We start from the raw sequence: 55,656 nt of genomic DNA on the forward strand, positions 1-55,656 counted from the left end.
CGGTGGGGTCCGAGGCGGCGGCGGTGAAGGTGATCGCGGCGGTCAGCGTGGTCTTGCCGTGGTCCACGTGCCCGATCGTCCCGACGTTCACGTGGGGCTTCGTCCGCTCAAACGTTCCTTTGGCCATGTTCGTTTCTCCTCCAAGCGGTGGACCACATGTTTTTCCGGCCCTTTGATCGGGTGCGGGGGTGAACAGGGGTCCACATTGGGTTGATTCCCGCCGGGGCCGAGGTCGAAATGACCCGCCTCACGGCACGTTGCGCCGACGCTTTTCAGCGCACCGAAGGCATAGACTACAGGAAAGGCGGGCAGATGGCAAGCCTGCGGGGCAGCCGCGCCGGACGTGTTTGGCGTCCCACACGGCAGCGAGGGTCAGGGCAAAAGCAAGGGCCGCCCCTCCACGGAGGCGACCCCTTGCCCGGTCCGGCTCTTAGCGGCCCGTCTGCACGAGCGCGCTGCCGCCCCCGCCGCGCACGGGTTCCGCCGCCGCCGTCACGGTCCCACCCTCGCCAAAGCCGATGGCCGTCAGCCGTCCGATCTGGGGCGTCGGTGCCCAGGCGTAACCCAGCGCCGCCAGGCCCTGCCCCAGCGGGGTGTTCTCTCCGCCGAGGTCCACGCCCGTCGTCGCCGAGTTGCGCTGCGAGAAGCGGGGCGCGGCGAAGGCGTCCGCGAGCGACTTCTTGCGGTCGAGCACGTCCACCAGCGTTTGCAGGACCGTCGTGATGATCGTGGAGCCGCCTGGACTACCGAGCGCGAGGACCGGCTTACCGTTCTGGAACACGATGGTGGGACTCATGCTGGAGCGTGGCCGTTTGCCCGCCTCGGGGACGTTGGGGTGGGAGGCCGCCACGTCGAAGTCGGTGAGTTCGTTATTGAGCAGGAAGCCGTGCCCCGGCACCACCATCCCGTTGCCGCCGATAGACTCGATGGTGAAGGTATAGGCGACGACGTTGCCCTCCGCATCGCTGACGGTGAGGTGGGTGGTGTCGTTGCCCTCGTAACCGGCGGGGGCGGCGGGACGCAGGGGCGTACTTGGGTCCGCCTGAAAGCGGAAGGGGTCGCCAGGGGGCACGGAGCTGGGCGTGGCACGGGGACCGATCAAGCCCCGGCGCTCGGTGGCGAACTCCTTGCTCAGCAGGCCGTTGCGGGGAACATCGGTGTACTCCGGGTCGGCCATATACGCCCCCCGGTCAGCGAAGGCGAGCCTTGACGCCTCGATGTACCGCTGATATGCCTCCACCTCGCTCAGGCCCGCGAGGTCGTAGCCCTCCAGAATGTTGAGCGCCTCGGCGATAGTCAGGCCACCGCTGGAGGGCGGCTGCATCCCGTAGATCGTGTAGCCCCGGTAGGTGCTGACAACGGGCGGGCGAACGCGGGCCTCGTAGTTGGCGAGGTCGGCGGGCGTCATGTTGCCCTTACGGACGTTGAGGGTGTTGTTCGGCGCTACGGGCGGAGTGTTGACGGTCGCGGCGATGGCCTCGGCCACGGCACCCGTGTAGAAGCCCTTCGCCCCCTGCCGCGCGATGGTGTCGTAGGTGCGAGCGAGGTCGGGGTTGTTGATCCGCCGACCGAGCACGGGCAGTTCCCCGTTCGGCAGGTACAGCGAGGTTGTGCTCGTGAAGGCGCGGAAGCGGGCCTCGTTCTCCTGCACCTGAGCACGGTAGTTCTCGTCCACCGTGAAGCCGTAGCGCGCGGTCAGGATGGCGGGCGCGAGCACCTGCCGCATGGTGCGGGTGCCGTAGCGCGTCAACGCCTCCTCCCAGCCCTTCACCGTGCCGGGCACACCCGCCGAGAGGCCGCTCGTCACCCGCTGGTCGAAGGGGATGGGCTGCCCGTTCTCCGAGAAGACCGTCGGCGTGAACGACGCCGGGGCCGCCTCGCGGTGGTCGATGGTGACGACGCGGTTCTCCCGCGCCAGATAGATCACCATGAAGCCGCCGCCCCCGATCCCGCAGGAGAACGGCTCGGTCACGCCGAGGCTCGCCGCCGCCGCGACCGCCGCGTCTACCGCGTTGCCGCCCGACTCCAGAATCTGCATCGCCGCGCGGCTGGCGTCGAGGTCCACCGTCGAGACCGCCCCGCCCGTGCCCGTCGCCAGCGGCACCTTGCCCCCCGCCGAACCCGTCTGCGCCCCCCCCACCCCACCCAAGAGCAGGGCGGCCCCCAGCACCATCACGCCTCGTCTCACACGCTCCCCCTTCTTCCCGCTCGCGGGAAGGTGTCCAACATAACAGTAGGGACCTGGGTGGGAGGGGGAGAGCGGTCAGCCGTCAGCTTTCAGCGGTCAGTGAAGGAGGTTGGTGCTTCACGCTTCAGCCCCCAAACCTCACCCCTTAGCGGCTCACGTACCTCTGAACGTCCCGGTCGAAGGCACCGATGAGCATGAAGATACCGAGGATGGTGCCGAGGGGGAAGCTCAGAAGGGAGAGCACCCCGAGCACGATGCTGACGACCCGGCCCCAGGAGCGGCCCTCCAGCACGGCCCGGCGCGTGAAGGACAGCAGCAGCACGAAGGCCGCCGTGAACGCGAAGGCCACCCACAGCGCGGACGTGACCGCCTCCGGGGGCAACGTGATGGCCTGTCCGCCCGTCTGCTGGGCCATCTGGGCGAGCAACTCGTTCACAACGCCGCCGGAGAAGGGCAGGATCAGCATCGACAGGGCGTTGAGGATGATCTGGATGAGGAGCGGCACCGTGATGAAGGCGAGGCGGGGGGGCCGGGCGGCGGGGGCGGGAACGGTCATGGGCGCAGGCTAACGCGCCGCCCGGTGTGGGGGCAAAGGGAGGGCAGAGAAAGGGGGCCGCCCCCCGTGAGGAGACGGCCCCGGAATCCCGAGGGACTTACTTCTTCATGAGTTGCTGCGCGAGGTTGTTGGGCACCTGGCTGTAGTGGTCGAAGAACATCGAGTAAGAGGCGCGGCCCTGCGTCATCGAGCGCATGTCGGTCGCGTAGCCGAACATCTCCGAGAGCGGCACGAACGCCTTGACGATCTGGGCGTTGCCGCGCGCCTCCATGCCCTGAATCTGCCCACGGCGGGAGTTCAGGTCGCCGATGATGTCGCCCATGAAGTCGTCGGGCACCGTCACCTCGACGCGCATGATGGGTTCGAGCAGCGCGGGCGCACCCTTCTGCACGGCCTCCTTGAGGGCCATCGAACCGGCGATCTTGAACGCCATTTCGCTGGAGTCGACCTCGTGGTACGAGCCGTCGTACAAGCTGACCTTCATGTCCACGACCGGGAAGCCGAGCATCGGCCCGGACTGCATGGCCTCCTCGATGCCCTTCTGGGCCGGTCCGACGAACTCGCGGGGCACGGTGCCGCCCACCACGATGTTCTCGAAGACGAAGCCCGCGCCCGGCTCCAGCGGCTCGGCCTTGATCTTCACGTGGCCGAACTGCCCGCGACCACCCGACTGGCGGACGAACTTGCCCTCCACGTCCACGGCCCGCGTGATGGTCTCACGGTACGCGACCTGCGGGGCACCCACGTTCGCATCCACCTTGTACTCGCGCTTGAGGCGGTCCACGAGGATTTCGAGGTGCAGCTCACCCATGCCGGAGATGGTGGTCTGGCCGCTCTCCTGGTCGGACTCAACGCGGAAGGTCGGGTCCTCCTCGGCGAGCTTTTGCAGGCCCACGCCCATCTTCTCCTGGTCGGCCTTCGTCTTCGGCTCGATGGCGAGCTTGATGACGGGTTCGGGCACGTCGATGCTCTCCAGCAGCACGCGGTCGTCACCGTCGCCGATCAGGGTGTTGCCGGTGCCCGCGTCCTTGAGGCCGATCACGGCCCCCAGTTCGCCCGCGCGCAGCTCGGTGACTTCCTCACGGGAGTTGGCGTGCATCTTGAGGAGGCGGCCCACGCGGTCACGCTTGTCCTTCGTGGCGTTCTGCACGTAGCTGCCCGACTGCATGGTGCCCGAGTAGATGCGGACGAAGGTCAGGCGGCCCACGTAGGGGTCGGCCATGATCTTGAACGCCAGCGCCGCGAGCTTGCCCTCGGGATCGGCGGGAAACTCGGTGGTCTCCTCGCTGTCCTCCTGCTTGCCGCGAATGGCCGGAACCTCCAGCGGGCTGGGCAGGTAGTCAATCACGGCGTCGAGCAGGAGCTGCACGCCCTTGTTCTTCAGCGCGCTGCCGCACAGCACCGGGAAGATGCGCTGCTCGATGGTGCCCTTGCGGATGGCGAAGACGAGCTGCTCGACGCTGGGTTCCTCACCTTCGAGGTACATCAGCATCAGGTCCTCGTCCACCTCGGCGGCGGCCTCGATGAGCGCGGCGCGCATCTCGGTCACCTTGCCCGCGTACTCGGCGGGGATGTCGTGCTCCTGAATCTCGGTGCCGAGGTCGTTGGTGTACGTGTACGCGCGCTGGCGCACGATGTCGATGATGCCCTTGAACTCGTTCTCCTCACCCATCGGGTACTGGATGGGCGCGGGGATCGCGCCGAGGCGCTCGCGGATGTCGTTCAGCACGAGTTCGAAGCTGGCACCCGTCTTGTCCATCTTGTTCGAGAACGCGATGCGCGGCACGCCGTAACGGTCGGCCTGACGCCACACGGTCTCGGACTGCGGCTCGACGCCCTGCGAGGAGTCGAACACCGCGACCGCGCCGTCCAGCACCCGCATGGACCGCTCGACCTCGATGGTGAAGTCCACGTGGCCGGGCGTGTCGATGATGTTGACGGTGTACTCCTCACCGTTGCCGCTGTGCTTCCACTTGGCGGTCGTGGCGGCGGCGGTGATGGTGATGCCGCGCTCGCGCTCCTGCTCCATCCAGTCCATCGTGGCGGCCCCGTCGTGGACCTCGCCGATGTTGTGGGTGCGCCCGGTGTAGTACAGGATGCGCTCGGTGGTCGTGGTCTTGCCCGCGTCGATGTGCGCGGCAATCCCGATGTTGCGGAAGTGAGTGAGATAGCTCTGGGATTTGGTGGTCATGATTGACTCCCTTGAGGCTGGGTATTCGGGGCTTTCAGCTTTCAGCCATCAGCCGTCAGCGGAAGCTGGCTGGGCTGACGGCTGACCGCTGAAGGCTGACGGCTCTCGGCCCGCCCGCCCGTTTACCAGCGGTAGTGCGCGTAGGCGCGGTTGGCTTCCGCCATGCGCTCCACGTCGTCTTTCTTCTTGATCGCGCCGCCACGTCCCTGCGCGGCGTCCATGATCTCGCCCGCGAGGCGCTCGATGGCGGTGCGCTCGGGACGGCCCTCCACAGCACCCAGCATCCAGCGCAGGGTCAGGCTCTGCTGACGGCGGACGCTGACCTCGACGGGCACCTGGTAGGTGCTGCCGCCGACGCGGCGTGAGCGGACCTCGACACGGGGCTTGACGTTATCGAAGGCCTGCTTGAAGACCTTCAGCGGCTCCTGGCCGGTGCGCTCCTGCACGAGGCGGCAGGCCCCGTAGAAGATGCGGCTGGCGAGGTTCTTCTTGCCGTCTTCCATGATGCGGTTGATCATCGCGCTCACCAGCACGTCCTGGTACACCAGGTCGGGCTGAATGGGGCGCACTTCTGCTCTGCGGCGACGTGCCATGCTGTGCTCCTTAGGTCCCGGCTCGGGACACGCTGACTCGGTACATGGGCCTCACCTCCACGAGGGACGGCCACTTGCCCGCAGGAGGGGCGGGGGCCAGTCTCTCCCCCGCTCACCCGGACGCGGGGTCCTACTTCTTCTTGCCGGCGGCGGCGGCAGCGCCCGCCTTGGGCTTCTTCGTGCCGTACTTGGAGCGGCTCTTGTTGCGGTCCTTCACGCCCTGGGTGTCGAGCGAGCCGCGCACGATGTGGTAGCGCACGCCGGGCAGGTCCTTCACACGACCGCCGCGAATCAGGACGACGCTGTGCTCCTGGAGGTTGTGGCCCTCGCCGGGGATGTACGCCGTGACCTCGAAGCCGCTGGACAGCCGCACGCGGGCGATCTTGCGAAGCGCCGAGTTGGGCTTCTTGGGCGTGGTGGTCTTCACGACCGTGCAGACGCCACGGCGGAAGGGGCTGCCCTTGAGGGCCGGGACCTTGCTCTTCTTGGGCAGCACGGTGCGCCCCTTGCGGAGCAGTTGTTGAACGGTAGGCAGGGAAATCACTCCTATCTCTTGCGAGGATCACGCCTCGCGGGAAGGCCCGCCCACTCCTGGGGGCAGGCACGGGTTGACGGCTGGGACAGCTCCGAGGTGATCAACGTGCCGCGTCAGCCGCCGTCAGCATCGGCGGAAGGGGCGCGCGTGCCGAAAAACCTCCCGGTGCAACCCTGTCCCGGTCAGTTTCCAACCGGAGAAGTATACGCCGCCGGGGGGAGGCCGCGCAAGGATGGGTCGCCTCGCGCAAAGCAGGGACAGCAGGGCCGCCCGGAACGGAGGGGCCGATGCGGGGTGGCCTGTAAGTCGCACAGGATCAGGCTTGTCCGCGCGTCTCGGGTCAACCAAGACGGAAAGACACGAGATCAAGCGACCTGATCAGCCCGTTACGCCGCAGGCTGCTCCGGGGCCGCGTCCGCCTCCGCCGCCCGGCGTCCACGCGTGGGCCGCTCGGGCGACGTGTCCGCACCCGCCCCGCTCGGAACCCCGATGCGCGCCAGCGTCTCCCCGAACGCCCGCATGGCGTCGCTCGACTCCAGATCGGCGACGGCCCGCGCGTTCAGCGCCTTGAGTTCCTCGCGCGTGACGGCATACTCCGGCGCGTCGTGCCCCTTGAGGGTCCGCAGGACGCTGTAGGCCGTGCCCGCCTCCACGGTCGCGCCCTTGCTCGTGGTGACGTTGGGATCGGTCGTCATCTCGGCCCCGACGAGCGTGATCGCCTCGGGCGAGATCAGCGTCACCCGGTCGCCTCGCTCCTCCATGTGCGCTGCAAGCTGCAAAAGCCCTCGCAGGTGCAACATGTGGTTGAACAGGTCGAGGTGGGCGAGCATCGCGCCAGCCTTCTTCAGCAGGTTCTCCATACCCGCATTGTTCTGTTTTGGGCAGAATTGTCAAGTCCTTTTCGGCTTAATCGTCGCCTTGGTTCGAGGGGAGGTGCCTGGGACCTTAAAATCGCGGGAGGTTCCTCTTTGCTTATGCCCACCGATCCCCGAATTCCGCCCGAGGACGGGCGTGCCCGGTGATGACGGCTCTGCCCCCACCCTTCGACTTCGCGGGCGCGGTCACGGCAGGCGGGCGCTCCAGCCGCTTCGGGAGCGACAAGGCGCTGGCGATGTTGGAGGGTCAGCCCCTCCTCCACCATGTCGCCGCGAGTTTGGATGGATGCCAGTTGCGTCTTCTCGTCGCCCCGCCGGGACGGTACACGTTGCCTAACTGGCGGGACGTGCCCGACACCCGCCCCGGTGAGGGACCGCTGGCCGCATTGGAAGCCGTTCTAATCGTTGTTCGGGAGGAGTGGGGCGCGGGCTGGGTCGCCCTCGCGGGGGTGGATATGCCCCGGCTGACGCCAGGGTACTGGGGGACACTCGCTGCCGCGCGCACGCCGGAGAGTCAGGCGGTCCTCGCGCTGGACGAGACAGAGCGTCCGCAGCCACTCGCGGCGCTGTATCACACGGAGTTGCTGCCCCACGTCACGGCAGTGTTGAACGCCGGGGAACGTCGGTTGAGAGCTGCCGCCGATCCGACTAGGACCGTGTTCGTCTCGCATGCGGTCATTCAGAGTGCTGCGCCGGACGCCCTGCGAAATGTCAACACGCCCGCCGACCTCGCCGTGCTGGCCTCAACCTCCGCTTACAAGCAATAAAAAAGCCGCCTCGTCGGGCGGTGATGTTAGAAAGATAGCGCCTTATGCACGGCGCGTCAAGGTATGCGCGCGGATACTCCCGCCCTCACCCATACCGCGCCCGGTGCTCCTTTTTCAACCGTGCATATTCGGGATTCGCCTCGGCCTCGTCCCACTTCGCCTTGAAGATGCGGGCGGACTCAGCTTTCACGGGGTCCTCCGGGGAGCGGGGCAATTCGGCGCGACCGTGGGCACCGCTGCGGCCCTTCTTGTCGTCGGGGACGGGGCCGTCGTACTTCTTGCCACCCTTGTGGTTGGCATAGCGCCGCGAGCGGGTGAAGCCCATCTGGAGGAACTTGCGGGCCATGTCCGCCCCCACGAAATCCCCGGCGGCGAGGTAGGCGAGGAACATGCCGTAGATCGTCTCGCTGCTCGCGCGGGCCGCGTCCGGCGTGGCGAAGCGCCAGTGGGGCAGAATCTCCGACTTGTACGGCTGCACGAGCAACACGCCCTGCTCACCCACGCCGACCCGGTAGAGTTCCGGGTGAGCGCGCAGGTCGAGTTCGGCGTAGTTGAGGGCGTAGTCGAACTTCTTGCTCACCAGCGCCTCCAAAGAAGACCACCGGGGCGGCCCGGTGGTCTCTCGGCTTCTCGCTCCGCTCGGCCCTTCGGGCAGCCGTCAATTCATCCGGTCGTCGTCCATCATCGCCTGGAGCATCCAGCGAATCTTGTCGTGGGTGGCGGCGTAGCCGTTGTACAGGTCGGCGGTGGCGGGGTCGTTGGCGTCGTCCACCGTCTTGGAGTCGTCACGGTAGCCCTTCGACACGCGCGTCAGGTCCTCCACGAGATCGGCGACCTGGGTGCGGGCGTCGCGGACGGTCTCGGTGGGCACCTTCACGCTGCTGAAGCGGTCGAGGTCACTCGGCGCGGCGACGGGGCTGCCGCCCAGGGCCACGAGGCGCTCGGCCTGCTCGTCGATGGAGGGGAACATCTCGTCGATGAACTCGTCGTAGGCGAGGTGCAGGTCGCGGAAGAAGCGGCCCCGGATGTCCCAGTGGTACTTCTTGAACTTCAGGTACAGGCAGATGCTCGTGGCGAGGTTGCGCTGCAACGTCTCGGCGACGGTGCCGAACTCCTCCTCCGAGAGGTAGCCGTGGTCCACCAGCCGGTTGAAGGGCGTGTTCAGGTGCGCGGCGTCGGCCTTCGAGGGGTCCTCGGGCACCGCGCCCGCTGCGTTCGCGCCCGCCCCGTTGCCGCCTTGCGCGTCGCTGGAGGCGGGGGAGGTCTGGGAGGGGTGCGGGGCCGCGTCCATCTGCATGTCGCTCGACTGCACGTCGTCGGTCGCGGGCAGGGCGGGCGGGGCGGACTTGGCACCGCGCTTCGTGGTGGTTTTGCGGGTCATGGCGTCAAGCTACCCCCGCACCCCCCCGCCGCCTCTAGGAGTTTCCTTCACGCTCACACCAAGCGGAACAGCAGGCGGTTGCCCTCCACGCCCATCACGATCTCGTCACGCTCCAGCAGCTCGGTGAGGTGGGCGCTCACCACCGCCCGGTTGAGGACCACGGCACCCGCAGTCGTCATCGTCACGCCGAGCGTGTCGCACACGCGGGCGAGGAGGTCGTCCACGGGGGCCGCGCCCGCCCGCACCGCTCCCAGCACCGCGTCCGTCGTCCGCCCATAGGCGGCGAGGTTGGCGGCCACCAGTCCGGCGAGGTCGTCCGCCGGCCCGCCGTGGCCCGGCAGCACGACGCGCACGCCCTCCAGTTCCCCCAGCCGGGCGGCGGCCTCCTTCTGCAAGGCGGAGTCGGCGCAGAAGGTCAGGGGGTGCTTGCCCAGCGCCTCCGGCCCGAAGAGGGCGTCGGCGGCGTAGAGCACCTCGCCCACCCGCACCGCGTACATCATGCTCGCGTGACCCGCCACCTCGATCAGTTCGAGGTCCACTCCGCCGATACGGCACAGGCCGGGTTCGGGCGCGAGGCGGGCGGGGCTGGGGGGCGCGAGGAGGAACTTCGTTTGAAGCTCGCGCGGGGGCCGGGCACCGAAGAGGGTGAGGGGTTCGAGGATGGGATGGGTGATGACGGCCTCCTCCAGCGGCGGCGCGAAGACCTTGAGTTCGGGAAAGCGTCTCAGGAGGTGGATGTTCCCGCCGTGGTGGTCCGCGTGGCTGTGGGTGTTGAGGATGCCCGTGGGCGTGAGCCTCGCCGCCTCCAGCGCCCGCAGCAGCTTCCGCGCGTGCGACTCGTCCAGTCCCGTGTCCACGAGCAGGGCACCGCCCCGGCGGTCCTCCAGAACGACGCTGTTGACGGCCCCCGGCAGGAAGTGGACGCCGGGCGCGAGGAGTTCGAGGGCGGGGGGCATGGGGAACAGGGTAAGGGGGAAGGGTCCTCACGGAGGCGCGGGCGCGGTCGGCTGGCGGATTTGAACGGGCACGCCCCCACCGGTCATACGGTTTCCGTCCAGTCCGTGGTCGAAGCGGGAGGACGCCGATTCGATCCCTCCTTTCCCCGAAACCCTTGTGTTCCTTCTCGCTCCGCTCGGATGAAACGGGTGTTGTCACTGCTCCATCGGAATCCGTATCAAGTCCCCTCCACACAGACCCCACCTCCCTCACCGACGGGGCGCGATACTTCCCCCGTGACGACCGAACCCACCCCCGCCCGCTGTCCCTTCGGCCCCCACGGACCCGCCGACCACGCCTCGCTGACGCGCCGTGACCCGCCGCACGACGGGCCGGGCGTGACGCGGGGCGAGCGGGGCGTCTACCGGGTCCACAGCTTCGAGGCCGCGCAGGGTGTGTTGCGGGGCGAGGGGGTGCGGCAGGCGGGCTTCATGTCGGAGGCGGTCTCGGGCGTGCCCAGCCTGAACCGCCAGCCCGTGCTGTTCGCGGAGGGCGAGGAACACCACACGATGCGGCGGCAGACGGCGCGGTACTTCACGCCCGCCGCCGTCGCGGGCTACCGTCCCATGATCGCGGCCCTGGCCGACCGCCTCGTCGGGGACCTCGCCCGGCGCGGGGAGATGAACCTCGACGACCTGAGCCTGCGCCTCGCCGTGGAGGTGGCCGCGCAGGTCGTGGGCCTGACGAGCAGTGTGGTGCCGGGGCTGGAGCGCCGCGTCATGGCCTTCGTGGAGGGCGGGGCCGACAGCGAGCCGGGGGCCACGCGGACGGGGGGGCGGCTGGAGGGACTGCTCAGTCAGGCGCAGGTGGGGGCCTTCTATCTGCTGGACGTGCGGCCCGCCATCCTCGCCCGGCGGCGCGAGCGGCGGGACGACCTCATCAGCCACCTCCTCGACCGGGGCTACAACGACACCGAAATCCTGACCGAGTGCCTGACCTACGGCACGGCGGGCATGGTCACGACCCGCGAGTTCATCTCCGCCGCCGCGTGGCACCTGCTGGGCGACCCAGAGTTGCGCGCCGAGTACGTCCACGGCACCGAGCGCGAGAGATACGCCATCCTCCACGAGATTCTGCGCCTCGAACCCGTCGTGACCATGCTCTACCGCCGCGCCGAGACGTACCTCACCGTGGGCGGCGTTGACGTTCCTGCCGGGAGCCTCCTCGCGCTCAACGTCAGCGACGCGAACGTGGACCGGGAGGTGGTGGGAGGTGACGCCGGGCGACTCTGCCCCGGTCGCGCCCTGCCGCGCGGGGTGCCGCCCCAGCTCCTCGCCTTCGGGGACGGCCACCACCGCTGCCCCGGTGCCTTCCTCGCCATCGCCGAGAGCGACGTGTTCCTGCGCCGCCTGCTGGTGTGGCGCGATCTGGAGGTCGTCACGCCGCCCACCGTGACCTTCAACGAGACGGTCAAGGGGTATGAGTTGCGGGGCTTCCGGGTGAGGTTGGGGAAGTAGGGCGGAGGGGTGGCCAGTCGCCAGCTTCCAGTCGCCAGGGAAAGACGAAGGGACCGAAAGTTTTCCCGGTCCCCTCATCCCTTATTCCTCAACCCTCATCCCTTCTCCCCTAGCCTCACCTGCCACTCCGTGAACTCCCCCCACGGCTCGAAGCCCATCGCCACGTTGATGCCCAGCATGGCGGCGTTCTCGTGGGCGTTGCCCGTGCGGATGACCTGTACTCCCGGACAGCGTTCGCGGACATGGCTCAGCATCTCGGCCTTGAGCCACTTGCCGAGGCCCTGGCCGCGCTGGGACGGACGGACGGCGGTCGCTCCCTGGTGGGCGAGGGGCGCACGCCCCGGATTCCAGTAAATCTCGGTGTATCCGGCGAGTTCCCCGGTGCGGGTGTCCTCGGCGGCGAGGAGCAGGCGCACGGTGCCGCTCTCGTCGCCCATCGCCTCCCACGCGCGGATCATCTCGGGCCTGATCTGCCAGTCCTCCACGTCGAGGTCGCCGCGCGGGGCCGTGTTCATCACCATCATGATCTCCGCCGTCCGCGCCAGGAACTCCTCCGGCACGCGCTCCCACAGGTGCAGGCGGTACGGGTCGCCGTCCGGTCGGGTGGTCCAGGCGGCCAGCAGGTCCCCGGACACGCGGGCGAGGTCGAGCTGGCTGACGCGCATGGGCAGCGCGGGTTCGGCCCCCAGCAGGCGGGCGAGGATGGACCCGGCGGGTTCCCGGTCGTTGGTTCCGAAGGTGACGACGCGGCGGCCCTCGCGCCGGGCCACTCCCTCCAGCACGCGGGCGAGGTCGCGCCCCAGCCCCCGCCGTCGCTTGCTCGGGTGGACGACGAGCCGGGCGTGCACCGCGTGCAGGTTCTCGGTCAGGCTGTAGTCCAGGCTGCCCCAGCCCAGCGCCTCCGTCCCTTCCTCGCCGTCCCAGACGACGAAGTGGGCCATCGCCTCGCCGGGGGTGAGGTGGGTGAGACCCAGCGCCTCACGCTCCGGGACAAGAGGTGGGTCCTCCGGGAACGCGAAGCTGTGGCTGTCGGTGAGCAGTTGCCCAACCCGCAGACGCGCCGCCGCCGACGCGGACACGGGATCGAACGGGGTCACGGTCAGGGTGCGGGTCATGCCGCCAGTGTGCGCGCCGAGGGTCTGGAGTGCATCGGCCAGGTGGCGGAGGAGCCGTCAGCCGTCAGCTTTCAGCCATCAGCAAAGGGACGCTTGAGCCTCAGCCTTCCCTCGCTGACGGCTGACCGCTGAGGGCTGACCGCTCCCCCAACTGCTCTCCCAGAAACCCCATCAGGTCCCGGATGTACTCCCGGTCGAAGCGGAACTCCACGCCCGCCGCACGGTACAGCTCGGGGACGGGCACGGTGCCCCCGAGGCGCAGGCTGGCCTTGTAGTTCGCCAGGGCGCGGGCGGGGTCCTGCCTGGCCCCCCGCCACACGCCGACGGCGGCGAGGTAGCACATCGCGTACTCGATGTAGTAGAAGGGCGCGCGGAAGATGTGGTAGTAATGCCAGCCCTTCGCCCGCGCCGCCTCGTCCAGACCGTCCCAGTTCACGAAGGGGTGGTAGGTGCGGTCCAGTTCCAGCCACTTGGCGTCGAGATCGGCCATCGTCACGTCCTCCCCCGCCTCGGCGTAGAGCCAGTGCTGGAAGGCGTCCATCTGCGCGGCCCACGGCAGGAAGGCGACGACGCCCTGAAGCTGCTTTTCCACGTAACGGGCGAGGTCCTCCGGCGAGAAGACGTGCCCGAGGTGGTCGAGCGTCAGGAACTCCATCGCCATGCTCGGAATTTCGATGAACTCGATGGGACTCCAGCGGTTCCACACCAGGGGCTGCGCGCCCCCGCTCAGGAAGCCGTGGAAGGCGTGCCCGACCTCGTGGAAGAGAACCCGCACGTCCTCGGCGGTGCCCACCACGTTCATCAGGACGAAGGGTTCGTTGTTCACAGGGAAGTACTGGCAGTAGGCGTGCGTCATCTTGCCGGGCCGCGATTCGAGGTCGAGCAGCCCGCCGCGCATGGACCGGAAGCGGGCGGCGAGTTCAGGGTCCAGCCCGTCGAAGGCCGTCTGCGCCAGCGTTTCGAGTTCGGCCCCGCCGGAAAAGGGCCTCAGCGACTCGCGGCCCTCGGCGTCGAGGGGGGCGCGGTTGTAGTCCCAGGGGCGCACCGTGTCCAGCCCCAGCCGTGCGGCGACCTCCGCCACCATCCGGGTGGTGAGGGGCACCACCTCGTCCCGCACGGCCTCGTGGAAGGCGCGGCAGTCCTCCGGGGTGTAGTCCACCCGGTCGAGACGCCGCCACATGTAGTCCCGGAAGTTCGGGAGGTCGGCATTGCGCGCGAGTTGCCGCCGCGTGCCCATCAGGTCGAGCATCAGCGCGTCAAGGTCGGGGGTCACGCCGAGGTGGCTGTCCGTCAGCGCCCGCCACGCCTCCTCACGCTCGCCCCGGTCAGGGAGGTCGAGCCGCAGCCGCGCCTGCGGGAGGGTCAACGTCTCGCCCCGCAGGTGGACCTCCTGATTGCCGGTGATGACGCCGTGGCGGTTCATCTGCGCCGCGTGCGTGACCTCCAGTTCCACATTCGCCTCCCGGAAGAGGGCGGCGGCGTCCCGGAAGCGGCGGTAGGTCAGGGCAAAGTCGGGTGTGGGCACGTAGTCCGGCACGGCGAGCAGCCGCTCGGTCAGCGCGTGGTCGACCCGGTGGGACGGCGGCGAGACCTCCTCCAGAAACGCAGTCAAACGGGCCTGAACCGCCTCGTCATCCGTGTGGAGGTCCGCGTGGGTGGCGAGCTTGGCACCCACGCCCGCCACCTCCGCGTCGAGCGCGCTCCACTCGGCGAGCCAGGCGGGCACGTCCGCCGGGGTGAGGTCGGCAGCCTGAAGCCGGGCGTAGCGGGGCGCATAGGTCTCCCAGCGGGTAAGGGCATCCGGCACGTCGAGAACGCGCTCGACGGGGTTGAGGGAGGCGGTCATGGGGCCGAGTGTAGCTCCCGGTGTGGGCGAGAAAAGGGGAAATCCGGCGGGGGAGCCGGGGGGCACGCGCGGCGTCCGGGGTCGTCGGCCACGGCCCCCATCCACCCCGTAGACTTCCCCCGTGAACGAGTCCGTCCCGACCCCCCCGGCCCCCACCGTCCTCGTCATCGTGGGGGGCAGCATGGCGGCGGTGAAGGCCCCCGGCGTGCTGCGGCGACTGCGGGAACGGGGAGCGCGGGTGCGGGTGATCGCCACGGCGGCGGCCCTCGCCTTCATCACCGAACTGAGCCTGGCGACGGCGGCGGACGGCGAGGTGGCGACCGACGCCACGTGGTTCGAACCCCGCCCCGACGCCCAGCACCTCACCCACGCGCGGGCGGACGCGGTGGTGATCGTGGGTGCCTCCGCCGACCTCCTCGCGCGGGCGGCGACCGGACGGGGGGACGACCTCGCCTCCGCCACCCTGCTCAGCGTCCGCGCCCCGGTGCTGTGGGTGCCCGCGATGAACGAGCGCATGTGGGAGCATCCGGCGGTGCAGGCGAACGCCGAGAGGCTGCGCGGATGGGGTCATCATTTCCTCGGTCCCGTTTACGGCGCTTTCGGCTCACGCGGGGAGGGCACGGGAATGGGCCGCATGGCCGAGCCGGAGGACATCGCGGCGGCGGCGCTGGGGTTGCTTGAGGGGGAGTCGAGAAGTCGAGAGGTCGAGGAGTCGAGGGAACAAGCGGCGCTCTCGACCTCTGGACTCCTGGACCCCTCGACCGCCCCCGACCTCCGGGGCGTGCACGTCGTCGTCTCCGCCGGGCCGACCCGCGAGTATCTCGACCCCGTGCGCTTCATCAGCAACCCCAGCAGCGGCAAGATGGGTTTTGCGGTCGCCGAGGAGGCCCGCGACCGGGGGGCGAGCGTCACACTCGTCACCGGACCCGTGAGCCTGCCCGACCCGCCCGGCGTGCGCGTGGTCCGCATCGAGAGTGCGCTGGACCTGCGGGACGCCGTGGTGGAGGCTGCGCGGGACGCGGGCGTGGTCGTGATGACGGCGGCGGTCGCCGACTACCGCGCCGCAGACCGGGCGACCGAGAAACAGGCGAAGGTGGCGGGCGACGTGACGGTCCACCTCACCCCGAACCCCGACATCCTCGCGGAGCTGGGTGCAGATAAGGGCGGGCGGGTCCTTATCGGCTTCGCGATGGAGACCCACGCGGGCGTCGAGCGGGCGGCCCTCAAGGCGCGGCGCAAGAACGCGGACTTCATCCTCCTGAACTACCCGACCCGCGAGGGAACGGCCTTCGGCGGGGACGACAACGAGGTGACGCTCGTGCGTCCCGACGGCTCCTCCGAGGCGTGGCCCCGCCTGACCAAGCGCGAGGTGGCCCGCCGCCTGCTGGACGAGGTTCTGGCGATCCGCGAGCGACTGCCGCACTCCCCAGGCTGACCGCTGACGGCTGACGGCTGACAGCTCACCGTGACCCCCCGTAGCATTATTCAGCCCCTATGCATACCATGTCGTGTGCTCAGCAAGGACCAGCGGCAGAAGCGGATTCAGGACATCATCGCGCGGGAGAGCGTCTCCACGCAGGGCGAACTCGTGGAGCGGCTGCGCGCGGAGGGCGTGCAGGTCACGCAGGCGACGGTGAGCCGCGACATCAACGAGCTGCGGCTGGTGCGCCTGCCCATCGGCAAGGGCCGCCACCGCTACGCGCTCGCGCAGGTCGGCGGGCACAACGACGTGCAGGAGCAGTTGGAGCGCCTCTTCCAGAACTTCGTGCGGGACGTGGACCGGGGCGAGAACATGCTCGTCATCCGCACTGCCGACGGCCACGCCACGGGTGTCGCCCTGCTGCTCGACAAGCTCCGCCGCGACGACATCGTGGGCACCATCGCCGGGGAGGACACCATCTTCGTGGTCGCCCGCACCACCGCCGAGGGTGAGGCGCTGATGGAGGAACTCCACGCGCTGATGCTGGGGTGAGGCTGAATTCCTGGCGCAGATGTGCGGGTTCTGTCAGAGGGCGTGTGCGTAAGTAGACCCGTCATGAAGAGGCTTCTGCTCCTGCCCTCCCTGCTCCTCGCCGCCTGCGCCCCAGCCGCCGCCCCCGTGGGTCCCCTCGTGCCGGGAGACGTACTGACCCTGACGGGAACGACCAAGAGTAAGGAGGCGGTGAACGTAACCCTGACGGTGCGGAATAAAGGTGAGCGGGACGGCGACGGCGACTGGGAATACGACGCCGACAGCACCCAGCCGGACTCGGCATTTATCATCCTGAATGGTGAGCAGGACTTCGTTGGCGTCGTGGAGGGTGGAGGCGTCCTCGGCACGGACGGCCAGGAGGACGACAGGGTTCTGTTGTGTCTTGGCGAGACTACGGGACCCGGCTGGCGCACGGCGACGGGCTACCTTGTTCAGGAGAGCGTCACGGATTTGACCACCCTGCTAGGTCGAGCGCAGAGCCAGTCGGGTCTCAGCGGCCTCAAGACGCTGGCCGAAAGCTCCGGGGACTGCACGATCACACGCAAGTAGAAGCCGTTCACTCACAGTTTGGGGCAGCTCAATTCAAACATGGGCCGGATGGTGTCTTACCTCAACGCCTCGCTCTCCGCCCGCACCCCCACCCTCCCGTCCTGAAACTCCAGCGTGAGCGCCTGCCCCGCCCGCACCCCCGCCGCCCGCGTGACGAGCTTGCCCGCCTCGTCGCGCACGAGGGCGTAGCCGCGCGCCAGCGTCCGCTCCGGCGTGAGACCGAGGGCCTGACGCATCAGCGCGTCCACCTCCGCGCGGGCGGCGTCGGCGTGACGGCGGGCGGCCCCTGCGGCGCGGTCGAGTGCCCACTGCGTCCCTGCGTCCGCGTTCACCAGCACGTCGCGGGCGTGGGTGCGGATGCGGCGGGCGTCCTCCTGTGCCTGCGCGGCGGCCCCCACCACCACGCGGACGATGTGGGCGGCGGCCTTGCTCGGCGTGTCGGTGCGGGTGTGGGCCACCTCGTCGGGCAGGGTGTCGTCCCGCGCGTGCCCCAGCCCGGTGATGACGGGGGCCGGGAAGCCGGCGAGGGCGCGGCCCACCTCCAGATCGTTGAGCCACGCGAGGTCCGTCACGGCCCCGCCGCCCCGGATGACCACGAGGGCGTCAAGAGGTTCCTCCCCGTGCGCCTCCCGCGCGGCAGCGATGGCTCCCGTCAGGCTCGCGCTCGCCTCCCGGCCCTGGAAGGTGGCCTCCAGATAGAGGAAGTCCACGATCCCGGCGGCCTCCAGCGCGTCCGTCTCGCGGCGAAAGTCGCCGAGGCCCGCCGCCCCGACCGGGCTGATGACGGCCACCCGCGCGAAGTCGGTGGGGGCGGGGAGGGTGCGGTTCAGGCCGTACACCCCCTCACGCACCAGCGTTTCCCGCAGGGCCTCCAGCTTGAGCGCCGCGTCCCCGAGGGTGAACTCGGGGGACACGTCCGCCACGTTGAGGGAGAACCCGTACTGCGGGTGGAACTCGGCGGTGCAGAACAGGAGCACCTTGAGGCCCGCCGTCAGGCTGCCGCGCGTCGCCCGGCGGAACTTGTCCTCCAGCGCGTAGCGTTCGCGCGCCCACACGGTCGCCCGGCACTTGGCGACCTCCACGCCGTCCTCCAGTTGCACGAGGTCGAGGTAGAGGTGGCGGCGGTCCGTCAGCGAGGCGATCTCCGCGCGCACCCACACGCCGCCCGGCACCCCACGCGCGATCACCTGCCCGACGTAGCCCAGCACGTCCGCGAGGTCGAGGAAATGTTCGGGTGGGCGGGTCGGCTCCACCTTGCTCCTGCGCTTGCGCCCGGTCACAGCCGCGCCCCGAGATGACGGCCCAGTACCGCCGCGAGCACGCCAAGACAGATACTCAGCCCGGCGTACAGCGCCGCGAGGCCACTCGCGCCCCGCTCCAGCAGCCCGTCCACCTCCACGCCGAAGGTGGAAAAGGTCGTGAATGCCCCCAGCACCCCCGTTCCGAAGGCGAGCCGCACGGCTTCCGGCCAGACACCGCGCCCCACGAGCGCCACCGTCAGCCCCAGCAGGAACGAGCCGAGGACGTTGACGAGGAGGGTGGAGACGGGAAGGCCGAGCCGCGAGACGAGCGGTGCCAGCCCCAGCCCGACGCCGTAGCGCGCCGCCGCCCCCACCGCGCCCCCCGCCATCACCCACAGCCACGCGCTCACGGGGGACAGGATAGGGGGAGTGTGGGCGGTCGAACGTAGGATCGGGGGAGCAAAGACCTCACCGTCCACGTTCCACACTCCACGCTCTACGATCAACCCCATGATCCGCGCCAAGACCTTCACCGGCACCGACCTTCCCTGGAACGGGGAGACCGAGGGTGTCTGGGTGGACGCGCAGGGCGTGACGCCCGACGAACTCGCTCGCCTCAAGGCCGCCTTTCCCCTCAACCGCCTCGCCGTGGAGGACGCGCTGGAGCAGGGCCACTGGAGCCGCGCGGAGGGCTACCCCGAACACGCCTTCATCACCGTGCGCTCCTTCGCCCGCCCGGAAAAGGCCGACGAGTTCACCGAGCGCGTCAGCATCTTCGCCTTCCCGCAGGCGGTCCTGACGATCAGCAGCGCGGGCACGCGGGCGCTGGGCAGCGTGTGGAACGTCGTGGGCCGCGAGAGCGTGAACACCCCCGGCGAGGTCGTGTACGAGGTGCTCGACCAGACCGCCGACACCTTCTTCACCCTCGCCGACACGCTGGAGGCCGAGGAGGACGCCATCGAGGAGCGGGTCTTCAAGAACCACCGCCACAACCCCATCCCGCAGGTGTTCGACCTCAAGTCGCTGCTCACCCAGGCCCGCCGCCTGAGCGCCGACGCCCGCGAGGCCACCGCCCTGCTCGCCCGCCACGCCGAGGGGCCGGAGGGTGTGCGCTACCGCGACGTGCAGGACTCCTTCCAGCGCGCCAGCACCCGCCTCGACACCCTGCGCGACTACCTCACCAACCTCCTCGACCTGCACCTGAGCCTGCAAAGCCAGCGCATGAACGAGGTGATGCGGACGCTGACGGCGGTGAGCGTGATCTTCCTCCCCCTGACCTTTCTCGCGGGCGTGTGGGGCATGAACTTCGAGCACATGCCCGAACTGCCGTGGAGGTACGGCTACCTGATGGCATGGGGCAGTTTCCTGCTCGTGGGCGGGTTGCTGGCCTACTACTTCAAGCGGCGGGGATGGTGGTAAGCAGGTGCAATCGTGGAGAGGCCGCCGGGAGCGGGAGGCTCACCTCTCCCCCACGCCGCCGTCCTCACCCCTATCGAGGCACGGGTCAACAAGGAGGACCGCCCCCAGCGCGCATGAGCGACGGCTGACGTACTCTGCCGGGTTCACGGCAGCCGGTCACGGGGCAGTCACGCACTCCCGGTCATCCTTCGGGGACCTGAAGAGGCGTGCGGGACAGACGGTGCTCTGCATATCAGGAGCGCGTGAACGTTCGCGTTCGCGGGAGGAGAGGACGATGCAGCCAATTACCTCGGACTTGGACCCAGCACCCCCACTGCCAGCCTTTGGACACGGGCCGCTCCAGCCCTGCAATTTGGTCATGAAGGGCGGGGTGACGAGCGGGCTGGTGTACCCCGGTGCCATCCGGGTGCTGGCGACGCGCTACCGCTTCCGGCACATCGGCGGCACGTCCGCCGGGGCGATTGCCGCCGCCCTCACCGCCGCCGCCGAGTACCGTCGCCGCGAGGGGACGAAGCGCGGCGACCCCGACGCGCACGCGGGCTTCGACCGCCTGTGGCAGCTCGCCGATAGCTTGCAGCGCCCGGCGGCGGGTGGACGGACCCGGCTGGAGGCCCTGTTCGCGCCGAATCCGGGGACGCGGGCACCCTTTGCGCTGCTGAGCGCGGTCCTCAGGCCGGGGGGGCGGCTGCGGCGCGTGGCGGGTGCCCTCGCGCGCCACTTCCCGCTGCCGTCGCTGCTCACCGCCGGGGGAGCGGGCCTCACCCTCTGGGCGGGGGTGCGGGCGGTGCGGGGCGAGCCGCCGACCACGGCGCTGCCGGGCCTGACCCTGACCGCCGCCGGGCTGGGCTGGCTGGGGGGCGCGGTGGTGCGCTCGGCCCTGCGCGGCCTCCAGCGCAACGGGTACGGGCTGTCCAGGGGCTACGAGGCGGGGAAAGGCGGGGCGGGGGAGGACGGGGCGGACGACGCCTCCGCCGCGCCGCGCTTCACCCCCTGGCTCCACCGGGAGATACAGGACCTGGCGGGCAAGGCGGCGAGCGAGCCGCTCACGTTCGGGGACCTCGACCCGCAGGTGGGGAACGCGCAGGTGGGAGAGTCGGGCGAGCACGCGGAGGACGCCATCGACCTGCGCCTGATGACCACCTGCGTCACGCTGGAGCGGCCCTACGTGCTGCCGATGGATTCCGGCGCGACCGACGACAAGCAGTTCTACTTCCGCCCGCAGGAGTGGCGCGGCTACTTCCCGGCAGGGGTGGTGGACTTCCTGATGTCCCGCAGCGAGCGCCAGGTGAGCTTCGGCGGCGCGGCGGGGGACGGGTCGCCGCCGGAGGGGAAGTGGGAGTACTACCGCCTGCCGCCCCCGCGTGACCTGCCCGTGATCGTGGCGACGCGCCTGAGCATGAGCTTCCCGCTGCTGTTCAGCGCGGTGCCGCTCCACCTCGGCGCTGCCCTGCCCGCCGGAACGATGGATGACCCGGAGGCCCGCCCCGCCTGGACCCGGCGCGCCCGACCAGGGGGAGTGCCGCTCGTGGAGCGGGTGGACGCGGCGTTTCGCCCGTGCCTGTTCAGCGACGGCGGCCTGACGAGCAACTTCCCCCTGACGCTCTTCGACGACCTGGTGCCGACGCAGCCCACCTTCGCCCTCAATCTGGAGTACGACCGCACCCGGCGGCGGGGCGGTGAGCCGGCGGCAGAGCGCCCGCCCTACGCCACCCCCATTCTGCCCATCCGGGCCTTCGGGCAACCCGAGACGGCCAGGGCGAGCTGGCGTCCCAGACCGGCGGCCATCGGGACCCCCTGGGCGTTCGGCCTGAGCCTTTTCGAGTCGGCCCGCAACTGGTTCGACCACAGCCTGATCCCCCTGACGGGCTACGCCGAGCGCATCGCCCACGTGCCCCTGTACGCCGGGCAGGGTGGACTCAACCTCGGCATGAGTCCGGCGCAGATCGGGCGGCTGAGGTACAAGGGCCTTCTGGCCGGACAGGCCCTGCTGAACCGCTTCGACGCCGGAACGAACCCGCCGGGTTGGACCTGGACCACCTTCCAGGCCACCCACTTCATCGGGCTGACCGCCGACCTTGAGGACCTCCTCGCCCGCTACAGCGCCCTGTACCGCGATCCGCAGACGGGCGGGCCGCTCCTGCCGGGCCTGGGCGGCGTGCGCGTGCAGGACCCGGAGCGTCCGGGGGACTACACCCTCGGCGTCCCCGAACTCGCTCCGCACACGGCCCCCTGGGCGCGGGCCAGGGCCTTGCTGGAGCTGGGGCACGCGCCGCGCCAGTTCGGCGGCTTCCGGCGGCTCCGGGGCAAACGCGCCCTGCTCAGATACCGCCCCGTGCTCTGACACCCTCCGCCTGAGCGTCCGGGGGACCGGGCCACCGGGGCGGGTAGCATGGGCCACATGCCCCCCGAACAGCCCGACCTGCGGGCCATGATCGACGACCTGCGCGCCCTGGTGGAGATCGAGTCGCCCTCCACCGACGCGGACGCCGTGAGCCGCGTCCAGGACGTGGTGGAGGTCCGCGCCCGCGAACTGGGTGCCGTCACCCACGCCCTGCCCGGCGGCACGCGCCAGTTCTCCCTCGGCGAGGGGGGGGAGGCTCGGCCCATCCTCGTCCTCACGCACGCCGATACCGTGTGGCCGCACGGTACGCTCGAACAGATGCTCTTCCGGGTGGAGGGCGAGCGCCTGTACGGCCCCGGCACCTACGACATGAAGGCGGGGATCGTGGGCCTGCTCCACGCTCTGCGCTCCCTCGGTGGGGCGTGGCCTGCGGGCGGCGTGCGCGTCCTCCTCACCCCCGACGAGGAGGTGGGCAGCCTGGAGAGCCGTCTCCAGATCGAGGCGGCGGCGAGGGAGGCTCGCGCCGTCTTTGTGGTCGAGCCGCCCGTGGCCGACAGCCACGCCCTCAAGATCGGGCGCAAGGGGGTGGGGGGCTTCACCCTCACCTTCCACGGGGTCGCCAGCCACGCGGGCAACAAGCCGGGGGAGGGGGCGAGCGCGATCACCGAGGCCGCCCGCGCCGTGCTGGAGGTGCAGGCCCTCGCCCGACCGGAGGAGGGCACGACCGTCAGCGTGGGCCGCTTTCGTGGCGGCAGCGCCGTGAACGTCATCCCCGCCGAGGCCACGGTCGAGATTGACCTCCGCGCCTCCACCGTGGCCGAGGGCGAGCGGGTAACGCGGGCGGTCCAGGCCCTCACCCCCGCCGATCCCCGCGTGCGCGTGACGGTGACGGGCGGCCTGAACCGTCCCCCCTTCGAGCCGGGACCCGGCACCCAGGCCCTCTTCCGGCAGGCGCAGACCATCGCCCGTGACCTCGGTTTCACGGTGGGCGGCGAGGTCGTCGGTGGCGGCAGCGACGGCAACTTCACCGCGCCCCTGTGCCCCACGCTGGACGGCCTCGGTGCCCCCGGCGACGGCGCGCACGCGGCCCACGAACACGTCCGCCTCGACCGCTGGCCCGACCACGTGCGGCTGCTGGCGCGGCTGCTGCGGGAAGTGTAGTCGGGAGGCCGAACACCACCGGCTCACCGCGTTCAGACCAGAAAGGAGACCCCATGTTCAACCTCTTCGGCAGGAAGAAATCCCCGTCCAACGCCTACGTCAAGCAGGACGACGCCCAGACCTACCGCGTGCGCGTCCGCACCCGTCCCCACAGCGAGGTCGTGGAGTTCCGCTTCACGAAAAGCGCGCACATCGGCATCGACGACGACGGCAACTACTTCTTCCGCAAGCCCGTCGTCAGCCCGCAGCACTTTGACCGGGGAGAGCTGGTGGTCCACTTCGACCGCCGCTACAACGTGACGGGCACGGAGGGCGTGGGGGTGGAGTTCATTCCGGTGAGCGAGTGGGAGTAGGGCGTTGACGCGCCGTGAGTGGGGAGTGGGCTGTGGGAAGTGGGCGCTTTAGCAACAGCTTCTGCCGAAGCTCCCTAACGCCTAACGCCTAACGCCTAACCCCTCACACCTCGTAAAACGTCTCCTCCACGATCCGCCCCGGAAACTTCCGCAGGAAATCCACCGTGCTTAATGCCTGGGTGCGGTGACACGCGATGGCCTGAAGTTTACGGGTGACGAAGCGCGTCACGTCGCGGCGGAGGGTGGGGGCGAGCCACAGGGCGCGCAACTCCTCGTTCTCCGGCGGGGTGGGGTTGGCGTAGTACCACAGGCGGGGGCGCTCCCCTTCCGGCAGGCTCTCCCACGCGGCGCGGACGGCGCGGTGGGTGGTCACGTGGTCGGGGTGGCCGTTGCTGCCGTTGGGCGGGAAGGTGAGGACCGTCTCGGGCTGGTAGCGGAGCATCGCCTCCCGCGCGACCTCCACGAGGGGGGCGAGGGGCTGGTCCTGCAAATACTTGTCCGGGAACGTGTGCTGCTCGTGGACGGTGAGGCCGATGACCTCCAGACACGCGCGCAACTCCACCTCGCGCATCCGGGCAAGTTCCTCCGGGCCGTCCGCGAGGCCGAGAGTCCGCCCCGCCTCTCCGCGCGTGAGGGTGACGAGGCCGCACGGGTGGCCCGCCTCCAGCAGTTCCATCAGGGTGCCCGACGCGCCATACACCTCGTCGTCGGGGTGGGGCACGATCAGGAGGAGGGTGAGGCGGTCAGACATGCGGGCCAGCATAGGGGACGCCGTGGCGAGATAGCGCAATGGGCGGATGCGCCGTGTCTCTCGGGCGGGGCAGGATGGAGGGCATGACCACGACCGACATGCTCCTCCGCGCCCCCCGCAAGCCGGACGACTACCCCGACCTCGCCGCCGTGCGCTCCGCCTGCGATCCCGAGTGGCCCGTCACGCCCGAACTGCTGCGCGTCTGGGACGAGGCCGCCGACCCGAACCTCTTTCAGACTGAGGCCGTCGCCGAGGCCGGGGGCCGGGTGGTGGGCGCGGGCCGCATCGGGCACGACGACTTCGCCTTCGAGGAGTGGCGCTACTGGGGCAACCTCTTCGTCCACCCGGACGCGCGGGGACGCGGCATCGGCTCGGCGCTGTACGACGACCTGCTGGGGCGGGTGAGGGCCAGAGGGGCACGCGAGGTCCGCACCATGCTCACCGACGCGCCGCACCACGAGGCGGGCCGCGCCTTTCTGGAACGCCGGGGCTTCCGCGCCACCTGGGAGCGGTACGAGTCGCGCCTGAACACGGCGGAGGTGGACCTCACGGGCTTTGACGGCCTGCTCGCGCGGGTGCGGGAGGCGGGCCTGGAGCTGCGGAGCATTGCCGACCTCGCGGGCGACCCAGAGCGGGACCGCCGACTGTGGGAACTCGACTGGCTCCTCTTTCAGGACGTGCCGATGGGCAACGTGCTCACCAAGCGGCCCCTGGGGGCGTGGGTGCGGCAGGAGCTGGAGGACCCGACCTTCGCCCCGGACCTCTCCTTCGTGGCGGTGCAGCCGGGGCTGGACGACACCCCGAGCGGTCCCTACGTCGGCTACTCCACGCTGATGCGAACGCCGGGCGGCGCTTACGTCATCGGCATGACGGGCGTGCGGCGCGAGTGGCGGGGCCGGGGCGTGGCGAAGGCCCTCAAGGTCTGCGCGATGCGGGCGCTGGCGGGGGCGGGCGGCGGCGAAATCCGCACCATGAACGACAAACCGAACGCGGCCATGCTGGAGATGAACCGGGCGCTCGGCTTCAAGCGCGGCCCGACCCACTTCCGTTACGAACTGCATCTGGACGGTGGGGCGTGAACGTCCGCGAGGCGACGGAGGCCGACCTCCCGGCCCTCGTGGAGGTCCTGAACGCGGTGTGGCCTCAGCACGCCACCACAGCGGAGACGCTGGCACACGAGGACGCCGAGTTGCGCGCCCACCCCACCCGGCCCCACCTGTGGCGCATCGTCGCCGAGGAGGGCGGGGGGATCGTGGGAGTGGCCTCCGCGATGCAGTGGCCGGGCATGTTCCATCCGGGGCGCTACCACCTCGACCTGCTCGTCCACCCGGAGGCCGGGGGCCGGGGTGTGGGCCGCGCGCTCGCCCGTGTGCTCGAAGACCACCTGACGGCACGCGGTGCCCGCGAGGTGCTGGCGGGCACGCAGGAGGACCGCCCGCGCGGGCTGGCCTTCCTCGCCCGGCACGGCTTCACCGAGGCCATGCGCTTCTTCGACAATGTGCTCGACCTCTCGGCGTTCGACCCGGCCCCGTGGAGGGACGCCGCCCGTCTCCCCTCCCCCTACCGCCGCGTGACCCTCACCGACCTCGTGACGGAGGTGGGGGAGGAAGCGGCGTGGCGAGCCTATTTCGCCGCCGTGGAGGCCATCCGCGAGGACGTGCCGCGCACGGGTGAGGCGACGCCCCTCGTGTCCGAGCACTTCCGCAAGCAGGAGGAGGACGCCCGCTTCATGCCGGACGGCATCCTCTTCGCCCTGACGCCGGAGGGGGAGGTGGCCGCCCTGACCGAGCTGTACGGCGACCCCGCCGACCCCGGCAAGCTCCACACCGGCCTGACCGGGGCACGGCGCGAACACCGCCGCCGGGGGCTGGCGCTGGCCCTCAAGCTCGCCGCCCTCGACCTCGCCCGTGAGCGCGGCGCGGCGAGCGTCTGGACGGGCAACGCGACCACGAACGCGCCCATGCTCACTCTGAACGAGCGCCTGGGCTTCCGGCCCCAGCCCGCCTGGATCGAGATGCGGCGCGGGAGCGTGGAGGATGAGACGTGAGTTGGACGGTGAGACTCGCCGGGGAACACGACTGGGACGCCGCCGGGCGCGTCTGGACCCTCACTATGCCGCAGGACCCCTTCAGCGGCGCGGACTTCCGCAAGCGCGATGACGAGCAGCGGGGGTGGGGGTATACAGCCTTCACCCTCCTGGCGCTGGACGGGGCGGAGGTCGTGGGTGTCGCCTCCGTCTCCCAGAATCCCGGCGCGTACCACCCGCACCGCTTCACGCTGGAACTCGCCGTGCATCCGGCGAGGCAGGGGCAGGGGGCGGGCCGTACCCTGTGGGACGCCGTGGAGGCAGAACTGATCCGCCACAGCGCCCAGTCCGTCCGCACCCTCGCCCGCGAGGACCACTCCATCGCGCCCGGCTTCCTGACCCGGCGCGGCTTCGTGGGAGAGGGGCGGTACTTCACGAGTGCGCTGGACCTCACGACCTTCGATGACACCGCATATCGGGAGTTGGAGGAGCGGCTGGCCGCCCGTGGCGTGCGCGTCCGCAGCCTCGCCGAGTTGCGGGAGGAGGGCACACCCGACCTCACCGCTCGCCTTCACGCCCTCATGAGCGACGTGCGGCGGGACGTACCGCGCTCCGAACCCGCCACGCCCCTCTCCCGCGAGGTCTTCGAGGAGGCCGTGCTGGACGACCCCGGCCTCCTTCCCGACGCCTACCTCGTCGCCGAGCATGGGGGGCGCTGGATCGGCCAGACCACCCTCTTCCGCTCAGAGGCCAGCCCCGACCTCCTCACCGGCCTGACGGGCGTGACCCGCGAGTGGCGCGGTCAGGGCGTGGCGACCCTCCTCAAACTCCACGCCCTGCGCGCGGCCCGGCGACTGGGTGCAACGCTCATCCGCACCGACAACGCCAGCGACAACGCGCCCATGCTCGCGGTGAATGACCGCCTGGGCTTCGTGCGCGACCCGGCGAGCGTGAGTTACGTCAGGAGGTTTTAGGGGTTAGGCGTTAGGGGACAAGCTCTGGCATAGGCTATTAGAAGATGACGGCGGACCTGCTCAGCCACCCCCCCAACTCCTCCACCCCTCATCCCTAACCCCTTCTCATGCTCCTGAGCATCGACTGGGACGCCTTCAGCGGCACCGTCCCCCTCGTCTTCGACGCGCCGATCTGGGGCACGCCCGACCGGGAGCGCGACCGGGTGGAGGCATGGCGGGAACGTGCCCGCACGCGCGACCCGCACGCGCCCGGCTGGTCCGCGCTGGACGCCGACTTCCCCCTGTACTCCGGCTGGGAGGAAGTGGAGCGGTACGCGGGCATCCCCACCACCGTCACCCTCACGCACGCGGACGCCTGGGCGTGGCTTCAGGACTTCCCCGGAGGTGACGTGCTGAACGTGGACAGCCACCACGACCTGTTCAGCCGGAGCGGCGACCCTTCGCGCGTGCGGCCCGGCAATTGGGCGGGGCTGGGGCTGCGCGCGGGCCTCATCCGCCGTTACACCTGTCTCTACCCCGACTGGCACGCCACGCTTCCCGTCGCCGAGGGGTTCGACCTGGAGCGGACGCGGGGGGAGATGACCCCTCACCTCCCCGAAGTGCTGGAACGTGTGACGCTCGCCCGCATGGGTCAGCCTGACGTAAATCTCCCCGACCCGTCGGAGGTGAGTGCCGTCCTGCTCGTACAGTCGCCCGCGTGGACAAATCCGGCGCATGACGCGGCCTTCCTCCGATTGGCACGCACCCTGAACGCCGTGCCGCTGACTCCGCCGCTGGAGCGTCCGGCGTAGGCGGGGTGGGCCCTCCGCCCCTTCGGGGCACCTCCCCTTGAAACGCCTGATGTGAATTGGGAACTAAGCGTGCCGGATGTGCTTTTTGCTCCCTCTCCCCCTGCGGGAGAGGGCTGGGGAGAGGGGTGACGAGCACCGCTCGTCCTGCTGCCAGACGCTAAGAACACTCCTTCTGCCCGATTCGCAATTCACATCAAGCGTTTGAAGGGAGGCAGAAGCACAAGAGGCTCCCCCAGGGGAGCTGTCAGCGAAGCTGACTGAGGGGTTGCCCGCCGCGCCGCCGAACAGCGCAGGGCAAACCACCCTCTTTTCCCCGCCGCGCACCTGCTACCCTCTGGAGCGGCCCGTGACCTGTCTTGTCGCTGTGGCCGGAGGATGCCATGACTCTCCCTGTGCCTGGCCGCACGACCGTGCTGCTGACCGTGCTCTACGCCGCGAGTATCCTGCTCGCCAACCTGACGCTCAATCAATTCATCCCCCTGCCCCTGTTCGGACTGCTCAGCGTGGGGACCATCTTCTTCGCGGCGGTGTTCACCCTGCGCGACCGCATCCACCGCGAGGGCGGACTGCGTGCCGTCTACATCGCCATCGCGGCGGCCCTCATCGTGAATACCCTCGCCGCGCTGCTGACGGACACCCCGTGGAGATTCATCGGCGCGTCGTTCCTGGCGATTCTGGTAGGCGAGCTGGCCGATACCGCCGTCTACCAGCGGCTCATTCGGAGGAGCTGGTGGACGCGCGTCCTGGCGAGCAATGCCGTGAGCGTGCCGCTCGACTCCATCCTGTTCACGCTGCTCGCCTTCTGGGGCGACATGAGCACGCGGGACATCGCGCAGATCATCTTCGCCGACATCCTCGCCAAGTACGCCATCGCCGCGCTGTTCGCCCTGCGGGTGCGCCACACGGCCCGCGCCGCCACCTCGTGACCGCCGTCATTCCCGCCGAGCACCTGAAAACCATCGCCAACGCGAGGCCGGACCTCCCCACCATCGTCGAACACGTCCTGCACCTGCCCGAGCTGTGCCCGGCGACCCGCAACCCAGCGCCGGGCAGCACCCTCACGCTGCGCTATGCGGCAGGCGGGCGGCTGCTGGAGCTGTTCAGCCTCGACACGTACATCGATGCCTTCGTCGCCCACCCCGTCGTCCGCGATATGGAGATGTTCGTGCAGACCGTCGCCGTGGACGCCGCGAATGCTCTGGGCGTGGAGGTGACGGCGAGCGCAGATGTGAGCTTCAGGGGGCTGCGGCAGGGCCAGCGGGTGACGGTGGCGGCGCGGCCAGAGATGGGTTGAATTTCTGCAAAGAGAGAGGGGGACGAGCGTGCTTGCCTCGTCTCCCTTAACAGTTACCCCGAAAAGTCGTCTTTCCCACCGCCGATTCTGGCGACTGGTTCCTGGCGACCGGCAACCCCAGCCCTCTACAGCCCCAGCATCCCCCGGTAGCTCTCCACGATCCTCCCGCCCCACACGAGCGCGACCACCGCGCCGAGGGCGAGGTACGGCCCGAACTTCACCCGGTTCTCGCGCCGGAGCGCCTGTTGCAGCAACCCGAGGACCGCGCCCGCCGCCACCGCCACGATCACCGCCACGAGCAGCCGCTCCCAGCCGAGGAACGCGCCGATCACGGCGGCGAGCTTCACGTCCCCGAAGCCCATTGCCGAGGGGTCGAAGGGGGCGTCCGCATCGCCCTCCGGCTCGCGCCGCAGCCACCAGTACATGCCCGCCACGAGCGAGGCCGCGCCCGCCGCTCCCAGCGCCCCCTGCACGCCGACGATGAGGCCGGGGCCGAGGCCGCCCCCCGCCAGCGTCAGGCTGACGAGGACGCCCCCCAGCGTGACGACCTCCGGCACCCGCACGACCCTTCTGGAAAAGAAGTTGACCGCCGCCGACACGAGCGCCGCCCCCAGCCCCCACCACGGCCCCAGCCACAGGCCCGCGAACAGGGCAAGGCTGATCTGCTGGTAGCCGATGGGAGCCTCCGGGTACTGCCGCTCCCGGAAGCGCCGCAGCACCCATGACCCGATCAGGTCGATGGTGACGAGCAGCCCCGCACCGAGGAGGGCACCCTGGACGGCCCCGGCGAAGGTGGGCAATCCAGCCTCCGCCGCCCCCAACTGAGTGTTCACGAAGGCGAACGCGAGACCCAGCCCCACCCCCGGCAGCGTCAACTCATCGGGAATCGTATAGGTATCTAGGTCAATCGCGCTCGCCACGAGGAGCAGAGTGAACAGCGCCATCAGGCCGAGCGTGCCCGCCCCGTAAGTGGTAAGTGGGAAGAGGGCCGCAATGAGGGCGTAGCCCACTCCCGTCAGCCCCTCCACGACCGGATAGCGGGGCTTGATGGGCGCGCGGCAGTAGCGGCATCTGCCCCCCAGCGCGACCCAGGACCCCACCGGCACGAGGTCCAGCGGCGCGAGGCGGTGGTCGCAGCCGGGGCAGTGGCTGGGCGGGAAGGCGACGTTCTCACCGCGTGGCAGCCGCCAGATCAGCACGTTCGAGAACGAGCCGACGAGCAGCCCGAGGACACCGGCGAACACCACGAGGAGGAGGTCGGGACTCACGGGCAGAGTCTAGGGGGCGCGGTCTGACAGGAGGCTTGCGCGGCCCCGTCCCTCTCCCCCCGTCCCTTTGACCGCGTTCCAATCCGGGGGGTGGGCGGGGGCAGAGGGCGCAGAGTGGGGAGGAGATGCTGGACCCCTCCTCACCCGTCCAGTCCCCGGAGCCTTCCCCATGACCACCCTGCCCCACGAACCCGCCGCCCCCGAGTCACCCCCTCAGCCCACGCCGCTGCCGCGCATCATTCAGGGCGGAATGGGCGTCGCCATCTCCAACTGGGTGCTCGCGCAGTCGGTGTCCCGCGCCGGGCAGCTCGGCGTCGTCTCCGGCACGGGCATCGACAACCTCCTCGTGCGCCGCCTTCAGGACGGCGACCCCGGCGGGCATGTCCGCCGCGCCCTCGCGCACTTTCCCGATCAGGAGCGGGCGCAGAAGGCCGTGCGCGACTACTGGCTGGAGGAGGGCCGCGCTCCCGGTCAGCCGTACAAGCGCGTGCCGCTTCCCTCGGTAACGAACCACCGGATCGCCTGGGAGCTGAGCCTCCTCGGCAGCTTCGTGGAGGTCTTCCTGGCGCGCGAGGGGCACGGCAACCCGGTCGGCCTGAACCTCCTCACCAAGCTGCAACTGCACAACCTCCCCGCTCTGTACGGGGCGATGCTCGCCGGGGTGGACACGGTGATCATGGGAGCGGGCATTCCCCGCGAAATTCCCGGCGTGCTGGACGCCCTCGCCGACGGGAGACCGGGCACCGCGCGGCTGGACGTGAAGGGCGAGGGGTCGGGGGCGAGCGTGCCCCTCACCTTCGATCCCTCGGAGTACGGCTTCGGCGGCGTGACGCTGGGGCGGCCCAACTTCTACCCGATCATCTCCTCGCACGTGCTGGCGGGCGTCCTGACCCGCAAGGCGACGGGCAGCATCCAGGGCTTCGTGATCGAGGGACCCACCGCCGGGGGCCACAACGCCCCGCCGCGCGGGCAGGTCAGCTACGACGAGACCGGACAGCCGATCTACGGCGAGCGCGACGTGGCAGACCTCGCGGAGATGCGGCGCATCGGCCTTCCCTTCTGGCTGGCAGGGGGCAGCGGCTCGCCCCGCGCCCTTCAGGCGGCCCTGGACGAGGGCGCGGCGGGCATCCAGGTCGGCACCCTCTTCGCCTACTGCCGGGAGAGCGGCCTGCGCCCCGAAACGCGCGACCGGACCCTCGCGGCGGTGCGGGCGGGCGAGGCGGGCGTGTACACCGATCCCCTCGCCTCGCCGACGGGATTTCCCTTCAAGGTCGTGCAGCTCGCCGGGACCCTCGCCGAGCCGGAGCGGTACGCCGCGCGCACCCGCATCTGCGACATCGGTTACCTGCGCGAGGCGTACTGGGACGGCGATAAACCCGGCCTGCGCTGCTCTGCCGAACCCATCGAGACCTATGTGCGGAAGGGCGGAGAGGTGGAGGACACCGTGGGCCGCAAATGCCTGTGCAACGCCCTGATGGCCGACGCGGGCCACGCGCAGATTCAGAAGGGCGGCGAGGTCGAGCAACCCCTCCTCACGAGCGGCGACGACCTCGTAAGACTCGCCCACTGGACGCCGGGCTACACCGCCGGGGACGTGATCGGCTACCTGCTCGGGGAGCCGGGGGCGGGACCCGATCTGGCAGTCGCCGGGGAAGTGGGCAACCGGGCGTAGGACACATCACAAAGCGCGAGGGCGGGGGTTCCAATCACTCCCGCCCTCGCCCGTTCTCCCCTCGGTAGACCTCGTGTGAAAGCCGCAGAAGGCCGAAGGTTGACAACATCTGCCCTCCGCCTTTGGCCTTCTGCACCCTGGGGCAGCCACTTTCTTGGCAGTTGGTCTTGCGTATTTGATCAGAAGAACAATGTCATGCTGAGCCTAGCGAAGCATCCCCAACTTGAGACAGGAGGCCCTTCGCTTCGCTCAGGGTGACAACTCTGCTTGCATCAAGAGGGCTAATGCCGCCCGAAATGCCCCAGTTGAGGCACATTGGGCTTCCACACGGGCTTTTCGACCACCTCGCCGTACAGGTCGTACTCGTCGCTGTCCTCGATGCGCGCCCGCACGATGTCCCCGATCCCTACCTGGCCCACGAAGTCGCCCGCGTACAGGTACACCTGCCCGTCGATGCCCGGCGCGTCGCCCTTCGTCCGCCCGATGAGGCGGGTGCCGGGGGCGTCGCCCTCGTCGTCGTTGAACTCGTCCACGATCACGTCCATCACCCGGCCCACCTTCTCGGCGAGCTTCTCCGCGCTGATGCGCTGGGCGACCTCCATGAAGCGGGCGAGCCGTTCCTGCTTGGTCTCCTCGGGCACCGGGTTCGGCAGCGCGTTCGCGTCCGCCTCGTCCACGTCGGAGTAGGGAAAGGCCCCCACGCGGTCGAGCCTCGCCTCCTCCAGAAAGGTCAGCAGCTCCCGGAAGTCCTCCTCCGTCTCGCCGGGGAAGCCCACGATGAAGGTCGAGCGGATGACGAGTTCGGGGCAAATCTCGCGCCAGCGCCGGATGGTGTCGAGCTGCCTGCCCGCGCCGGGCCGCCGCATGAGCTTCAGGATTTTGGGCGAGGCGTGCTGGAGCGGCACGTCAAGGTAGGGCAGAATCTTGCCCGCAGCCATCAGCTCCACGATCTTCTCGACGTGCGGGTACGGGTAGACGTAGTGCATCCGCACCCACGCGCCCATCTCCCCCAACCGCTCGGCCAGGTCGGTGAGGTGCGCGCGAACCTGCCCGCCCTGGAACTCCGACTCGCGGTAGCGCACGTCCACCCCGTAGGCGGAGGTGTCCTGCGAGATGATCATCAGTTCCTTCGTGCCACCCGCGATGAGGCGATAGGCCTCGTACAGCACGGCCCCCGCGTCGCGCGAGACCTGCCGTCCGCGCAGTTTGGGGATGATGCAGAAGGCGCAGGTGTGGTTGCAGCCCTCCGCGATCTTGACGTAGGCGTAGTGCCGGGGCGTGAGCTTGACGCTCGGCGCGAACACGTCGCCGTGGCGGGTGCCCTCCCGCTCGGGCCGCATGCCCGGTGCGGCGACTGGGAGGAGACCCGTGAAGGCGTCCGTCCGGGTGGGCAGCAATTCGCGCACATGGCCCATCACGTCGTCCACCGCCTCCGACCCCGTGATGGCGGCGACCTTGGGATGACGCTCCAGAATCTTTTCGGGGCGCTCGCCTAGGCAGCCCGTCACGATGACCTTGCCGGTCGCGTCCAGCGCCTCGCCGATGGCGCTCAGGCTTTCCTCCACGGCGGGCGTGATGAAGCCGCAGGTGTTGACGATGACGGCCTGCGCGTCCTCGTAGCTCGGGGCGACCTCGTAGCCCTCGGCGCGCAACTGGGTCAGGATGCGCTCGCTGTCCACGAGGGCTTTCGGGCAGCCGAGGCTGATGAAGCCGACCTTGGGAACTGCCACGGCGGGCAGCGTTTCTTCCACACTCGTCATGAATCCTCCACGCGGACGCGCCGCCGCGTGGGGACACGCCGGGCGCGAAACTCAACCCGGCATTCTACAGGGTGCGGGCGGGGTGGAGGAAGGACGGGAATCACGGAGGAGCGGGGGGAGGCGGGCCACCGTCACGTCGTCTTGATTTTTCGTTCACGCGGTACACTGCCCCTCGTCATGAATGCCAAGGTCATTGTGGTCACGTCGGGGAAAGGGGGCGTGGGAAAAACCACCACCACCGCGAACATCGGCGCGGCGCTCGCCCGCCTCGGGGAAAAGGTCGTCGTCATCGACGTGGACGTGGGGCTTCGCAACCTCGACGTGGTGATGGGCCTCGAATCGCGCGTGGTCTTCGACCTGATCGACGTGATCGAGGGCAAGTGCCGCCTCTCGCAGGCCCTGATCCGCGACAAGCGGGTGGAGACCCTGTACCTCCTGCCCGCCTCCCAGACGCGCGACAAGGACGCCCTCGACGCCGAGGTCTTCCGCGCGGCGGTGCGTCAGCTTATCGAGGACGAGGGCTTCGACCGGGTGCTGATCGACTCGCCCGCCGGGATCGAGTCGGGCTTCAAGACCGCCGCCGCTCCCGCCGAGGGCGCGCTGGTGGTCGTGAACCCGGAAGTCTCCTCCGTGCGCGACGCCGACCGCATCATCGGCTTGCTGGAGGCGCAGCAGGTCCGCGAAATCCGGCTCGTCATCAACCGACTGCGGCCCAAGATGGTCGCCAGCGGCAACATGCTCTCCGAGGCGGACGTGCTCGAAATCCTGGGAGTCAAGCCCATCGGCGTGATTCCCGAGGACGACGGCATCCTCGTCAGCACGAACGTCGGTGAACCCGCCGTTCTCGGCAAGACGAAGGCGGGCACAGCCTTTATGGACACCGCCCGCCGCCTCAAGGGCGAGGACGTGCCGTACCCGAACCTCGAAGAGAACCGGGGCTTCCTCGCCATCCTGCGCCGCTTGTTCGGGGGGGCCTGACATGTTTTCGTGGCTCAGGGGCAAGCGCTCCAAGGAGACGCTGAAAGACCGCCTCGAACTCGTCCTCGCCTACGACCGCGCGCAGATTCCGCCCGGCAAGGTGGACGCGCTGAGGAACGATCTGCTGGAGGTGGTGAGGAAATACTTCCCCGCCGGCAACAGCAACGTGGAGGTCGAGCAGCGCGGCGATCAGGTGGTGCTGACGGCCAGCATCGCCCTCGACGAGCGGGTGGAGAACGCGGGGCGCACGGGGCGCTGAGAGGCAGGGGTCGTCAGGGACCAGTCGCCAGAGGGGCGGCGCGTCGCTCTCAGGCTGGGCTTCAAAGGGGGTCGGGACGTGGTGCCCGGCCCCTTCGCCTTTGGCTGGATGTTGGTCCTGCTCGTGAACTGCTGGACGCCTGCGGCGTCACCCCCCACCCGGCCTCCCCCGCAAACGCTTGATGTGAACGCGCAATCGGGCAAGCCGTGTGCTTCCGGTGTTCAGCAAGAGGACGAGCGGTGCTCGTCACCCCTCTCCCCAGCCCTCTCCCGCAAGGGGAGAGGGCGCAAAAAGCACATCTGGCACGCTCGCTTTCTCTTACACATCAGGCATCAAGGGGGAGAGGCAGAGTATCTCTTCTCTATCAACATCCGACTGCACACGGGCGCTCAGGGCCAGCGCCTCCCCCCGCCTTCACCCGCCCACATCCCCGCCCCGCTAGCCTGATGGGGTGATGCGCCCGTGAACCTGAAATACGACCTGCGCTTCCCCCTGGTGGTCGCCGCGCTCCTCGTGGTCGGCCTCCTTACGGTCAGCACGGCGGCCCTGAGTCCGAGGGCCACACCTGGCATCTTCCCAAAACAAATCATTGGGGTCGTGCTCGCCGCCGTTCCCATCGGCCTGCTGTGGTGGGCGGGGCGGGACCGGGCGTACCGGGCCGCGCCGTACCTCTTCGCGGGGGCGCTGCTGCTCCAGGCGAGTACCTTCGTCATCGGGAAGGAGGTCAACGGCCAGCAGAACTGGATCGTGGTCGGGCCGCTGCAATTTCAGCCGCTCGAACTCCTGAAGTTCGCCCTGATCCTGCTCCTGCCCGTGGTGCTGCGGCAGGGCTATCAGGGAGTGAAGACGTACCTCGCGGCCTTCGCCGTCTTCCTGCCCGCCCTCGCCCTTGTGATCTTGCAGGACTTCGGGGGGGCGCTCGTCTTCGGCATCATGTTCGGGGTGATGATGCTCGCCGCCCGCATCCCGTGGTGGCACGCGCTCGTCGCGGTGGTGGCGCTGGCGGTCGTCTTTCCCACGGCGGTCTATCCCCGGCTGGAGCCGTACCAGCAAAAGCGGCTGACGATCTTCCTCGATCCCTACCAGGAGCCGCGCGGGGCGGGGTATCAGGTCATCCAGAGCACCATCGCCGTCGGGTCGGGCGGGGTGCAGGGCAAGGGGTACAAGCAGGGGAGCCAGTCGCACAACGGCTTTCTGCCGGAGGCGCACACCGACTTCGCCTTTTCCTCGTGGGCGGAGGAGCAGGGGCTGATCGGCGCGCTCGCCGTCCTCGTGCTGTACGGGGCGCTGTTCTGGCGGCTGTCGGGCATGGCCGCCGAGTCGCCCCGGCTTCAGGACCAGATTCTCTTCGCGGGCGTGCTGGGCCAGATCGGCGCGCAGGTGCTGGAGAACGTCGGCGCGGCGCTCGGCCTGCTGCCGCTGACGGGCGTGACGTTGCCGCTGATCAGCTACGGCCTGAGCAGTCTGGTCAGCACGCTCGCCACGCTGGGGCTGGCGTATGTGGTGTACCGGGACAGGTACGGTGGGGTGATCTAGGGCGGTCAGCAGTCAGCAGCTCCAGCCCCAGCCCTCATCCCCAACCCCTCAGTCCTCACTCCTCTCCTCCCGGCAACTCGGCCTCGAAGTCCTCCACGTCGCCGAGGTAGTCCTCCATCCACGCCCCCAGGGCCGCCTTCGTGTAGCCGCCGCGCAGGGTCAGGGTGCTGTCGAGGTAGTAGCTGCCCTCGTAGACGTACGCCTGCGTGAAGTAGTTGCTGTTCCACTCGTTGGCGAGGTCGGTGTCGAGGCTCCCCGCGTCGTCCTCGTAGTCCCAGCTCGTGCTCGCGGTCACGCGGTCGCAGGACGTTCCCCGGCAGCCGCTGAACCACACGTCGAGTTCGTAGTTGCCCGCCTTCACACTCAGGCTGGGGTCCTCGTCGGTGTCGACCGGGTTGACCGTAACGGCGTATCCGGCCTCGCGCAATGCGGCGGCGACGGCGGTGGGCGTGGCGGCCTGCACCTGCGCGTTCGCCGGGGTCACGGGCGCGGCTCCTCCCCCGGCCTGAGCGGCCCCGAGGCTGACGGTCAGGAGGAGGGCCGCGACGGACAGGGTGAATGTGGGCACACGCGCACAGTACGCCTTCAGCGACCCCGGTGGTCAACCTTCCGCTCCTCACCCCTCACCCTTCACATCCTGCCCCGGACGCATTGTGAGGACATGACCGCATCGTTCGACCCTGCCCTCGCCGCTCCCCCGCCCGCCCGGCGCAAACGCACGTTCGGCGTGTACATCGGGCGTTTCGAGCCGCCGCACGAGGCCCACCTCCTCGTCATGCTGGAGGCGTTGCGGAGCGTGCAGAAGCTGATCGTGGTCATCGGCAGCGCCCGCGCCGCCCGCAACACGAAAAATCCCTTCACCGCCGAGGAACGGCAGAACGTCATCACGGCGATGCTGGGGGAGGCGGGCATTCCGCGCAGCCGCCTGCTCTTCGTCCACGTGCGCGACTACTTCTACAACGAGGGGCTGTGGCTCAGCGACGTGCAGCGCGGCGTGGCCGAACATACGCGCGGCAGCAGCGACGTGGCGCTCATCGGGCACATCAAGGACGAGAGCAGCTACTACCTGCGCTCCTTTCCCGCCTGGGAGTTCATCCCCACCCACGTCGTCAGCCCCCTGAGCGCGACCGACGTTCGCAAGGCGTATTTCGAGGATCGACTGGAGGACGTGATGGGCATGGTGCCGCCCGCCGTCCACGCCTTCCTCGACACGTTCCGGCAGACGCCCGAGTACGCCGAGCTGCGCGCCGAGTACGACTACCTGCGCGAGTACCGCGCCGCGTGGAAGGACGCGCCCTTCCCCCCCGTGTTCGTGACCACCGATGGCGTCGTCACCCGCAGCGGGCATGTCCTCGTCGTGCGGCGGGCGGGGATGCCGGGGCGCGGGCGGCTCGCCATACCGGGCGGCTTTCTGGAGCAGGACGAGACGTTGCTCGAATGCGCCGTGCGCGAGGTCCACGAGGAAACCGGGCTGGGTGAGGGCGTGAACCTCGCGGCGGCCCTGCGTGCCCAGGCCGTCTTCGACTACCCCGACCGCAGCCAGCGCGGGCGCACCGTCACCCACGCCTACCACTTCGACCTCGGCATCGGCCAACTGCCCGTCCTGCGTGCCGCCAGCGACGCCGCCGACGCCTTCTGGCTCCCGCTTTCCGAGGCCCTGAACCAGCCCGAACTCTTCTTCGAGGACCACCACGCGATCATCGAACATTTTTTGATGCGGGGGTAAGTGGGGGTGGATGGTCTCTTGTTAGAGAAGACATACCCGTGGTTTACGTTAGAAACTACTGCCAGACACGGCATTCAAAGCTCCCTCTTTTGAACGTCTGAGATGAATTGCATATCGGGCAAAAGGAGCATTTTTGCTGTCTGGCAAGAGGACGAGCGGTGCTCGTCACCCCCCTCCCCGACCCTCTGCGAGCAGCTCTTCGAGTCCCCCACAAGGAGGGAGGGAGAAAGGAGGCTAGAGCTTGAGCTTTTTAGCTCCTCCCCGTTGAGGGGGGAGGCTGGGAGGGGGTGAACGGGTCTAGCGTCGCAAGGCCAACAAGTAAGGCGAAGGCATCTTCCCAGCCCTGGTGTCAGTCACACGCCCCCTCACCCCGGTCCTTTCCCACGAGAGTAGAGAGCAAAACACTCTTATGCTCACTAAACTCATAATTAGAAAGAGCAATTATGAGTCATAGAGAGGGCGACCCTTCCCCGCCCCCAGGAGCCTCCCCATGACCCTGCTCAACGACCAGAACCTCATCCTCGACACCGATTCGTACAAGAGCAGCCACTTCCTCCAGTATCCGGCGGGCACGACGCGGCTGTTCTCCTATCTGGAGTCGCGGGGCGGGCGCTACCCGGTGACGCGCTTCTTCGGCCTCCAGTACCTCCTCGACCGTTACCTGACGCGGCGGGTGACGCGCGAGAACGTGGAGGAGGCGCGGACCCTCATCGAGGCGCATGGCGAACCCTTCCCCTACGAGGGGTGGCTGCGGGTGGTGGACGTTCACGGCGGGCGGCTGCCGCTGGAGATTCGCGCCGTGCCGGAGGGAACGCTCGTGCCCATCCACAACGTCCTGATGAGCGTGACGAACACCGACCCCGAGTTGCCGTGGCTGGTGGGCTGGTTCGAGACGATGCTGATGCGAACGTGGTATCCCACCACCGTCTGCACCCAGAGCTACCACCTGCGCGAGATCATTCGTGGGGCGCTGGAGGCGACGAGCGACCGCGCCGCCGAGGAACTGCCCTTCAAGCTGCACGACTTCGGCTCGCGCGGGGTGAGCAGCCGCGAGAGCGCAGGGCTGGGTGGGCTGGCCCACCTCGTCAACTTCCTGGGAAGCGACACGCTGGAGGCGCTGCGGGTCGGGCGCAACCACTACGGGGCGGACGTGGCGGGCTTCTCCATCCCCGCCGCCGAGCATTCCACGGTCACGAGCTGGGGGCAGCCGAACGAGGTCGAGGCGTACCGCAACATGGTCCGGCAGTTCGGGAAGCCGGGCGGCATCTTCGCCGTCGTGAGCGACAGTTACGACCTGAAGCACGCGATCAACGTTCACTGGGGCGAGACGCTGCGGCGCGAGGTCGAGGAGAGCGGCGCGACCCTCGTCGTCCGGCCCGACTCCGGCGACCCGCCCGCGATGGTGCGCCTCGCCGTGAATGCGCTGGCCGCCAAGTACGGCACGACCACGAACGGCAAGGGCTTCCGCGTCCTCAACCACGTCCGGGTGATTCAGGGTGACGGCATCGACGAGACGACCATCCGCCAGATTCTCGACAACCTGCGGGTGGACGGCTTTTCCGCCGAGAACGTCGCCTTCGGCATGGGCGGGGCGCTCTTGCAGAAGGTGGACCGCGACACGCAGAGATTCGCCTACAAGGCCAGCGCGGGCGTGGTGGGCGGCGAGTACCGGGGCATCTACAAGGACCCCGTGACCGACCCCGGCAAGCGCAGCAAGGACGGCGTACTCGACCTCGTGATGGAGAATGGGCGAATGGTGACGCGGCAGTACAGGACCTTCGACACCGACTTTCCGGGCAGCCTGATGCGAACGGTGTATAGGGATGGGGAGCTGCTGGTGCGGGATACGTTGGATGAAATACGTAACAGGATATAGAATGTGATCGACCATGCATACGTATCAAATTTCAAAACATGTAATAATAGGGAACGGCGAAGTACGTTTTAGATTCGCAATAATTGATGGTGAATATCTACCATGCATTTTGGTGACGGAGAATGCTTGGTCGCATGACATATTAAAGGGGGGCACCATCCTTGTTTTCTCCCACAAGAAAGGAAGGTTGTTGTTCTTTAAAGATTCAATTACTCACAATTGTTATCCCGTGATTTTTCAGGACTCAGACGTTTGGGAATATGCTATACAAATTATGTACGAAAGAGTTTTAAAGATCGCTGGTAGTAATAGAGAATTCTTAGTAGTAGAAAGAGAAGTTGTATTTAGAAAGGGCATGCGTAACTCGTCCTATGAGGGTGGTGGTAGATATACTGCTACCTCATGGCATGAAGCATGGCTGTATGCATTCTGCATCGCCAAATTTATCGCAAAGCGAACTTTAATTAAAAATAATTCAGACAATGTTCTCGACCAAGCAAACTACTATTGCATAGCTGAAGAAATTTTGACGTTCCATAATAGAGTTGAGCTACATTTCAAAGTGTATAACAACAGTGGTTCAGGATTAGGAGGAACACAGCGCGGAGGAGTCGAAAAATACATCAAGATATATCAGGTATTGAGGAAGTATAGTCCTCGCCGGATACTTAACACTTATTATCCAACAGACACCGCCGAGAAATCGGAGTACTCGGCAGGCGACCCCAGATTACTACGCGATAGCTCCAATGGACAATTCGGCTCCTATCCTTCCTTCGAAGGTGACGACGAGGAGGAATAACGCCGCAGTGAGGTAACATTATGACCCTCTTCTCCCTCCCCATTCCCACCCTCGTTCTCGACCTCACGGGCGGCCTGTGCGTCCTCGTCAGCCTGTATTACCTGTTCTCCAAGTCGCCGACGTACTGGCACTGGAGCAACGCCTCGCTTCTCCCCTACTTCCTGCTGTTTCTGGGCGGCGGTCAGTGGATGCTGGCGGGGCTACAGGTGACGTATCTGCTGTTCGGCGTCCACGGGCTGTACCTGTGGCACTTGGAGGCACGGCGAGCACGCGGCGAAATCCGGTTCAACGAGCGGGCGTGGTACGGGGTGACGTGGGCGGCGAGCCTCCTGATCTTCGCGTACACGGTGGCGGTGACGGACTTCTCGCAGGCGTGGAACGGGGTGCAGTTCGCGGCGGTGACGCTGGCGCTGGTGGCGAACTTCGGGACGACGCGGCGCTGGGCGTGGGCGTGGCCCGTGTGGATCGCGGTCAACGCGGTGCAGGCGGTGTACTTCTGGCACACGGGGTACTGGGTGCTGTTCGCCCTGCAATTCGTGCTGGCGGCCATGAGCGTGTACGGCTGGCGGGTGTGGCGGCGCGACGAGGCGCGCGCGGTCGCCTTTGCCTGAGCTGGCCTCCCGCTTCGGGCATGGCTTGGTCATCGGCAAGTTCGCGCCGCTGCACCGGGGCCACATGGGGCTGATCGAGCGGGCGCTGGCCGAGTGCGACCGGGTGAGCGTGTGGGTCTACTCCCGTCCTGACTTCCCGGCCATGCCCTCGCCCGTGCGCCGGGGCTGGGTGCGTGAGCTGTACCCGGCGCGGCTGTTCCCGACCCTCCACCTCCTGCCCGACGCGCCGAATCCACCACCAAACGACGAGCCGGACGCCACCCACCGCGCCTACGTGCAGGCCACGCTGGAGAGCTGGGACGTGCGGCCCGACGTGGTATTCACGAGCGAGACCTACGGGGACGCGCTCGCCGCCGAGTTGGGGGCGGTGCATGTCTGCGCGGACCTGCCCCGCCTCGCCGTGCCGATCAGCGGGACGCGGCTGCGGGCGGACGTTCACGGGCACCGGGCTTACCTCGACCCCGTGGTGTACGCGCATTTTCTGGAACGGGTGGTCCTGCTGGGCGCGGAGAGTACGGGCAAGAGCACATTGACGCGGGCGCTGGGTGAGGCGTTCGGCACGGGCTGGGTCCGCGAGTACGGGCGGGACGTGTATGAGCGCGAGGGCGGACGGCTGACGCCCAAACACTTCCTGGAGATCGCCCACGGCCACCGGGCGCTGGAGGACGAGGCGGCCCGCGCGCCGGGGATGCACCGCTTCCTCTTCGTGGACACCCACGCCGCCACGACGTTGATGTGGTCGTACCTCCTGACGGGGACCGCCCTGCCGGAGCTGCACGCCCTCGCGGATGCCTGCCGGGCGCGCTACGCCCACACGTTCCTCTGCGCGGACGACCTGCCCCACGAGCAGGACGGCTGGCGGGCCAATACGAGTGTGCGCGAGGTGCAGCAGGCGTTCATCAGGCAAGATTTGGGGACGCGGGGCATCTCCTACCGGACGGTGCGCGGTTCTATCGCGGAACGGGTGGAGCAGGTGCGGGAGGCGCTGGGTGTTCGTCCTGCCGACGCAACCGCCCCGCATCCCGGCACGTACTATTCAGCATGACCAAGCCCGAGGACCAGACCCCCGGCGGTGAACCCGCCCCCAAGCCCGCCGTCCCCTCCTGGGTGGACGAGGTGCTGCGCGCCGAGCCGACGCCACAGCCCGTCACCCCACCGACCCCCACTCAGGCGGCGGGCGACCTGCGTAGTTCCGAGGCGAATCGCCCCCAGCCCACCCCCGTGCCCCTTCGGGAGGACGGGGACCTCCGCATCCCGGACGCGCCCCGACCCCAGCCCGCCCCAGCTCCCACCACACCGCGACTCACCGACAAGGACGCCGACGATTGGATCGCCCGCGCGACGGGTGGCACGGCAAAGAACCCGACCGTTTCCAGCGGGCCGCAGATTGTCTCCCGACCCTCCGACCCCGTGCGGGACTGGCCGCAGCCGGTCCACACGCCGTCCTCCCTCCCGTCCAACGTGCCCGCCGACATCGCGCAGAAGAGGCTCGTCGCGGGGCTGCTCGCCATCGTGCTGGGCGGCCTGGGCGTCCACAAGTTCTACCTGGGCATGAATACACCGGGCCTGATCATGCTGGGTGTCAATCTCGGCGTCTGGGTGCTGGCCTTCCTGATCGGTCTGCTGACACTTGGGCTGGGCCTGTTCATTACCTTGCCACTGGCGGGGTTGGTGAGCGGGGCCATCGGCCTGCTCGGTTTGGTAGAGGGCGTCCTCTACCTCACGAAGTCGGACGGCGACTTCTACCGGGAATATGTGATGGGGCAGAAGCCCTGGCTCTGAGCGGGCGCGGGAAGGGGCGCTTGACCACCGATCAGGCGTTCCTCTTCCCCAAAGGATGAAGCGGGAATGACGGATTTTTGCGAGCCGGATCACACACCGCACCCATCTATCGGATAACGATATAGCCAAACGATACCTCTACTCAAAGGACGTGCTTATGGAGCCAAACCTGCTGAAGGGGCACCTCGACCTGATCCTGCTCTCCATCCTGGAGGGCGGGCCGATGTACGGGCTGGAGATCAGCAAGCAGGCGCAGGTGGAGACGGACGGGTACTTCGACCTGCGGGTGGGGAGCCTCTACCCGGCGCTGCACCGGCTGGAGGGGGCGGGGGCGGTGGAGGGGGAGTTCCGGCCCGCGCCGCGTGGGGGCGCGCCCGTCAAGTACTACTGGCTCACCGAGGACGGCCTTCGGCTGCTGGCCCGCAAACGGGAGGACTTTCGGACGTTCAGCGCACATCTTCAGGCTTTGGGGAGGCGTTATGAGGGACGAGGGTGAACGGCTGTATTTGAGGCGCGCGACCCGTGGGCTGTGGGGCCGCAAACGGCACGAGGTCGAGGCTGAGTTGCGCGGGCACCTGGACGCCCGCCGCCGCGAGCTTTCGCTGGCGGGCCTGAGCGCGGAGGCCGCCACCCGTCAGGCCCTGCGCGAACTCGGTGAGCCGGAGCGGGTGAGCCGGGGGCTGGCCGGGGTCTACCTTCTGCCGACCGTGGCGCGAACGACGATGCTGGGCACCGTGCTGGGCGGCGCGGTCTTCCTGACAGCGACCACCGTATCGCGGGGGCTGGCGCAGGTGCAGGGCTATCAGCCGGGGGGCTACACGCTCCCCGCCGGACCCTTCACTTACCTGGACACGGGCAGCCTGCGGGCCGAGCTGCTGCGGGCGGGAGTGGGCGTCTCGGGCACCCCGACCCGGCCCATCCTCACCTTTCCGGGGGTCGCCGCCCCGGTGGCGGTGGAGACCGGGGAGGAGCAGGGCGAGCTGGAACCCTACGTGCGCCGCTCGCTCGTGCGCGACTACGGCAGCGGGCAGGTTTATCTGGACGCGGGCACGCTGGCGCGGTCGCTGCTGAACGCCGGGCTGAGCGTGCGGGTGCGCGGCTGGGTCAACCCCGAGTTGCAGGTCGGCGACGTGGCCCTGCGGCTGGGGACGCCCGCGCAGCCCGTGGACGCCTATAACCTCTACAGCCTCGCGCTGACGGGACTGGCGCGGGAGTTGGGAGTGCGGGCACCGTACAGCGCGCGGTGGAGCGGCACGGTGTTGTCCAGCACCCACACCTTGCGGGTGGAGGGGACGCCGGACGACGTATACGCCCTCGTGAGCGTCCTGCGTTCGCCGCCGCTCGACTCGGCGCAGGGAGCCAACCCCCTCGTGCTGGCCTTCGACCTCGCGCGGCCCGGTGCGGACGGGCGGCTCACCTTCGCCCTCCCCTACGACATGTTCAACCTGCGGCTGACGGGCACCGTGGAGGACCTGCGCCAGGACGCCCGCCGCCTCGCCGACCCCTCTCAGCGGCAGCAATACGCGAGCGCCGAGTTGCCCGCCCACGCCCTGCTGCTGCGCCTCAGCGGTGAACTGGCACCACAGGCCACGCCTTACACGCTGGTTCCGAGGAGTGAGGGGAGCGTGGGGGAGTAGGGGTTAGCTCCTCCCCCTTGAGGGGGGAGGCTGGGAGGGGGTGAGCGGGCCGGGCATCCGGGACGGCAGGGAAGTCAAAGCCCCTGAGTAATGCCTGAGTCGGTCACACGCCCCCTCACCCCAACCCTCTCCCACCGGGGGAGAGGGAGTGAGATCACCCCAACGCCTGCTCGATATCCGCGCGCAAATCCTCCACATCCTCCACGCCCACGCTCATGCGGATGGTGCGGGGCGTAACGCCAGCGGCGCGGCGGGCGGCTTCGGGCATCCGTCCGTGGGTGGTGGTCCAGGGGTGGACGACGAGGGTGCGGCTGTCCCCGAGGTTGGGGGCGATGCGGAGGACGCACAGCCGGGCGAGGAAGGCGGCGGGGTCCTCCACCTCGAAGGTCAGGACGGCCCCGAAGCCGCCGCGCAGGTACTTGCGGGCGAGGGTGTGGTGGGCACTGCCAGGCAGGCCAGGGTACGAGACGCGACCGACGCGCGGGTGAGTCTCCAGCCACGAGGCGAGGGCCAGCGCCGTCTCTGACTCGCGGGCCAGCCGCAGCGCCAGCGTCTCCAGCCCCTGCGCGATGAGGAAGGCGTTCTGTGGGGCGAGCGTCATCCCGAGTTGGTGGGCACCGAACCACCGCTGCCGCCACGCGAGGGCCTGTTCACCGCGCACGCCCAGAATGCTGTTCTCGCCGCCCTCGGTATAGATCGGATTGCGGGTCAGGTCGTGTCGGTTCCCCACGGTGACGCTGCCGCCCATCACGCTGCCGTGGCCGCCCGCCCACTTCGTCAGCGAGTGGGTCACGATGTCCGCGCCGGACTCCAGCGGACGGCACAGGTAGCCGACGCCGCCCCAGGTGTTGTCGATGCCGAGCAGCGCCCCCCGTTCGTGCGCGATGGCCGCGTAAGCCCCGAGGTCGGGCACGTCCCCGGCGGGATTGCCGATGGTCTCGGCCCACACGAGGCGCGTGTTCTCCCGCATGGCCGCCTCAATGGCTTCCGGCGTGTTCTCGGTGATCGTGGCCGTGAGGCCCATCAGCGGGAGGATGTTGTTCAGCAGGCCCGCGCTGCCTCCGAAGAGGCTGCCCGTGGAGACGACGTGATCCCCGGTCCGGCACACGCTCATGATCGCCGTGAGGGTCGCCGCCTGCCCGCTGGCGAGGGCGACGGTCGCCGTGCCGCGTTCCAGCGCCGTGATCCGTTCCTCCAGCGCGCGGACCGTTGGATTCTGCAACCGGGCATAACTCAAACCCTGATTGAGCTGGAACTCCTCCTGCGCCTGCTCCAGCGTCTCGAACTGGAAGGCGGCGGCCTGGTGGACGGGGATGCCGACCGTCTGCCCCAGCCCGCGCGGAATGCCCGTCTGCACGGCGGTCGTCTCGAAGCCCCACTCGGGCGTCGGCGTGGGCGTCTCCTGGGCCTCGGTGGCCTGCTCGGCGTCGCGGAGGTCGGTCATGGGTCCATGCTAGGCGTGTCCGGCGGCTAGAGTACGGCCCATGTCCTATCTGTCCGAGGTGCGTGCCCTGTGGGGAGCGGCGCTCCTCGTCTCGGTCGGGGTCAGCGTGCTGATTCAGGACGAGGCGGGGCGGATTCTCCTCCAGAAGCGGGGGGATGACGGGCTGTGGGGCGTGGTGGGGGGTGGTCTCGAACCCGGCGAAGATTTCCTGACCGCCGCCCACCGGGAGTTGCTGGAGGAAACGGGCCTGACCTGCCCGAACCTCGCACTCTTGCCGCTGGAAGAGGGGCTGGTCAGCGGTCCTGAGTTCTACCACCGCTACCCGAACGGGCACGAGATTTACCTCGTCGGGACACGGGCGCACGGCACGCTGCGCGCCTCGGCCCTCGCGCACGCGGCACCGGACGACAGCGGGGAGACGCTGGACCTCGCGTGGTTTGAACTTGACGGTCTGCCGCCGCTGAGCAGCAATATCAACCGCGCCAACATGAACATTCTGCGCGCCTGCGTGGGCCTGCCGCCCCTGCCCCTTCTCCCCTTCCCGGAGTCGCCGCCCCTCGGGAACCACATGGCCGCGTTGAGGAAGGTGGTCGGGCCGCGTCCACTCTTCTCGCCCGGCGCGAACGTACTCGTGACGGACGGGCGGGGCCGCCTCCTGCTGCTGCAACACGGCGACGGCGACCGCTGGACGCTACCCGGCGGCGGGCTGGAACCCGGAGAGAGCTTCGGGGCGTGCGCGCAGCGGGAACTGTTGGAGGAAACGGGATTGAGGTCGGGGACGCTGGAACTGCTCCACCTCTTCGCCGGACCCCAGTACCACTTCACCTACCCGAACGGCGACCCCATCCACAACATCAGCGTCCTCTACCGGGCGGAAGGGGTGACAGGCGAATTGACGATGCAGGCGGGCGAGATCGACGGCGCGGCGTGGTTTGCCCCAGACAATCTCCCTGACGACATGGAATTGAGTGGGGCATTGATTCGGGCGATGGTTCAGGCATGGCGAGAGGGCAGGCTGACGCCTACCACCCCCCACCCGGCCTCCCCCGCAAGGGGGGAGGAGTAAAAGCGTTCCTGCTCGGCCTCAACCCCTAACTTTCACCTCCTCGCCCCCTCACTTCTCCCGAATATTCCACCCCTGCGCCCGCACCGCGCCGATCAGCCGCTCCATCACCGGGTCCACCTCGGCGTCGGTGAGCGTCCGCTGGCCCCGGAAGACGAGGCGCACGGCGACGCTGCGCTGCCCCTCGGGGATGGGGGCACCCACGTACACATCGAACGGCTCCACGCTCTCCAGCCCTTCGCCCGCCTCACGCCGGAGCAGGGCGGCGATTTCCCCGTAACTCACCGTCTGCGGCGCGATCACCGCGAGGTCACGCCACGCGGCGGGGGCGCGGCTGGGGTCGCGGAAGGCCCACGCCCGGCCCGGCAGCGGGAGCGCGGCCTCCAGCAGGAAGGTGTCGCCCTTCAGCCCGAACTCCCCCGCGATCTCCGGGTGGACGGCTCCTAGCCAGCCGACGCTCTCGCCGTTCCACACCACTTCCCCAGCAATGCCGGGATGGAGGGCCGGCGGCACCGCCTCCCCGCGCAGTTGCCGAAGCTCCAGCCCCGCGCCGAGCGTCTGGGCCAGCGCCTCCACCAGCCCCCGGAAGGCGGAGAAGGACCCCGCCACGCCCGGCTGGTACGTGTTCGCCGCGAGGGGACCGCGCATCAGCAGGCCGAGTCGTTCGGTCTCCCCACGCGCCGGAAAGACGCGCCCGATCTCGAAGAGGAGGACCCGCTCGCCCCCCTTGTGCGCCCCGGCGGCTTTGAGGAGGCTGGGATACAGGGCCGTCCGCATCCCGGTCCGGTCGTTGCTGAGCGGGTTGCGGAGGCGGACGGTGGGTGTCTCGCTCCGCGCCTTCCCCGCCTCCTCGTCGTTGGTGAAGGTATAGGTGACGACCTCCTGAAAGCCGAGGCCGCTCAGGGTGCGGCGGAGGGTGGTGCGGGCCAGGCTCTCTCTCTCGGCCCCGAGGTTGCTCTCGTGGACGCGCAGGGTGGGCAGCGTCTCGGGGAGGTCGGCGTAGCCGTGCAGCCGAGCCACCTCCTCCGCGAGGTCCTGCCAGATCGTCATATCCACGCGCCACGAGGGCGGGGTGACGGTGAGGCGGTCGCCGTCCCGCAGGGCGCGGCAGCCGAGGCGACCCAGGAGGTCCGCCATCTCGCCCGTGCCGACCTCCATGCCGAGGAGCGCGCGAATCTGGTCGCCCGTCGCCTCGATGACGCCGGGCAGTTCGGGCGTGCCCACGACGGTCGCGCCGGGGTGGGGGGTGCCGCCGCCGTACTGCGCGAGGAGGCCCGCCACCCGGTCCGCGCCGCGCGGGGCGAGCGTAGGGTCCACGCCGCGTTCGTAGCGGTACACGGCGTCGGTCTTCAGGCCCAGGCGGGTGCTCGTGCGCCGCAGCAGCACGGGGTCGAAGTGCGCGGACTCGATCACCACGTCCGTCGTGTCTGCCCGGACGTGCCCGTGGTCGCCGCCCATGATGCCCGCGATGCCGAGGACGCCCTGACCCTCCTTCGGCTGGCCCGCCGTGGCGAACGCCTCCGCCACACTGGGAATCGCCACCTCGTGCCCGTCACGGATGAGGAGGTCTTCCGGCCCGACCGTGTGCTCGCTGCCGAGCAGGTCGCGCACCGTCTCGCCCTGACGCAAGCCGAAGGAGACGATGATCTGGTCGTCCGCCACGTCCCGGCGGTCGTACAGCGCGGTCGGCTGGCCGAGTTCGAGCATCACGTAGTTGCTCGCGTCCACGATGAGGTCGATGGGCCGCATCCCGGCGAGGGTGAGGCGGCGCTGCATCCACAGGGGCGAGGGGCCGTTCCGCACGCCGCTCACCGTGCGGGCCGCGAAGTGGTCGCAGCCGGGGCGAATCTTGCGCGACGGGTCACGCTCCAGCGTCACGCCGCGCGGGGGCAGGGAGACGCGGATTTCACCTTCACCGCTCGCCTGCGGTCCGGTCTCCGGCTCCCTCAGCTCCAGCCGCAGGAACGCCGCGAGGTCCCGCGCGAGGCCGAGGATGCTGAGCACGTCGGCGCGGTTGGGCGTCACCTCCACGTCCAGCACGAGGTCGGCGGGCCAGAGGTCACGCATCGGTGTGCCGGGTGCCGCCGTCCCCGCCGGGAACAGCATGATGCCCGCGCCGCTCTCGCCAATTCCGAGTTCCTTCGCGCTCGCGGCCATGCCCCACGACTCCACGCCCTGCATCTGCCGGACGCCGTACTCCACGCCGCCTAGCGTTGTGCCCGGCGTGACGAGAGCGACCATCGTGCCGGGACGAAGGCCAACCGCATTGGGAGCACCGGAGGCGATGGTGCGCGAACCGTGCGGCCCCACATCGAGCGAGAGCCGCGTGAGTTGCGTCCCCTCGATGGGATCGGCGGCAGTCACGGCGGCGAGGAGGACACCCTCGGCGGGAGCAGGAGCTTCCTCAATTCCTTCCAGTGGCAGGCCGAGATTGGCGAGGATGGGTTCGAGTTCGGGGGCGGGGGGAAGGCCGGGGAGGAGTTCTTGGAGCCAGGAGTGGGGGAGTTTCATGGGAACCTCGGAAGGGAGGGGAGTTGAGACAAACGTGGGAAGGGTGGCTCTGCCCGTTCACCCCCTCCCGGCCTCCCCCCTCAAGGGGGAGGAGAAAAAAGCGGCGGGGCGTTAGGTTGGTATGTGTCCGAACATTGGTCTAGAACAAGCCCCTCCGCAGAAGTGGCACGGTCGTTGCGTCAACGAATGACGCCGGAGGAAGTGCTGTTGTGGCGGCATCTACGAAGCAGACGATTGGGCGTCACGTTTCGCCGTCAAGAACCAATGGGCCGTTACGTGGCCGACTTCGTGTGCTACGAACGTGCCCTTGTCATCGAACTTGACGGCAGCCAACACCTGAACAGCCAAACGGACCAGGAACGCGACGCGGACATGGCCGAATACGGCTTTCAAACGCTGCGCTTCTGGAACAACGAAGTCAGAAACAACTTGCCCGGCGTTCTGCACCGAATACAGCAGGTCTTGGAAGCCCGAAAAAATCTTTAGCCCCTCCCCCTTGAGGGGGGAGGCTGGGAGGGGGTGAACGGGCATGGCAGCCCTTCCAGCATTCATCTCAACTTGAACCTCGACCACGGTTGAAGGCTTAAACTGGAATATGGGCATTAACTGGAGGCTCGAACAAGAAGCAGCCGCACAGCATCTGAGGCCTCAACTAGCAGAAGGTGCTGATCTTTCAACTGCAATCCTCCACGCATTCTATATTGGCGGGTTTGGTTTGTTTTCGCTATCTCGTGCAATTCAGGAGGTGGCAGGGGTTGAGCGTCGTGAGGCGGCAAAGCTGATAGCAAAAGCAACTAGCAACTCTGTTCGGAAGTCTTATTAGATTGAGCCGAAGTACAGGCTTGACTTTTCCTCTCAACCCAACTCCCCCCTGAACTGCCCGATCACCCTCGGGTCGTTCGCGTAGAAGTAGCGAATATCGGGAATGCCGTACTTCAGCATGGCGATGCGCTCCGGCCCCAACCCGAAGGCGAAGCCCGTCTTGCCCTCGTACACACGTGGCTTACCCTGCTGTTCCCGCAGGTCGTCTACGGCCTTGAAGACGTTGGGGTGGACCATGCCGCAGCCACCGAGTTCCAGCCACTTGCTCTCGCCGCGCGGGTTGTGCCACCACACGGCGAAGTCGGCCCCCGGCTCCACGAAGGGGTAATAGCTCGGCTGGAAACGTACTTTGGCAGAGGGGCCGTACAGCCCGCGTGCCATCTCCGCGACCGTGCCCTTGAGGTCGGCCATGCTGATGCCGTCGCCCACCACCAGACCCTCAAGCTGGTGGAACATCGCCTCGTGGGTGGCGTCGGTCGCCTCGTAGCGGTAGACCTTGCCGCGCACGACGATCCTCATGGGCGGCTCGTGGTCCACCATGTAGCGCACCTGCATGGGGCTGGTATGGGTCCGCAGCAGCCGCCCGTCCTCCAGCCAGAAGGTGTCTTGCAGGTCGCGGGCGGGGTGATACCACGGCACGTTCAGCGCCTCGAAGTTGTGGTGCTCGTCCTCGACCTCCGGCCCCTCGACGACCGCGTAGCCCAGCCGCTCATAGATGGAGATGAGATCGTCATACACGCGGCTGATGGGGTGCAGCCCGCCCGCCGGAAGGGGCAGACCGGGCAACGTCACGTCAATGGCCTCCGAGGCGAGCCGGGCGTCGAGGGCGGCACGTTTGAGGACGGCCTCGCGCTCCGTCAGCGCCGCGTCGACGGCCTGCCGCACGGCGTTGATCTCCGCGCCCCGGCTCTTGCGCTCCTCGGGGGGGAGCTTGCCCAGCGACCCGAGTTCCCGTGTGACGAGGCCGCTCTTGCCCACATAGCGGGTCTTGACGGCTTGCAGGGCGTCGAGGTCGGGGGCGTCCTGGATGGCTTGCAGGGCTTCTTCTCTCATGGGGTCTCCTGGGGGCAAAAAGAAAACCCGCCACGTACAGCACGCGGCGGGAACGGACGCTCGACCCGGTGTCAGGTCAGCGCGGCCCCGCCCGCCCTAAAGGGCGAAGGTGTACCGGCACGGGGCGTCATGGGGTCAGGGTAGCGGGCGGGGGGTGGGGGGTCAAGCCGGGAAGGGCAGGGATAAGGAATGAGCGATGAGAAGGAAGCCCTGCCTGAGCCTTCGCCCTTTGGTCCGGCTCACTCCGCCTACTCAGCAGGGCACCAAATTCAACTTGCGGCCCTGTGCGACGATACCGACATGGGCGAGGGCACGGGCGGCGCGGCGATCACTCACAACCTTCTCTTTAGAAGACGACCCCACCGGTCCTCCGCTGGCCGCTGGCCGCTGGCTGCTGGCGGCCCTCCCACCCTGCACCCGCCCACGGACCTCCCGCATGGCTGAGGTCCACGCCGAGCTGTACCTCCTCGCGGCGGGCGTGCTGCTCATCGTCAGCCTCGTCGTGAGTCGGCTGGGCGGGCGGCTGGGGGTGCCGGGGCTGCTGCTCTTCCTGGGGGTGGGCATGGCCGCCGGGTCGGACGGGCTGGGCATCCAGTTCTCCGACTACCGGCTCTCGCAGGCGCTGGGCACGCTGGCGCTGTGCTTCATCCTATTTCAGGGCGGCCTCGTCACCAACTGGCAGATCACCCGCCCGGTCGTGAAGCGGGGGCTGAGCCTGGCGACGCTCGGCGTGCTCGTCACGGCGGGAGTGATGGCCGCCTTTACCCACTACGCCTTCGGCTTTCCGTGGTTGGACGCCTGGCTGCTGGGAGCCATCGTGAGCAGCACGGACGCCTCGGCGGTGTTCTCGGTCCTCAAGGAACGCAACCTGGGTCTCAAGGGCGACATCGACCCCCTGCTGGAGTTCGAGTCGGGCGGCAACGACCCGATGGCCGTCTTCCTCACGGTGGGCATCATCGAGCTGATCTCGGAGCCGGACCTCGGCGTGCTGGACATCGTGCCCCTCTTCCTTCAGGAGATGGTGCTGGGGGCCGTCCTCGGTGTGGTACTGGGGCGGGCGGCGCTGTGGATTCTGAACCGGGTGCAGCTCCAGTTCGAGGGGCTGTACTCGGTCCTGAGCCTCGCGCTCGCCCTGACGATCTTCAGCGGGACGGCGGTGGTGGGCGGCAGCGGCTTTCTCGCCATCTACATCGCGGGCGTCATCCTCGGCAACGCCGACTTCATCCACAAGCGCAGCCTGCTGTCCTTCCACGATGGGCTGGCGTGGCTGATGCAGGTGGGGATGTTCCTCACGCTGGGGCTGCTCGTCAACCCGCGCGAGCTGGTGCCGACCGCCGGGCTGGCGCTCGCGTGCGCGCTCGTGCTCGTCTTCGTGGCGCGGCCCGTCAGCGTGTATGTCAGCCTCGCGCGGGCGCGGATGCCCCTCAACGAGAAGACGATGGTGGCGTGGGTCGGTCTGCGCGGGGCGGTGCCCATCGTCCTCGCCACCTTCCCGCTGCTGGCGGGGGTGCCGCAGGCGCAGACCCTGTTCAACATCGTCTTTTTCATCGTGCTGACGAGCGTGCTGCTGCAAGGCACCACCCTCACTCTCGTCGCCCGCTGGCTCGGCGTGCGCGAGACGCTCCCTCCCCGCGCCAGCTACCCCATCACCTACACGCCCACGGGCCACAACAAGAACGAGATGGTGGAGGTGGAGGTCCGCCCCGGCAGCGACGCCGACGGCACCCGCATCGTGGACCTGCACCTGCCACCCGAGGCGCTCGTCATCCTGATTCACCGCGCCGGGGAGTTCCTGATTCCGAAGGGCGCGACCGAGCTGGTGGCGGGCGACAGCGTGCTCGTGCTGGCGGGTGAGGCGGAGTTGCGGGACGTACGGCGGCGGCTGGGGACGGGCACGCAGGCGGCGACGGCACGCGGGGTGCGGTAGGCCGCGTCCCCTCTGCGGAGACAACCCCCCATTCCACCTCCCGCACGGTGTTACCGTACCCCCATGACGAGCACCGCCGAGAAGCCCGCCGCCCAGGACCCGGCGGCGCAGGACCCCCAGATTTTCGACCTGATCTCGCAGGAGGCCGAGCGGCAGCGGGTGGGGCTGGAACTCATCGCCTCGGAGAACTTCACCTCCGCCGCCGTGCGCGCGGCTCAGGGCAGCGTCCTGACGAACAAATACGCGGAGGGCTACCCCGGCAAGCGCTGGTACGGCGGCTGCGAGGTCGTGGATCAGGTGGAGCGCCTCGCCATCGAGCGGGTGAGGGAGCTGTTCGGGGCGGCGTGGGCGAACGTGCAGCCGCACTCGGGGTCCAGCGCGAACCTCGCCGTGTACAACGCCCTGATCGAGCCGGGCGACACGGTGCTGGGCATGGACCTCTCGCACGGCGGGCACCTGACGCACGGCAACCCGGTCAACTTCTCCGGCCTGCGGTACAAGATCGTCGGCTACAAGGTCAACCCCGAGACGGAACTGATCGACATGGACGAGGTGCGCCGCCTCGCGCACGAGCACCAGCCCAAGATGATCATCGCCGGGGCGAGCGCGTACAGCCGCACCATCGACTTCGCGGCCTTCCGCGAGGTGGCGGACGAGGTGGGGGCCATTCTCTTCGCGGACATCGCGCACATCGCGGGGCTGGTGGCGGCGGGGCTGCACCCCAACCCCCTGCCCCACGCGCACGTCGTCGCCTCCACGACCCACAAGACCCTGCGCGGGCCGCGCGGCGGAATCATCCTGTCGAACGACCCGGAACTGGGCGCGCGGATCGACCGGGCCGTTTTCCCCGGCTATCAGGGTGGGCCGCTGGAGCACGTCATCGCCGCGAAGGCGGTCGCGTTCGGCGAGGCGCTGCGGCCCGAGTTCCGGGATTACTGCGCGCGGGTCATCCGCAACGCGCAGGCGCTCGCGCGGGCCTTTCAGGAGCGGGGCTACCGGGTCGTGTCGGGCGGCACCGACAACCACCTCCTCGTCCTCGACCTGCGCCCGCAGGGGCTGAACGGCACGAAGGCGACCAAGCGGCTCGACGCCAACAGCATCACCATCTCGAAGTCAACCCTCCCCTACGACACCGAGAAGATTCTCCACGGCGGCGGCATCCGCCTGGGCACCCCCGCCCTCACCACGCGCGGCCTGACGGAGGCGGACATGGAAACGGTCGCCGGGCTGATCGACCGAGCATTGAAGGGCGAGGACGTGAAGGCCGAGGTCCACACCTTCGCGGGGGCCTTCCCTCTGCCGTAAACCAAGACGTTGCGGGGGTGGAAGAGGTTTGATCTCTCCCACCCCCAGCTTGTGGCACTCGGGGAAACGCAAGTCACCAAATGACTTACGACTTCTCAAAACAAAAAAGCCCCCACCCATGTTTCAGGGCAGGGGGGATGGAGCGGGAGACGAGATTCGAACTCGCGACATCTACCTTGGCAAGGTAGTGCTCTACCAGCTGAGCTACTCCCGCGTCGTTCAGAGCAAGAACGGATCGGAACCGCTTTCGAT

Annotated in this window: 52 protein-coding genes and 1 tRNA gene; 31 read left to right on the forward strand and 22 right to left on the reverse strand. The window is 68.8% G+C overall.

Going from position 1 to position 55,656, the window contains the following annotated elements; genetic code table 11:
- The 7 genes from V3W47_RS15960 to V3W47_RS15990 form a co-directional block, all read right to left on the reverse strand.
- Positions 1-127: GTP-binding protein (locus tag V3W47_RS15960; protein ID WP_288432910.1), on the reverse strand; the 127-nt coding region annotated here is incomplete at its 3' end.
- A 303-nt stretch (positions 128-430) separates the two neighbouring features.
- Complete coding sequence (gene ggt / locus V3W47_RS15965; protein WP_331826217.1) at positions 431-2,188, reverse strand: gamma-glutamyltransferase; 1,758 nt, start codon at positions 2,186-2,188, stop codon at positions 431-433.
- 145 nt (positions 2,189-2,333) lie between these two features.
- Positions 2,334-2,744, reverse strand: a complete 411-nt coding sequence (locus V3W47_RS15970) for a hypothetical protein (protein ID WP_331826218.1) — start codon at positions 2,742-2,744, stop codon at positions 2,334-2,336.
- Positions 2,745-2,841: 97 nt separating this feature from the next.
- On the reverse strand, positions 2,842-4,938 hold the full coding sequence (gene fusA, locus V3W47_RS15975; RefSeq protein ID WP_331826265.1) for an elongation factor G: 2,097 nt from the start codon (positions 4,936-4,938) through the stop codon (positions 2,842-2,844).
- 119 nt (positions 4,939-5,057) lie between these two features.
- Positions 5,058-5,528, reverse strand: a complete 471-nt coding sequence (rpsG, locus tag V3W47_RS15980) for a 30S ribosomal protein S7 (protein WP_331826219.1) — start codon at positions 5,526-5,528, stop codon at positions 5,058-5,060.
- Positions 5,529-5,658: 130 nt separating this feature from the next.
- Complete coding sequence (gene rpsL / locus V3W47_RS15985) at positions 5,659-6,063, reverse strand: 30S ribosomal protein S12 (RefSeq protein ID WP_331826266.1); 405 nt, start codon at positions 6,061-6,063, stop codon at positions 5,659-5,661.
- Positions 6,064-6,449: 386 nt separating this feature from the next.
- Positions 6,450-6,923, reverse strand: coding sequence for a multidrug DMT transporter (locus V3W47_RS15990; RefSeq protein ID WP_331826220.1), 474 nt, complete (start codon positions 6,921-6,923; stop codon positions 6,450-6,452).
- A gap of 161 nt (positions 6,924-7,084) precedes the next feature.
- Between V3W47_RS15990 and mobA the strand changes: the two genes are divergently transcribed.
- Entirely contained in the window at positions 7,085-7,705 is a 621-nt protein-coding gene (mobA, locus tag V3W47_RS15995) for a molybdenum cofactor guanylyltransferase (RefSeq protein WP_331826221.1), read from the forward strand.
- Between the two features lie 85 nt (positions 7,706-7,790).
- Here the strand turns inward: mobA and V3W47_RS16000 are convergent, their stop codons facing one another.
- The 3 genes from V3W47_RS16000 to V3W47_RS16010 all read right to left on the reverse strand — a co-directional run bounded on the left by V3W47_RS16000 (position 7,791) and on the right by V3W47_RS16010 (position 10,042).
- Positions 7,791-8,285, reverse strand: coding sequence for a DUF4385 domain-containing protein (locus V3W47_RS16000; protein WP_331826222.1), 495 nt, complete (start codon positions 8,283-8,285; stop codon positions 7,791-7,793).
- 78 nt (positions 8,286-8,363) lie between these two features.
- Entirely contained in the window at positions 8,364-9,002 is a 639-nt protein-coding gene (locus tag V3W47_RS16005) for a Dps family protein (protein ID WP_442877236.1), read from the reverse strand.
- Between the two features lie 137 nt (positions 9,003-9,139).
- Positions 9,140-10,042 (reverse strand): MBL fold metallo-hydrolase, encoded by a 903-nt coding sequence (locus tag V3W47_RS16010; RefSeq protein WP_331826224.1) that lies wholly within the window; start codon positions 10,040-10,042, stop codon positions 9,140-9,142.
- A 276-nt stretch (positions 10,043-10,318) separates the two neighbouring features.
- On the opposite strand from V3W47_RS16010, the gene V3W47_RS16015 reads away from it, so the two are divergent.
- Positions 10,319-11,539 (forward strand): cytochrome P450, encoded by a 1,221-nt coding sequence (locus V3W47_RS16015; RefSeq protein ID WP_331826225.1) that lies wholly within the window; start codon positions 10,319-10,321, stop codon positions 11,537-11,539.
- A gap of 95 nt (positions 11,540-11,634) precedes the next feature.
- Here the strand turns inward: V3W47_RS16015 and V3W47_RS16020 are convergent, their stop codons facing one another.
- Together V3W47_RS16020 and V3W47_RS16025 are read right to left on the reverse strand one after the other, a co-directional pair.
- Positions 11,635-12,654: a GNAT family N-acetyltransferase gene (locus V3W47_RS16020; RefSeq protein WP_331826226.1), complete on the reverse strand. Its 1,020-nt coding sequence runs from the start codon at positions 12,652-12,654 to the stop codon at positions 11,635-11,637.
- A 100-nt stretch (positions 12,655-12,754) separates the two neighbouring features.
- Positions 12,755-14,500 (reverse strand): M3 family oligoendopeptidase, encoded by a 1,746-nt coding sequence (locus V3W47_RS16025; RefSeq protein WP_331826227.1) that lies wholly within the window; start codon positions 14,498-14,500, stop codon positions 12,755-12,757.
- A gap of 181 nt (positions 14,501-14,681) precedes the next feature.
- On the opposite strand from V3W47_RS16025, the gene V3W47_RS16030 reads away from it, so the two are divergent.
- From V3W47_RS16030 to V3W47_RS16040, 3 genes are all read left to right on the forward strand, one after another.
- Positions 14,682-15,935 (forward strand): bifunctional phosphopantothenoylcysteine decarboxylase/phosphopantothenate synthase, encoded by a 1,254-nt coding sequence (locus V3W47_RS16030; protein ID WP_442877237.1) that lies wholly within the window; start codon positions 14,682-14,684, stop codon positions 15,933-15,935.
- 75 nt (positions 15,936-16,010) lie between these two features.
- Positions 16,011-16,472, forward strand: coding sequence for an arginine repressor (gene argR, locus V3W47_RS16035; protein WP_331826229.1), 462 nt, complete (start codon positions 16,011-16,013; stop codon positions 16,470-16,472).
- 63 nt (positions 16,473-16,535) lie between these two features.
- Entirely contained in the window at positions 16,536-17,021 is a 486-nt protein-coding gene (locus V3W47_RS16040) for a hypothetical protein (protein ID WP_331826230.1), read from the forward strand.
- Between the two features lie 56 nt (positions 17,022-17,077).
- Here V3W47_RS16040 and xseA read toward each other — a convergent pair whose 3' ends face one another.
- Both xseA and crcB read right to left on the reverse strand, forming a co-directional pair.
- Positions 17,078-18,301, reverse strand: coding sequence for an exodeoxyribonuclease VII large subunit (gene xseA, locus V3W47_RS16045; protein ID WP_331826231.1), 1,224 nt, complete (start codon positions 18,299-18,301; stop codon positions 17,078-17,080).
- Positions 18,298-18,651, reverse strand: a complete 354-nt coding sequence (crcB, locus tag V3W47_RS16050) for a fluoride efflux transporter CrcB (protein ID WP_331826267.1) — start codon at positions 18,649-18,651, stop codon at positions 18,298-18,300. Before crcB ends, xseA begins: the two co-directional genes overlap by 4 nt.
- Positions 18,652-18,772: 121 nt before the next feature.
- On the opposite strand from crcB, the gene V3W47_RS16055 reads away from it, so the two are divergent.
- The 4 genes from V3W47_RS16055 to V3W47_RS16070 all read left to right on the forward strand — a co-directional run bounded on the left by V3W47_RS16055 (position 18,773) and on the right by V3W47_RS16070 (position 23,536).
- The gene (locus V3W47_RS16055) at positions 18,773-19,681 is read left to right on the forward strand and encodes a magnesium transporter CorA family protein (protein WP_331826232.1); all 909 of its coding nucleotides are present in this window, start codon (positions 18,773-18,775) and stop codon (positions 19,679-19,681) included.
- Between the two features lie 358 nt (positions 19,682-20,039).
- Positions 20,040-22,022 (forward strand): patatin-like phospholipase family protein, encoded by a 1,983-nt coding sequence (locus V3W47_RS16060; RefSeq protein ID WP_331826233.1) that lies wholly within the window; start codon positions 20,040-20,042, stop codon positions 22,020-22,022.
- A 57-nt stretch (positions 22,023-22,079) separates the two neighbouring features.
- The gene (locus V3W47_RS16065; RefSeq protein ID WP_442877235.1) at positions 22,080-23,183 is read left to right on the forward strand and encodes a M20 family metallopeptidase; all 1,104 of its coding nucleotides are present in this window, start codon (positions 22,080-22,082) and stop codon (positions 23,181-23,183) included.
- Between the two features lie 53 nt (positions 23,184-23,236).
- Positions 23,237-23,536 carry a hypothetical protein gene (locus V3W47_RS16070; RefSeq protein WP_331826235.1) on the forward strand — a complete coding sequence of 100 codons (300 nt, stop codon included), beginning with the start codon at positions 23,237-23,239 and terminating at the stop codon, positions 23,534-23,536.
- A 103-nt stretch (positions 23,537-23,639) separates the two neighbouring features.
- Here the strand turns inward: V3W47_RS16070 and V3W47_RS16075 are convergent, their stop codons facing one another.
- Complete coding sequence (locus V3W47_RS16075) at positions 23,640-24,287, reverse strand: PIG-L deacetylase family protein (protein ID WP_331826236.1); 648 nt, start codon at positions 24,285-24,287, stop codon at positions 23,640-23,642.
- 83 nt (positions 24,288-24,370) lie between these two features.
- Here V3W47_RS16075 and V3W47_RS16080 point away from each other — a divergent pair, with 83 nt between their 5' ends.
- The 6 genes from V3W47_RS16080 to V3W47_RS16105 all read left to right on the forward strand — a co-directional run bounded on the left by V3W47_RS16080 (position 24,371) and on the right by V3W47_RS16105 (position 29,372).
- Entirely contained in the window at positions 24,371-25,366 is a 996-nt protein-coding gene (locus V3W47_RS16080) for a GNAT family N-acetyltransferase (protein ID WP_331826237.1), read from the forward strand.
- Positions 25,363-26,334 carry a GNAT family N-acetyltransferase gene (locus V3W47_RS16085; RefSeq protein WP_331826238.1) on the forward strand — a complete coding sequence of 324 codons (972 nt, stop codon included), beginning with the start codon at positions 25,363-25,365 and terminating at the stop codon, positions 26,332-26,334. The genes V3W47_RS16080 and V3W47_RS16085 overlap by 4 nt, the downstream gene beginning before the upstream one ends.
- A complete protein-coding gene (locus V3W47_RS16090) occupies positions 26,331-27,287 on the forward strand; it encodes a GNAT family N-acetyltransferase (protein WP_331826239.1) in 957 nt (318 codons plus the stop codon). The genes V3W47_RS16085 and V3W47_RS16090 overlap by 4 nt, the downstream gene beginning before the upstream one ends.
- A gap of 107 nt (positions 27,288-27,394) precedes the next feature.
- Complete coding sequence (locus V3W47_RS16095; protein ID WP_331826240.1) at positions 27,395-28,078, forward strand: arginase; 684 nt, start codon at positions 27,395-27,397, stop codon at positions 28,076-28,078.
- Between the two features lie 380 nt (positions 28,079-28,458).
- Positions 28,459-29,004: a VUT family protein gene (locus tag V3W47_RS16100; RefSeq protein ID WP_331826241.1), complete on the forward strand. Its 546-nt coding sequence runs from the start codon at positions 28,459-28,461 to the stop codon at positions 29,002-29,004.
- Entirely contained in the window at positions 29,001-29,372 is a 372-nt protein-coding gene (locus V3W47_RS16105; protein ID WP_331826242.1) for a hypothetical protein, read from the forward strand. The genes V3W47_RS16100 and V3W47_RS16105 overlap by 4 nt, the downstream gene beginning before the upstream one ends.
- A gap of 125 nt (positions 29,373-29,497) precedes the next feature.
- Here V3W47_RS16105 and V3W47_RS16110 read toward each other — a convergent pair whose 3' ends face one another.
- A complete protein-coding gene (locus V3W47_RS16110; RefSeq protein WP_331826243.1) occupies positions 29,498-30,640 on the reverse strand; it encodes a prepilin peptidase in 1,143 nt (380 codons plus the stop codon).
- A 169-nt stretch (positions 30,641-30,809) separates the two neighbouring features.
- On the opposite strand from V3W47_RS16110, the gene V3W47_RS16115 reads away from it, so the two are divergent.
- The gene (locus tag V3W47_RS16115; RefSeq protein ID WP_331826244.1) at positions 30,810-32,312 is read left to right on the forward strand and encodes a nitronate monooxygenase; all 1,503 of its coding nucleotides are present in this window, start codon (positions 30,810-30,812) and stop codon (positions 32,310-32,312) included.
- Between the two features lie 281 nt (positions 32,313-32,593).
- On the opposite strand, the gene rimO is transcribed toward V3W47_RS16115, so the two are convergent.
- Positions 32,594-34,072 (reverse strand): 30S ribosomal protein S12 methylthiotransferase RimO, encoded by a 1,479-nt coding sequence (gene rimO, locus V3W47_RS16120; protein ID WP_331826245.1) that lies wholly within the window; start codon positions 34,070-34,072, stop codon positions 32,594-32,596.
- A gap of 177 nt (positions 34,073-34,249) precedes the next feature.
- On the opposite strand from rimO, the gene minD reads away from it, so the two are divergent.
- The 3 genes from minD (at position 34,250) to V3W47_RS16135 (ending at position 36,845) form a co-directional block, all read left to right on the forward strand.
- Entirely contained in the window at positions 34,250-35,050 is an 801-nt protein-coding gene (minD, locus tag V3W47_RS16125) for a septum site-determining protein MinD (protein WP_331826246.1), read from the forward strand.
- Between the two features lies 1 nt (position 35,051).
- Positions 35,052-35,309 carry a cell division topological specificity factor MinE gene (gene minE / locus V3W47_RS16130; RefSeq protein WP_331826247.1) on the forward strand — a complete coding sequence of 86 codons (258 nt, stop codon included), beginning with the start codon at positions 35,052-35,054 and terminating at the stop codon, positions 35,307-35,309.
- Between the two features lie 462 nt (positions 35,310-35,771).
- Complete coding sequence (locus V3W47_RS16135; RefSeq protein WP_331826248.1) at positions 35,772-36,845, forward strand: FtsW/RodA/SpoVE family cell cycle protein; 1,074 nt, start codon at positions 35,772-35,774, stop codon at positions 36,843-36,845.
- A gap of 55 nt (positions 36,846-36,900) precedes the next feature.
- On the opposite strand, the gene V3W47_RS16140 is transcribed toward V3W47_RS16135, so the two are convergent.
- Complete coding sequence (locus tag V3W47_RS16140) at positions 36,901-37,413, reverse strand: YbjN domain-containing protein (protein ID WP_331826249.1); 513 nt, start codon at positions 37,411-37,413, stop codon at positions 36,901-36,903.
- 93 nt (positions 37,414-37,506) lie between these two features.
- Here V3W47_RS16140 and V3W47_RS16145 point away from each other — a divergent pair, with 93 nt between their 5' ends.
- From V3W47_RS16145 to V3W47_RS16180, 8 genes are all read left to right on the forward strand, one after another.
- Complete coding sequence (locus V3W47_RS16145; RefSeq protein WP_331826250.1) at positions 37,507-38,571, forward strand: bifunctional nicotinamide-nucleotide adenylyltransferase/Nudix hydroxylase; 1,065 nt, start codon at positions 37,507-37,509, stop codon at positions 38,569-38,571.
- Positions 38,572-39,061: 490 nt separating this feature from the next.
- Positions 39,062-40,447 carry a nicotinate phosphoribosyltransferase gene (locus V3W47_RS16150; protein WP_331826251.1) on the forward strand — a complete coding sequence of 462 codons (1,386 nt, stop codon included), beginning with the start codon at positions 39,062-39,064 and terminating at the stop codon, positions 40,445-40,447.
- Between the two features lie 13 nt (positions 40,448-40,460).
- Positions 40,461-41,249: a hypothetical protein gene (locus V3W47_RS16155; protein WP_331826252.1), complete on the forward strand. Its 789-nt coding sequence runs from the start codon at positions 40,461-40,463 to the stop codon at positions 41,247-41,249.
- A gap of 20 nt (positions 41,250-41,269) precedes the next feature.
- Entirely contained in the window at positions 41,270-41,860 is a 591-nt protein-coding gene (locus tag V3W47_RS16160; protein WP_331826253.1) for a nicotinamide mononucleotide transporter family protein, read from the forward strand.
- A complete protein-coding gene (locus V3W47_RS16165; RefSeq protein WP_331826254.1) occupies positions 41,853-42,905 on the forward strand; it encodes an AAA family ATPase in 1,053 nt (350 codons plus the stop codon). The genes V3W47_RS16160 and V3W47_RS16165 overlap by 8 nt, the downstream gene beginning before the upstream one ends.
- Positions 42,902-43,642: a TM2 domain-containing protein gene (locus V3W47_RS16170; protein WP_331826255.1), complete on the forward strand. Its 741-nt coding sequence runs from the start codon at positions 42,902-42,904 to the stop codon at positions 43,640-43,642. Before V3W47_RS16165 ends, V3W47_RS16170 begins: the two co-directional genes overlap by 4 nt.
- A gap of 157 nt (positions 43,643-43,799) precedes the next feature.
- Positions 43,800-44,138, forward strand: coding sequence for a PadR family transcriptional regulator (locus tag V3W47_RS16175; protein WP_331826256.1), 339 nt, complete (start codon positions 43,800-43,802; stop codon positions 44,136-44,138).
- Positions 44,122-45,279 (forward strand): permease prefix domain 1-containing protein, encoded by a 1,158-nt coding sequence (locus V3W47_RS16180; RefSeq protein ID WP_331826257.1) that lies wholly within the window; start codon positions 44,122-44,124, stop codon positions 45,277-45,279. Before V3W47_RS16175 ends, V3W47_RS16180 begins: the two co-directional genes overlap by 17 nt.
- Positions 45,280-45,433: 154 nt before the next feature.
- On the opposite strand, the gene V3W47_RS16185 is transcribed toward V3W47_RS16180, so the two are convergent.
- Positions 45,434-46,723, reverse strand: coding sequence for an aminotransferase class I/II-fold pyridoxal phosphate-dependent enzyme (locus tag V3W47_RS16185; RefSeq protein WP_331826258.1), 1,290 nt, complete (start codon positions 46,721-46,723; stop codon positions 45,434-45,436).
- Positions 46,724-46,763: 40 nt separating this feature from the next.
- Between V3W47_RS16185 and V3W47_RS16190 the strand changes: the two genes are divergently transcribed.
- On the forward strand, positions 46,764-47,789 hold the full coding sequence (locus V3W47_RS16190; protein ID WP_331826259.1) for an NUDIX domain-containing protein: 1,026 nt from the start codon (positions 46,764-46,766) through the stop codon (positions 47,787-47,789).
- 48 nt (positions 47,790-47,837) lie between these two features.
- Here V3W47_RS16190 and V3W47_RS16195 read toward each other — a convergent pair whose 3' ends face one another.
- Positions 47,838-50,297 carry a phenylalanine--tRNA ligase subunit beta gene (locus tag V3W47_RS16195; RefSeq protein ID WP_331826260.1) on the reverse strand — a complete coding sequence of 820 codons (2,460 nt, stop codon included), beginning with the start codon at positions 50,295-50,297 and terminating at the stop codon, positions 47,838-47,840.
- 186 nt (positions 50,298-50,483) lie between these two features.
- Here V3W47_RS16195 and V3W47_RS16200 point away from each other — a divergent pair, with 186 nt between their 5' ends.
- Positions 50,484-50,783 (forward strand): endonuclease domain-containing protein, encoded by a 300-nt coding sequence (locus V3W47_RS16200; RefSeq protein WP_331826261.1) that lies wholly within the window; start codon positions 50,484-50,486, stop codon positions 50,781-50,783.
- Between the two features lie 369 nt (positions 50,784-51,152).
- Here the strand turns inward: V3W47_RS16200 and pheS are convergent, their stop codons facing one another.
- Positions 51,153-52,172 carry a phenylalanine--tRNA ligase subunit alpha gene (pheS, locus tag V3W47_RS16205; RefSeq protein ID WP_331826262.1) on the reverse strand — a complete coding sequence of 340 codons (1,020 nt, stop codon included), beginning with the start codon at positions 52,170-52,172 and terminating at the stop codon, positions 51,153-51,155.
- Positions 52,173-52,608: 436 nt separating this feature from the next.
- Here pheS and V3W47_RS16210 point away from each other — a divergent pair, with 436 nt between their 5' ends.
- The gene (locus V3W47_RS16210) at positions 52,609-54,099 is read left to right on the forward strand and encodes a potassium/proton antiporter (protein WP_331826263.1); all 1,491 of its coding nucleotides are present in this window, start codon (positions 52,609-52,611) and stop codon (positions 54,097-54,099) included.
- A gap of 63 nt (positions 54,100-54,162) precedes the next feature.
- Positions 54,163-55,404, forward strand: coding sequence for a serine hydroxymethyltransferase (glyA, locus tag V3W47_RS16215; protein ID WP_331826264.1), 1,242 nt, complete (start codon positions 54,163-54,165; stop codon positions 55,402-55,404).
- Between the two features lie 138 nt (positions 55,405-55,542).
- On the opposite strand, the gene V3W47_RS16220 is transcribed toward glyA, so the two are convergent.
- Positions 55,543-55,618, reverse strand: a tRNA-Gly gene (locus tag V3W47_RS16220).
- Positions 55,619-55,656 lie beyond the last annotated feature (38 nt).

The organism is Deinococcus sp. YIM 134068, from assembly GCF_036543075.1.
In the GTDB taxonomy this organism is placed as follows: domain Bacteria; phylum Deinococcota; class Deinococci; order Deinococcales; family Deinococcaceae; genus Deinococcus; species Deinococcus lichenicola.

What these genes read in the sequence shown, in the direction of transcription:
- V3W47_RS16095 (WP_331826240.1), top strand. Translation starts at nt 27,395, where the DNA reads ATGCTCCTGAGCATCGACTGGGACGCCTTCAGCGGCACCGTCCCCCTC.
- V3W47_RS16040 (WP_331826230.1), top strand. Translation starts at nt 16,536, where the DNA reads ATGAAGAGGCTTCTGCTCCTGCCCTCCCTGCTCCTCGCCGCCTGCGCC.
- V3W47_RS16175 (WP_331826256.1), top strand. Translation starts at nt 43,800, where the DNA reads ATGGAGCCAAACCTGCTGAAGGGGCACCTCGACCTGATCCTGCTCTCC.
- minD (WP_331826246.1), top strand. Translation starts at nt 34,250, where the DNA reads ATGAATGCCAAGGTCATTGTGGTCACGTCGGGGAAAGGGGGCGTGGGA.
- V3W47_RS16060 (WP_331826233.1), top strand. Translation starts at nt 20,040, where the DNA reads ATGAAGGGCGGGGTGACGAGCGGGCTGGTGTACCCCGGTGCCATCCGG.
- V3W47_RS16030 (WP_442877237.1), top strand. Translation starts at nt 14,682, where the DNA reads ATGGCGGCGGTGAAGGCCCCCGGCGTGCTGCGGCGACTGCGGGAACGG.
- V3W47_RS16160 (WP_331826253.1), top strand. Translation starts at nt 41,270, where the DNA reads ATGACCCTCTTCTCCCTCCCCATTCCCACCCTCGTTCTCGACCTCACG.
- rpsG (WP_331826219.1), bottom strand. Translation starts at nt 5,528, where the DNA reads ATGGCACGTCGCCGCAGAGCAGAAGTGCGCCCCATTCAGCCCGACCTG.
- V3W47_RS16010 (WP_331826224.1), bottom strand. Translation starts at nt 10,042, where the DNA reads ATGCCCCCCGCCCTCGAACTCCTCGCGCCCGGCGTCCACTTCCTGCCG.
- V3W47_RS16155 (WP_331826252.1), top strand. Translation starts at nt 40,461, where the DNA reads ATGCATACGTATCAAATTTCAAAACATGTAATAATAGGGAACGGCGAA.
- V3W47_RS16070 (WP_331826235.1), top strand. Translation starts at nt 23,237, where the DNA reads ATGTTCAACCTCTTCGGCAGGAAGAAATCCCCGTCCAACGCCTACGTC.
- V3W47_RS16080 (WP_331826237.1), top strand. Translation starts at nt 24,371, where the DNA reads ATGACCACGACCGACATGCTCCTCCGCGCCCCCCGCAAGCCGGACGAC.
- V3W47_RS16020 (WP_331826226.1), bottom strand. Translation starts at nt 12,654, where the DNA reads ATGACCCGCACCCTGACCGTGACCCCGTTCGATCCCGTGTCCGCGTCG.
- V3W47_RS16200 (WP_331826261.1), top strand. Translation starts at nt 50,484, where the DNA reads ATGACGCCGGAGGAAGTGCTGTTGTGGCGGCATCTACGAAGCAGACGA.
- mobA (WP_331826221.1), top strand. Translation starts at nt 7,085, where the DNA reads ATGACGGCTCTGCCCCCACCCTTCGACTTCGCGGGCGCGGTCACGGCA.
- V3W47_RS16185 (WP_331826258.1), bottom strand. Translation starts at nt 46,723, where the DNA reads ATGACCGACCTCCGCGACGCCGAGCAGGCCACCGAGGCCCAGGAGACG.
- V3W47_RS16150 (WP_331826251.1), top strand. Translation starts at nt 39,062, where the DNA reads ATGACCCTGCTCAACGACCAGAACCTCATCCTCGACACCGATTCGTAC.
- V3W47_RS16005 (WP_442877236.1), bottom strand. Translation starts at nt 9,002, where the DNA reads ATGCAGATGGACGCGGCCCCGCACCCCTCCCAGACCTCCCCCGCCTCC.
- V3W47_RS16180 (WP_331826257.1), top strand. Translation starts at nt 44,122, where the DNA reads ATGAGGGACGAGGGTGAACGGCTGTATTTGAGGCGCGCGACCCGTGGG.
- V3W47_RS16210 (WP_331826263.1), top strand. Translation starts at nt 52,609, where the DNA reads ATGGCTGAGGTCCACGCCGAGCTGTACCTCCTCGCGGCGGGCGTGCTG.
- rimO (WP_331826245.1), bottom strand. Translation starts at nt 34,072, where the DNA reads ATGACGAGTGTGGAAGAAACGCTGCCCGCCGTGGCAGTTCCCAAGGTC.
- V3W47_RS16170 (WP_331826255.1), top strand. Translation starts at nt 42,902, where the DNA reads ATGACCAAGCCCGAGGACCAGACCCCCGGCGGTGAACCCGCCCCCAAG.
- crcB (WP_331826267.1), bottom strand. Translation starts at nt 18,651, where the DNA reads ATGGCGGGGGGCGCGGTGGGGGCGGCGGCGCGCTACGGCGTCGGGCTG.
- pheS (WP_331826262.1), bottom strand. Translation starts at nt 52,172, where the DNA reads ATGAGAGAAGAAGCCCTGCAAGCCATCCAGGACGCCCCCGACCTCGAC.
- V3W47_RS16145 (WP_331826250.1), top strand. Translation starts at nt 37,507, where the DNA reads ATGACCGCATCGTTCGACCCTGCCCTCGCCGCTCCCCCGCCCGCCCGG.
- minE (WP_331826247.1), top strand. Translation starts at nt 35,052, where the DNA reads ATGTTTTCGTGGCTCAGGGGCAAGCGCTCCAAGGAGACGCTGAAAGAC.
- V3W47_RS16190 (WP_331826259.1), top strand. Translation starts at nt 46,764, where the DNA reads ATGTCCTATCTGTCCGAGGTGCGTGCCCTGTGGGGAGCGGCGCTCCTC.
- V3W47_RS16055 (WP_331826232.1), top strand. Translation starts at nt 18,773, where the DNA reads ATGATCCGCGCCAAGACCTTCACCGGCACCGACCTTCCCTGGAACGGG.
- glyA (WP_331826264.1), top strand. Translation starts at nt 54,163, where the DNA reads ATGACGAGCACCGCCGAGAAGCCCGCCGCCCAGGACCCGGCGGCGCAG.
- V3W47_RS16065 (WP_442877235.1), top strand. Translation starts at nt 22,080, where the DNA reads ATGCCCCCCGAACAGCCCGACCTGCGGGCCATGATCGACGACCTGCGC.
- V3W47_RS16025 (WP_331826227.1), bottom strand. Translation starts at nt 14,500, where the DNA reads ATGACCGCCTCCCTCAACCCCGTCGAGCGCGTTCTCGACGTGCCGGAT.
- V3W47_RS16100 (WP_331826241.1), top strand. Translation starts at nt 28,459, where the DNA reads ATGACTCTCCCTGTGCCTGGCCGCACGACCGTGCTGCTGACCGTGCTC.
- V3W47_RS15970 (WP_331826218.1), bottom strand. Translation starts at nt 2,744, where the DNA reads ATGACCGTTCCCGCCCCCGCCGCCCGGCCCCCCCGCCTCGCCTTCATC.
- V3W47_RS16075 (WP_331826236.1), bottom strand. Translation starts at nt 24,287, where the DNA reads ATGTCTGACCGCCTCACCCTCCTCCTGATCGTGCCCCACCCCGACGAC.
- V3W47_RS15990 (WP_331826220.1), bottom strand. Translation starts at nt 6,923, where the DNA reads ATGGAGAACCTGCTGAAGAAGGCTGGCGCGATGCTCGCCCACCTCGAC.
- V3W47_RS16195 (WP_331826260.1), bottom strand. Translation starts at nt 50,297, where the DNA reads ATGAAACTCCCCCACTCCTGGCTCCAAGAACTCCTCCCCGGCCTTCCC.
- V3W47_RS16115 (WP_331826244.1), top strand. Translation starts at nt 30,810, where the DNA reads ATGACCACCCTGCCCCACGAACCCGCCGCCCCCGAGTCACCCCCTCAG.